The 57,066-nt window shown below is 73.1% G+C and carries 50 protein-coding genes (2 of these 50 only partly in view); 21 read left to right on the top strand and 29 right to left on the bottom strand.

Annotated elements, in window-relative coordinates:
* A protein-coding gene (locus RM446_RS08505; protein ID WP_311544633.1) for a class III extradiol ring-cleavage dioxygenase family protein crosses the window boundary here: on the top strand, positions 1-370 show its 3' portion. The gene continues 311 nt to the left of window position 1, outside the view; 370 of the gene's 681 nt are visible here — the last part of the coding sequence; the start codon falls outside the window, past its left edge; its stop codon occupies positions 368-370.
* Positions 371-655: 285 nt separating this feature from the next.
* Here RM446_RS08505 and RM446_RS08500 read toward each other — a convergent pair whose 3' ends face one another.
* Entirely contained in the window at positions 656-1,414 is a 759-nt protein-coding gene (locus tag RM446_RS08500) for a VOC family protein (RefSeq protein ID WP_311544632.1), read from the bottom strand.
* Positions 1,415-1,477: 63 nt separating this feature from the next.
* Complete coding sequence (gene miaA / locus RM446_RS08495) at positions 1,478-2,416, bottom strand: tRNA (adenosine(37)-N6)-dimethylallyltransferase MiaA (RefSeq protein ID WP_311544631.1); 939 nt, start codon at positions 2,414-2,416, stop codon at positions 1,478-1,480.
* 198 nt (positions 2,417-2,614) lie between these two features.
* On the opposite strand from miaA, the gene dapF reads away from it, so the two are divergent.
* Positions 2,615-3,442 carry a diaminopimelate epimerase gene (gene dapF / locus RM446_RS08490; protein ID WP_311544630.1) on the top strand — a complete coding sequence of 276 codons (828 nt, stop codon included), beginning with the start codon at positions 2,615-2,617 and terminating at the stop codon, positions 3,440-3,442.
* Between the two features lie 54 nt (positions 3,443-3,496).
* Here dapF and RM446_RS08485 read toward each other — a convergent pair whose 3' ends face one another.
* The 6 genes from RM446_RS08485 to aceB form a co-directional block, all read right to left on the bottom strand.
* Positions 3,497-3,760 carry a hypothetical protein gene (locus RM446_RS08485; RefSeq protein ID WP_311544629.1) on the bottom strand — a complete coding sequence of 88 codons (264 nt, stop codon included), beginning with the start codon at positions 3,758-3,760 and terminating at the stop codon, positions 3,497-3,499.
* Between the two features lie 37 nt (positions 3,761-3,797).
* Positions 3,798-4,658, bottom strand: coding sequence for a hypothetical protein (locus tag RM446_RS08480; protein WP_311544627.1), 861 nt, complete (start codon positions 4,656-4,658; stop codon positions 3,798-3,800).
* 275 nt (positions 4,659-4,933) lie between these two features.
* Positions 4,934-6,262 carry a (Fe-S)-binding protein gene (locus RM446_RS08475; RefSeq protein WP_311544626.1) on the bottom strand — a complete coding sequence of 443 codons (1,329 nt, stop codon included), beginning with the start codon at positions 6,260-6,262 and terminating at the stop codon, positions 4,934-4,936.
* A gap of 61 nt (positions 6,263-6,323) precedes the next feature.
* Positions 6,324-7,574 (bottom strand): FAD-binding oxidoreductase, encoded by a 1,251-nt coding sequence (locus RM446_RS08470; RefSeq protein ID WP_311544625.1) that lies wholly within the window; start codon positions 7,572-7,574, stop codon positions 6,324-6,326.
* A 58-nt stretch (positions 7,575-7,632) separates the two neighbouring features.
* Positions 7,633-9,099 carry an FAD-linked oxidase C-terminal domain-containing protein gene (locus RM446_RS08465; protein ID WP_311544623.1) on the bottom strand — a complete coding sequence of 489 codons (1,467 nt, stop codon included), beginning with the start codon at positions 9,097-9,099 and terminating at the stop codon, positions 7,633-7,635.
* A 148-nt stretch (positions 9,100-9,247) separates the two neighbouring features.
* A complete protein-coding gene (gene aceB / locus RM446_RS08460) occupies positions 9,248-10,852 on the bottom strand; it encodes a malate synthase A (RefSeq protein ID WP_311544621.1) in 1,605 nt (534 codons plus the stop codon).
* A gap of 396 nt (positions 10,853-11,248) precedes the next feature.
* Between aceB and hflX the strand changes: the two genes are divergently transcribed.
* Together hflX and hutI are read left to right on the top strand one after the other, a co-directional pair.
* Positions 11,249-12,739, top strand: a complete 1,491-nt coding sequence (gene hflX / locus RM446_RS08455; RefSeq protein WP_311544620.1) for a GTPase HflX — start codon at positions 11,249-11,251, stop codon at positions 12,737-12,739.
* Between the two features lie 297 nt (positions 12,740-13,036).
* Positions 13,037-14,245: an imidazolonepropionase gene (hutI, locus tag RM446_RS08450; protein WP_311544619.1), complete on the top strand. Its 1,209-nt coding sequence runs from the start codon at positions 13,037-13,039 to the stop codon at positions 14,243-14,245.
* A gap of 137 nt (positions 14,246-14,382) precedes the next feature.
* Here hutI and holA read toward each other — a convergent pair whose 3' ends face one another.
* From holA to RM446_RS08415, 7 genes are all read right to left on the bottom strand, one after another.
* Entirely contained in the window at positions 14,383-15,351 is a 969-nt protein-coding gene (holA, locus tag RM446_RS08445; protein ID WP_311544618.1) for a DNA polymerase III subunit delta, read from the bottom strand.
* Between the two features lie 62 nt (positions 15,352-15,413).
* Positions 15,414-16,298, bottom strand: coding sequence for an LLM class flavin-dependent oxidoreductase (locus tag RM446_RS08440; protein WP_311544617.1), 885 nt, complete (start codon positions 16,296-16,298; stop codon positions 15,414-15,416).
* Between the two features lie 47 nt (positions 16,299-16,345).
* On the bottom strand, positions 16,346-18,802 hold the full coding sequence (locus tag RM446_RS08435) for a ComEC/Rec2 family competence protein (protein ID WP_311544616.1): 2,457 nt from the start codon (positions 18,800-18,802) through the stop codon (positions 16,346-16,348).
* 130 nt (positions 18,803-18,932) lie between these two features.
* A complete protein-coding gene (locus RM446_RS08430; protein ID WP_311544615.1) occupies positions 18,933-19,721 on the bottom strand; it encodes a ComEA family DNA-binding protein in 789 nt (262 codons plus the stop codon).
* 1,392 nt (positions 19,722-21,113) lie between these two features.
* The gene (locus RM446_RS08425) at positions 21,114-22,133 is read right to left on the bottom strand and encodes a phosphotransferase (RefSeq protein WP_311544614.1); all 1,020 of its coding nucleotides are present in this window, start codon (positions 22,131-22,133) and stop codon (positions 21,114-21,116) included.
* A gap of 202 nt (positions 22,134-22,335) precedes the next feature.
* The gene (rpsT, locus tag RM446_RS08420; protein WP_311544613.1) at positions 22,336-22,608 is read right to left on the bottom strand and encodes a 30S ribosomal protein S20; all 273 of its coding nucleotides are present in this window, start codon (positions 22,606-22,608) and stop codon (positions 22,336-22,338) included.
* A 245-nt stretch (positions 22,609-22,853) separates the two neighbouring features.
* Positions 22,854-23,879: a glycoside hydrolase family 18 protein gene (locus RM446_RS08415; RefSeq protein WP_311544612.1), complete on the bottom strand. Its 1,026-nt coding sequence runs from the start codon at positions 23,877-23,879 to the stop codon at positions 22,854-22,856.
* Between the two features lie 184 nt (positions 23,880-24,063).
* Between RM446_RS08415 and lepA the strand changes: the two genes are divergently transcribed.
* Positions 24,064-25,905, top strand: a complete 1,842-nt coding sequence (lepA, locus tag RM446_RS08410; RefSeq protein ID WP_311544611.1) for a translation elongation factor 4 — start codon at positions 24,064-24,066, stop codon at positions 25,903-25,905.
* Between the two features lie 101 nt (positions 25,906-26,006).
* Here the strand turns inward: lepA and RM446_RS08405 are convergent, their stop codons facing one another.
* Positions 26,007-27,428, bottom strand: coding sequence for an MFS transporter (locus tag RM446_RS08405; RefSeq protein ID WP_311544610.1), 1,422 nt, complete (start codon positions 27,426-27,428; stop codon positions 26,007-26,009).
* A gap of 77 nt (positions 27,429-27,505) precedes the next feature.
* Here RM446_RS08405 and RM446_RS08400 point away from each other — a divergent pair, with 77 nt between their 5' ends.
* Entirely contained in the window at positions 27,506-28,045 is a 540-nt protein-coding gene (locus tag RM446_RS08400) for a winged helix-turn-helix transcriptional regulator (protein WP_311544609.1), read from the top strand.
* A gap of 85 nt (positions 28,046-28,130) precedes the next feature.
* Here the strand turns inward: RM446_RS08400 and RM446_RS08395 are convergent, their stop codons facing one another.
* From RM446_RS08395 to RM446_RS08380, 4 genes are all read right to left on the bottom strand, one after another.
* The gene (locus RM446_RS08395) at positions 28,131-29,030 is read right to left on the bottom strand and encodes a sugar ABC transporter permease (RefSeq protein ID WP_311544608.1); all 900 of its coding nucleotides are present in this window, start codon (positions 29,028-29,030) and stop codon (positions 28,131-28,133) included.
* Positions 29,030-30,646 (bottom strand): ABC transporter permease subunit, encoded by a 1,617-nt coding sequence (locus RM446_RS08390; protein WP_311544607.1) that lies wholly within the window; start codon positions 30,644-30,646, stop codon positions 29,030-29,032. Before RM446_RS08390 ends, RM446_RS08395 begins: the two co-directional genes overlap by 1 nt.
* 2 nt (positions 30,647-30,648) lie before the next feature.
* The gene (locus tag RM446_RS08385; RefSeq protein WP_311544606.1) at positions 30,649-31,881 is read right to left on the bottom strand and encodes a sugar ABC transporter substrate-binding protein; all 1,233 of its coding nucleotides are present in this window, start codon (positions 31,879-31,881) and stop codon (positions 30,649-30,651) included.
* 216 nt (positions 31,882-32,097) lie between these two features.
* Complete coding sequence (locus RM446_RS08380; RefSeq protein WP_311544605.1) at positions 32,098-33,750, bottom strand: glycoside hydrolase family 13 protein; 1,653 nt, start codon at positions 33,748-33,750, stop codon at positions 32,098-32,100.
* Positions 33,751-33,854: 104 nt separating this feature from the next.
* Between RM446_RS08380 and RM446_RS08375 the strand changes: the two genes are divergently transcribed.
* From RM446_RS08375 to hemW, 3 genes are read left to right on the top strand one after another with little or no spacing between them, the layout of a single operon-like run.
* Positions 33,855-34,895 (top strand): LacI family DNA-binding transcriptional regulator, encoded by a 1,041-nt coding sequence (locus tag RM446_RS08375; RefSeq protein ID WP_311544604.1) that lies wholly within the window; start codon positions 33,855-33,857, stop codon positions 34,893-34,895.
* A 60-nt stretch (positions 34,896-34,955) separates the two neighbouring features.
* Complete coding sequence (locus tag RM446_RS08370) at positions 34,956-35,621, top strand: MOSC domain-containing protein (protein WP_311544603.1); 666 nt, start codon at positions 34,956-34,958, stop codon at positions 35,619-35,621.
* A 59-nt stretch (positions 35,622-35,680) separates the two neighbouring features.
* A complete protein-coding gene (gene hemW / locus RM446_RS08365; protein ID WP_311544602.1) occupies positions 35,681-36,913 on the top strand; it encodes a radical SAM family heme chaperone HemW in 1,233 nt (410 codons plus the stop codon).
* 73 nt (positions 36,914-36,986) lie between these two features.
* Here the strand turns inward: hemW and RM446_RS08360 are convergent, their stop codons facing one another.
* The 3 genes from RM446_RS08360 to RM446_RS08350 all read right to left on the bottom strand — a co-directional run bounded on the left by RM446_RS08360 (position 36,987) and on the right by RM446_RS08350 (position 39,957).
* Positions 36,987-37,598 carry a DUF4870 domain-containing protein gene (locus tag RM446_RS08360; RefSeq protein WP_311544601.1) on the bottom strand — a complete coding sequence of 204 codons (612 nt, stop codon included), beginning with the start codon at positions 37,596-37,598 and terminating at the stop codon, positions 36,987-36,989.
* Positions 37,599-37,817: 219 nt separating this feature from the next.
* Positions 37,818-39,008, bottom strand: coding sequence for a DUF4870 domain-containing protein (locus tag RM446_RS08355; protein WP_311544600.1), 1,191 nt, complete (start codon positions 39,006-39,008; stop codon positions 37,818-37,820).
* Positions 39,009-39,108: 100 nt separating this feature from the next.
* Positions 39,109-39,957 carry a DUF3097 domain-containing protein gene (locus RM446_RS08350; RefSeq protein ID WP_311544599.1) on the bottom strand — a complete coding sequence of 283 codons (849 nt, stop codon included), beginning with the start codon at positions 39,955-39,957 and terminating at the stop codon, positions 39,109-39,111.
* A 164-nt stretch (positions 39,958-40,121) separates the two neighbouring features.
* On the opposite strand from RM446_RS08350, the gene hrcA reads away from it, so the two are divergent.
* The 3 genes from hrcA to RM446_RS08335 all read left to right on the top strand — a co-directional run bounded on the left by hrcA (position 40,122) and on the right by RM446_RS08335 (position 43,218).
* The gene (hrcA, locus tag RM446_RS08345; RefSeq protein WP_311544598.1) at positions 40,122-41,135 is read left to right on the top strand and encodes a heat-inducible transcriptional repressor HrcA; all 1,014 of its coding nucleotides are present in this window, start codon (positions 40,122-40,124) and stop codon (positions 41,133-41,135) included.
* Positions 41,136-42,287, top strand: coding sequence for a molecular chaperone DnaJ (dnaJ, locus tag RM446_RS08340; protein WP_311544597.1), 1,152 nt, complete (start codon positions 41,136-41,138; stop codon positions 42,285-42,287).
* A 145-nt stretch (positions 42,288-42,432) separates the two neighbouring features.
* On the top strand, positions 42,433-43,218 hold the full coding sequence (locus RM446_RS08335) for a 16S rRNA (uracil(1498)-N(3))-methyltransferase (protein WP_311544596.1): 786 nt from the start codon (positions 42,433-42,435) through the stop codon (positions 43,216-43,218).
* Between the two features lie 94 nt (positions 43,219-43,312).
* Here the strand turns inward: RM446_RS08335 and RM446_RS08330 are convergent, their stop codons facing one another.
* Together RM446_RS08330 and RM446_RS08325 are read right to left on the bottom strand one after the other, a co-directional pair.
* Positions 43,313-44,059, bottom strand: a complete 747-nt coding sequence (locus RM446_RS08330; protein WP_311544595.1) for a hypothetical protein — start codon at positions 44,057-44,059, stop codon at positions 43,313-43,315.
* Positions 44,056-44,586, bottom strand: a complete 531-nt coding sequence (locus tag RM446_RS08325; RefSeq protein ID WP_311544671.1) for a SigE family RNA polymerase sigma factor — start codon at positions 44,584-44,586, stop codon at positions 44,056-44,058. Before RM446_RS08325 ends, RM446_RS08330 begins: the two co-directional genes overlap by 4 nt.
* Before the next feature lie 610 nt (positions 44,587-45,196).
* On the opposite strand from RM446_RS08325, the gene RM446_RS08320 reads away from it, so the two are divergent.
* From RM446_RS08320 to era, 6 genes are all read left to right on the top strand, one after another.
* A complete protein-coding gene (locus RM446_RS08320) occupies positions 45,197-45,553 on the top strand; it encodes a histidine triad nucleotide-binding protein (protein ID WP_311544594.1) in 357 nt (118 codons plus the stop codon).
* A 177-nt stretch (positions 45,554-45,730) separates the two neighbouring features.
* Entirely contained in the window at positions 45,731-46,780 is a 1,050-nt protein-coding gene (locus RM446_RS08315; protein ID WP_311544593.1) for a PhoH family protein, read from the top strand.
* A gap of 94 nt (positions 46,781-46,874) precedes the next feature.
* Positions 46,875-47,372, top strand: coding sequence for an rRNA maturation RNase YbeY (gene ybeY / locus RM446_RS08310; protein WP_311544592.1), 498 nt, complete (start codon positions 46,875-46,877; stop codon positions 47,370-47,372).
* Positions 47,373-47,419: 47 nt separating this feature from the next.
* Positions 47,420-48,757 (top strand): hemolysin family protein, encoded by a 1,338-nt coding sequence (locus RM446_RS08305; protein ID WP_311544670.1) that lies wholly within the window; start codon positions 47,420-47,422, stop codon positions 48,755-48,757.
* A gap of 122 nt (positions 48,758-48,879) precedes the next feature.
* Positions 48,880-49,233, top strand: coding sequence for a cytidine deaminase (locus tag RM446_RS08300; RefSeq protein ID WP_311544591.1), 354 nt, complete (start codon positions 48,880-48,882; stop codon positions 49,231-49,233).
* Between the two features lie 63 nt (positions 49,234-49,296).
* Positions 49,297-50,265, top strand: a complete 969-nt coding sequence (gene era / locus RM446_RS08295) for a GTPase Era (protein WP_311544590.1) — start codon at positions 49,297-49,299, stop codon at positions 50,263-50,265.
* Between the two features lie 130 nt (positions 50,266-50,395).
* On the opposite strand, the gene RM446_RS08290 is transcribed toward era, so the two are convergent.
* Positions 50,396-51,130, bottom strand: coding sequence for an IclR family transcriptional regulator (locus RM446_RS08290; RefSeq protein WP_398694743.1), 735 nt, complete (start codon positions 51,128-51,130; stop codon positions 50,396-50,398).
* Between the two features lie 306 nt (positions 51,131-51,436).
* Between RM446_RS08290 and RM446_RS08285 the strand changes: the two genes are divergently transcribed.
* Positions 51,437-52,732: a DUF6986 family protein gene (locus tag RM446_RS08285; RefSeq protein ID WP_311544588.1), complete on the top strand. Its 1,296-nt coding sequence runs from the start codon at positions 51,437-51,439 to the stop codon at positions 52,730-52,732.
* Positions 52,733-52,863: 131 nt separating this feature from the next.
* On the top strand, positions 52,864-54,225 hold the full coding sequence (gene allB / locus RM446_RS08280) for an allantoinase AllB (protein WP_311544669.1): 1,362 nt from the start codon (positions 52,864-52,866) through the stop codon (positions 54,223-54,225).
* Positions 54,226-54,288: 63 nt separating this feature from the next.
* Here allB and pucL read toward each other — a convergent pair whose 3' ends face one another.
* The 3 genes from pucL to uraD form a co-directional block, all read right to left on the bottom strand.
* On the bottom strand, positions 54,289-55,221 hold the full coding sequence (gene pucL / locus RM446_RS08275) for a factor-independent urate hydroxylase (RefSeq protein ID WP_311544587.1): 933 nt from the start codon (positions 55,219-55,221) through the stop codon (positions 54,289-54,291).
* A gap of 79 nt (positions 55,222-55,300) precedes the next feature.
* A complete protein-coding gene (gene uraH / locus RM446_RS08270; protein WP_311544586.1) occupies positions 55,301-55,663 on the bottom strand; it encodes a hydroxyisourate hydrolase in 363 nt (120 codons plus the stop codon).
* Complete coding sequence (gene uraD, locus RM446_RS08265) at positions 55,663-56,193, bottom strand: 2-oxo-4-hydroxy-4-carboxy-5-ureidoimidazoline decarboxylase (protein WP_311544585.1); 531 nt, start codon at positions 56,191-56,193, stop codon at positions 55,663-55,665. The genes uraH and uraD overlap by 1 nt, the downstream gene beginning before the upstream one ends.
* A gap of 478 nt (positions 56,194-56,671) precedes the next feature.
* Here uraD and RM446_RS08260 point away from each other — a divergent pair, with 478 nt between their 5' ends.
* A protein-coding gene (locus tag RM446_RS08260) for a hydroxypyruvate isomerase family protein (protein ID WP_311544584.1) crosses the window boundary here: on the top strand, positions 56,672-57,066 show its start. The gene runs 406 nt beyond the window's last position; only the first 395 of its 801 coding nucleotides appear in the window; the start codon lies at positions 56,672-56,674; its stop codon lies beyond the right edge, outside the window.

The following is a 57,066-nucleotide window of genomic DNA, read 5'->3' as shown; positions in this document are numbered from 1 at the left end:
CTACGTCGAGGTCCTGCCGACGTCGCCGCCGCGGGCGTGCACCGAGCGTGGCGCCGCGCTGGCGGCCGCCGGCGACCGGGTCGCCCTGCTGGTGATGGGGGACGGCAGCGCCCGCCGCGGCGAGCGCGCACCCGGCACGGCCGACCGGCGCGCCGCCGGGTTCGACGCCGCGGTGGCCGAGGCGCTGGACGCCGCCGACACCGCGGCGCTGGCGGGGATCGACCCTGTGCTGGCGGCGGAGCTGATGTCCGGCGGCCGCGCGCCCTGGCAGGTGCTCGCCGGCGCGGCCGCGGGGGCGGGGCTGGGCGGCGGGCTGCTCTACCACGAGGCCCCCTACGGCGTGGGCTACTTCGCGGCGCTGTGGCTCTGAAGACTGTTGGGCGGGCCCAAACCCCGGCGATCTTGTAGCTATCGTGAAGTAAAACGATTTCCAGTGACGATAGCTACAAGCTGTGTGGGGCCTCCCTCTGGTCGGCCGTACCGGAGGAACAAAACGAGGGTGAACCGGCCCGCTCCAGACCCACTTCAGGGAATGTCACGGAACGATAACGGGATTTCGTGGGCGCCTCGCGATGGAGTGCGTTTGCCCAGCTCAGAGGTGCTAGCTCCGCTGTTTTGGGAATAGATCAACGGTATTCGGACCGCGAGCGTCGGCTCACGCGGCCTCGGTGGGCTCGACCGCGGCCAGGCGCGCGCCGAAGGGGTCGGCCAACAGGCACCAGCGGCCGTAGGGGGAGTCGGCGGGCGCGCGCACGACACCGCCGCCCGCGCCGCGAGTGTAGTCGGCCGCCGCGTCCGCGCTGCGCACTGCGAAGTAGGTGAGCCAGGCGGCGTGGCCGCTGCGGGGGCGTCCGTCGCCGCCGTAGACCCCGAGCACGGGCCAGCCGCCGCTGTAGAGGGTGACGAACTCGAACCCCTCCACCCGCTCGGGTTCGCAGCCCAGGACACGGACCAGGAAGGACGCGGTCCGCTGGATGTCGTCGCTGGCGACTTCGCTCCACACCGGGCTGCCCGGTCCGGTGGCCTCGCAGCCGCGCAGGGTGCCCGGCTGCCACAGGCCGAACTCGGTGCCGGCCGGATCGCGGGCGAGCGCCACGGCGCCCAGGTCGCCGATGTCCTGGCGCGGCGACGACAGGTGGCCTCCGGTCTCGGCGACGGCGCGCAGCGCCGTGTCGAGGTCGCGGGTGGCCAGCAGGACCGTCCACGCGGCGGGCTCGGCTGGGCCCGTGTCGCTGCCCCAGCGCTGGCTGATCCCGGCGACCCGCCGCCCGCGAAGGCGGGCCTGGGTGTAGGGCAGGTCGTCGAACTCCCACCCGAACAGCCCGGCGTAGAACTCCTTCGCGCGGCCCAGGTCGGGCACCGAGAGCTCGAACCAGCACGGCGCCCCCGCCGGGTACTCCACCGCAGTTGTCATGGGCGGGTCGTACCCGTGTTCGCAATCGCGCATTCGGGCGGTTCCCGGCGAAACGGGGTGCTCTCAGGTGTGCACCAGCTCCAGAGCGCGATCGACGAGGCCGGGGTCGTCGTGGTCGAGCCAGTGTACGCGGGGGTCGCGGCGGAACCAGGACTCCTGGCGCCGGGCGAAGCGGCGGGTGGCGCGCACGGTCTCCGACCGCGCCTCGTCCTCGTCGCAGTCGCCCGCAAGGTAGTGCAGCACCTGGGCGTAGCCCAGCGCCCGCGAGGCGGTGCGGCCCTCGGCGAGGCCGCGCTCGCCCAGCGCGCGCACCTCCTCGACCAGACCGGCGCTCCACATCCGGTCCACGCGGTCCGCGATCCGGGCGTCGAGCTCCGGTCGCGGCACCCGCACGCCGATCTGGACGCACGGGTAGCGCGAGGTGTGCTCGGGCAGCGTCGCCGTGAATGGCCGCCCGGTCAGCTCGATGACCTCCAGCGCCCGCACGATCCTCCGGCCGTTGCCGGGCAGGATCGCCTCGGCCGCAGGCGGGTCGCTCTCGGCCAGGCGTGCGTACAGCGGCGCCGGTCCGCGCTCCTCCAGCTCGGCCTCCAGCCGGGCGCGGACGCCGGGGTCGGTGCCGGGGAAGTCGAGCTCGTCCAGCGCGGCGCGCACGTACAGGCCCGAGCCCCCCACCAGGACCGGTACGGTGCCCCGCCGGCGCAGCCCGTCGATGCGGCCGCGGGCCAGCCCCTGGTACTCGGCGACGTTGGCGGTGCGTGTGACGTCCCAGATGTCGAGCAGGTGGTGGGGCACTCCTCGGCGCTCCTCCGGGGCGAGCTTGGCGGTGCCGATGTCCATCCCGCGGTACAGCTGCATCGAGTCGGCGTTGACGATCTCGGCGCCGCCGGAGGCCGCGCCCATGCGCAGGGCCAGGTCCACAGCGAGGTCCGACTTGCCCGCGGCGGTGGCTCCCACCACCGCGACCACCGGGTCTGCGGTACCGTCCCGGTGCCCGTCCACTCGGTCCCGCCTCCTCATGCTCCGGCTGTAGCGCGCGGGGGGCCGGACCGCCGGCGCCCCGGGTTCCAGTGTGGCAGCGGCGGCGCCCCGGACGGGCCTCGGCGCGAGCGCCGGAGCCGTCGGCAGCACCGCCGGCCCGCGCCGCCGCCCCTGTTCACCGGCGCGGCGGCGGCCTCGGGCGCGCTTAGGATTGAGCCCATGCGATTCGCCAAAGGGCACGGCACCGAGAACGACTTCGTGATCCTTCCCGACCCCGACGGTGCGCTGGACCTGCGCCCGGCCGCGGTCGCCCGCTTGTGCGACCGCCGCGCCGGGATCGGTGCCGACGGGGTGCTGCGTGTCGTGCGCACCGCCGCCCTGGGCGAAGCGCTGACCGGCCCGGCGGCCTCAGCTGCCGAGTGTGAGTGGTTCATGGACTACCGAAACGCCGACGGAAGCGTCGCCGAGATGTGCGGCAACGGCGTGCGCGTGTTCGCCCGCTACCTTGCCGACCGCGGCCTGGTCTCGGGCGGCGAGCTGGCGGTGGGCACTCGTGCCGGGGCGCGCCGCGTGGTGCTGGAGGACGACGGCGACGCCACCGTGGACATGGGCCGCCCCGAGGTGCTCGGCGAGGCCGAGGTGGTGTTGGCCGGCGGCCCGGTGCAGGGAGTGCGCGTGGATGTCGGCAACCCGCACCTGGCCTGCCGGGTGGCGGGCGGCCCGGCAGGGGTGGACTTGAGCGGGCGGCCGCAGCTCGACCCGGCGCAGTTCCCCGAGGGCGCCAACGTCGAGGTGTTCGCCCAGGTGGCGCCGGGGATATTGGAGATGCGTGTCAATGAGCGCGGGTCCGGCGAGACCCGCTCTTGCGGAACCGGAATCGTCGCCGTCGCGGTCGCGGCGACCCCTCCCGGCGAGGAGGCCGCCTGGCGGGTGCGCGTCCCCGGCGGCGAGTGTGTCGTCCTCCTCGACGCCGAGGGCGCCCGCCTGCGCGGCCCGGCGGTCCTCGTGGCCGAGGGCGAGATCCTGGCGGACCTGGACACCCCCTAGTCTAGCCGCCGAACGGCCGCAGCCGGGCGCCTACGGGGGGACCCGAAAGAGCCCTCAGGCGAAGAGTTCGTGGGCGGAGTCGGCGGTGGCGGCGCGACGGATCCAGGTGGTGAGTGTGCTGGTGCAGGTGCAGGCGGTGATGCGGGCGCGGGCGGCGTCGGTGACGTCGATGCCGCGGGCGTCGAGTATCTCGAGGACCGCCCGCGCTTCTCCCCGTGCTTCTCCGCGTGCTTCTCCGCGCGCTTCTCCGCGCGCTTCGCCTTCGCTGACGTACCTTCGGGCGAACTCGCTGCGGTACTTGTCGGCGGTGGACGCCATCAGTTCCTTCTCTTCGGGCACGGGTGCGTCCGGAGCCTCAGGCGAAGAGTTCGTGGGCGGAGTCGGCGGTGGCGGCGCGGCGGATCCAGGTGGTGAGTGTGCTGGTGCAGGTGCAGGCGGTGATGCGGGCGCGGGCGGCGTCGGTGACGTCGATGCCGCGGGCGTCGAGTATCTCGAGGACCGCCCGCGCTTCTCCCCGCGCTTCTCCGCGTGCTTCGCCTTCGCTGACGTACCTGCGGGCGAACTCGCTGCGGTACTTGTCGGCGGTGGACGCCATCAGTTCCTCCCAGTTGCGTAGGGCCGCTCCCGACAGCGCGGTGAGTACGAAGTCATAATAGAGCCTGAACGTGTCGTCCGGCAGGGCATCCAGCGCCTCAATGCAGGCCAGCAGGGTCTTCTCGTTCTCTCCGCCGTGCGCCAGCGCCGAGAGTACGGCGATCTCGGGCATCGCCCGCGCCTCCTGCGGAGAGGTGACCACGGGCACCCGGGACGGGCCGACCACCAGCGGAACCAGGCGGAAACCGGGATTGCCCAGCGGAATGGGCTTGGCGGCCTTGACCGCTGTGGCGTCGTCCTCGCAGATGACGAGGAGCAGGACTGGGCATTTCAGACGAGCCCGCACCGTGGCGACGTACAGGGGCCAGGCGTACCACTTGCGCTCGGGCTTGCTGCGTTGGACCTCGACGATCACCGCCATGTGCACGGTTCCGCCTCTGCTGAAGGTGACGACCGCGTCGGCACGGTAGTCGAAGGGCTGGATGTCGGTGCAGTCCCCCGCCGCCAGCAGGGCCTGGTCGTGCTCGGGGACGTCGATGCCGAACTGTTCGAGCAGTCGTGCCGCCAGCTCCGGGCGGTTGTGCAGGAACTCGATCGGCATCTCGTGTTCGGCGCTGGGCATAGCGGAAAGTTACCGGCGTCCGGCAGGGTCAGGGGCGGTTTCCCGGGAAATCCCGGTGTTTCCCCCGTGGTTTCGTTCACCCAGCGTGTCCGGAATTCGTTCGACGCGCAGCGTGGAGCGTCCGCGCGGGAGCATCGTGCCGCCATGCACCCTCCCGACCTGCGCGGACCGGTTCCGGCAGGATCAGGAAGATCGCATGCGCTCGCTCGGCGGGGCGGCTCCGCCGGCGGTCCCGGTACGGACCGGAACCGCGGGCGGAGCTGGAAGTCCAGGGCTCAGCGGGAGAGCAGCGCCGCAGGGTCGAGGCCGCGGATTGAGGCGTCGAGGACCTGGGCGGTGTGGGCCACCGAGATCGGCGTGCCCGCGCGTTCCATGGCGGAGGCGATCTGCAGCGAGCAGCCGGGGTTGCCCGCCACAAGGAGTTCGGCTCCCGTCGACCGCACGTCATCGCTCTTGCGCACGCCCAAGTCGCCTGCGGCTTGCGGGCGCAGCAGATTGTAGACGCCCGCAGAGCCGCAGCAGACCTCCGGGTTGGGCAGGTCGGCGACCTCCAGGTCGGGGATCGCGCGCAGCAGCTCGCGCGGCTGGGCGGCGACGCCCTGGCCGTGCGACAGGTGGCAGGCGTCGTGGTAGGCGGCGCGCACCGGCAGCGGGCGGCGGGGCGCCCGCGGGCCGAGCCGAACCAGGTACTCCGACAGGTCCACCACCTTCGCCGAGAGCTCCTCGGCGCGGCGCGTCTCCTCGGGGCTCGCACCGGCCTCCTGCATCAGTCGGCCGTAGTGCTTCATGGACGCGCCGCATCCGGCGGAGTTGACGACGACGGCGTCCACACCGGCCTTCGAGAAGGCGGCGACGGTGGCGCGCGCAAAGTCGGCGGCCTCCTCGGCGCGCCCGGTGTGGGCGGACAGGGCGCCGCAGCAGCCCTGGTCTCCGGGGACGACGACGTCGCAGCCCTCGCTGGCCAGCACCCGCGCCGTGGCTGTGTTGACCTGCGGGAAGAACGCTCCCTGCACGCACCCCGTGAGCATGCCCACCACGGCGCGCCGCCGACCGCGTGCCGGGACGACCTCGGGCAGGCGCGGCACGGCCCCGGTCAGCGGTGGCGCGATGCGCTCCATCGTGGCCAGCGCGGGGGAGATCCGCTCCAGCACCCCCGATCGGCGCACCAGCCGGTCCAGCCCGCTGGCCTGATAGGCCTTCAGCGGCGCCCGCAGCAGTTCGAGCCGCCGGCGGTGCGGGAACAGCGCGAAGACCGCCGTCCGCAGCAGCCTCTCGCCGGGCGAGCGGCGGTGCTCGCGCTCCACCGTCACGCGGGTCGACTCGATCAGCGCGTCGTAGGCCACCCCCGAGGGACAGGAGCTGACACACGCCAGACACCCCAAGCAGTTGTCGAAGTGGCCCGTGGCGGCCTCGCTGAGCACGTCGTCCTCGCGCATCTGGCCCATCAGGTGGATGCGCCCCCGCGGGGAGTCCATCTCCTCGCCCCACAGCACGTAGGTGGGACAGGTGGGCAGGCAGAACCCGCAGTGCACGCAGTCGCCGAGAAGGTCGTCGAAGGAGCGGGCCCCCTCACGGGCCCCGGGGGCGGTCTCGCTGTCGGTCACGGCGTCCTCCCTTTCCGCACGGTGTCGCCTGGAACGTGGCCCGTATCCGCCGGTCGGCGCCTCAGATCCCGCCGGCGAAACGGCCGGGCGCCAGCAGGCCGCGTGGGTCGAACCGCACCTTGACGGCGCGCATCAGCTCCAGCCCGGGCACCGCTCCCCACCGGTCCAGGTCGGCCCCGGCGAGGGCGGGGGACGTGCGGGCCACGGTCACGGCGCCCTCGACGGCCGAGCGCACCGCGGCGGCCACGGCGCCGACCGGCTCCGCGTCGGCCGAGGCGGGCAGGGCGGCGAAGAGGACGCCCGCGCCGGCCGACCCGCCGACGGCGGCGTCAACGCCCTGCCGGCGGGCGGCCTCGCGCACCAGCCGGGCGGCAGCGGCGACGTGTCCGATGGGCACAGCGATCTTGAGCAGGGTGTCGTCGGCTCCGCCGGGCAGGACGCCCCACCCCGTGGGCGGACCTGCGGCGACGTCGGCGCCGTCCATCACGTCGGCCACGGTGCGGGCGCGGGCGTCGATGCCGCCTTCAGCGCCCTCGAGCAGCACGCGCACCGACAGCGGGCCGTCCGCGGGCCAGTCGAGCTCGACCGCGGCGGGAACGGCGCCCGACCCGAGGACGGCGTGCGTCCACCGCTGGGCCGTCTCGGGGTCGGCGGCGGTCGCGCCAATAGTGCGCAGCGCTTCGGGCAGAGGGTGCAGCCGGAACGTCGCCGACGTGATCAGCCCCAGGGTGCCAAGGGCACCGGTGTGCAGCTTGCCGAGGTCGTAGCCCGCGACGTTCTTGACGACGCGGCCGCCGGAGGAGGCGGCGACCCCGTCGGCGCGCACGGCGGTCATGCCGATGATCAGGTCGCGCAGCGGCCCGTGCAGGAGGCGGCGCGGCCCCGACAGTCCGGTGGCGACGGCGCCGCCGACCGTCCCGCCGGCGACGAGGGGGTCGAGGGTCAGCCGCTGCCCGGCGGCAGCCAGATCGGCCTGCAGGTCGGCCAGCGGGGTGCCCGCGCCGGCCTGGACGACGAGGTCGCCGGCGGCGTGCTCCACACCGGACAGCGCCGTGGTCTCCAGCAGCAGGTCACATCGCCGCGGCGGGGCTCCCCAGTCCGAGGCCGTGCCGTTGCCTCGCACGACGGTGGCCAGGTCGAGGCGGTCGGCGGCCGCCAGCAGAGCCTGTGCCGCGGCGGTGTCGGGCGGCCGGGCGACGAAGCGGGGGACGCGCCCGCAGACGGCGTCGGCCGGAGTGCCCTCGCGCACCACCGCGCCGCCTTCGCCGAGCGCCTCGGCCAGGGGCGTCGTGGTCGTCTCGTCCTGTGTCACTGCCGTGCTCCCGCTTCGTGGTCCGTCGCACCGTGCCCGCACCGAGGGCGGTCGCGCATCAGAACTGCTCCGCCGCGCCCTCGGCCACGAGGGGGTGGACCCCCTTGCGTACACCGGGCCGCTCCCCGCACAGCCGCGGTGTGGGCAGCAGCTTCTCGGGGTTGGCGATGCCGTCGGGGTCGAAGGCCGAGCGGAAGAGGTCCATGGTCTCCAGGTCGTCGGGGGAGAACATCTCCGGCATCTGGCAGGCCTTGTCGACGCCGACGCCGTGCTCGCCCGTGATGGATCCGCCGTGCTCGATGCACAGGTCCAGGATCTTGCCGGAGACCTCGGCGGCGCGCTCGGAGGCGCCGGGCTCGGAGTCGTCGAACAGCACGAGGGGGTGCAGGTTGCCGTCTCCGGCGTGGAAGACGTTGGCGACGCGGATGCCGGAGGCGGCGGCCGACAGTTCGGCGATGCGGCGCAGCACCTCGGGCAGTGCGGTGCGCGGCACGACGCCGTCCTGGACGATGTAGGCGGGGCTGATGCGGCCCACCGCGGCGAACGCGGACTTGCGCCCCTTCCAGATACGGGCACGCTCGGCGGCGTCGTCGGCGGTGCGGACCTCGAACGCCCCGGCTTCGCGGCACAGCCGCGTGGCGCGGTCGAACTGGGCGTCGACGTCGGCGGCGGGCCCGTCGAGCTCGACGATCAGCACGGCCCCCGCGCCGGGCGGGTAGTCGCAGGCCACCGCCGCCTCGGCGGCCTCGATGGACAGCGCGTCCATCATCTCCACGGCCGCCGGAAGGACGCCGGCGGAGATGATGGCCGAGACGGCCGAGCCCCCGGCGTCCATGGTCTCGAAGGCCGCCAGCAGGGTGCGGACCTTCTGCGGCGAGCGCAGCAGCCGCACGGTGATCTCGGTCGCGATGCCCAGCGTGCCCTCGGAGCCGACGAAGGCTCCCAGCAGGTCGTAGCCGGGTGCGTCGGCGGCCTTGCCGCCCAGCCGCACCACCTCGCCCTGCGGCGTGACGATCTCCAGCCCGGTCACGTGGTTGACGGTGAAGCCGTACTTGAGGCAGTGCGCGCCGCCGGAGTTCTCGGCGATGTTGCCGCCCACCGAGCAGACCTGCTGGCTGGAGGGATCGGGGGCGTAGTAGTAGCCGTGCGGGGCCGCAGCGCGAGTGACCTCCAGGTTGGCCACGCCGGGCTGGACGACGGCGCGCTCGTTGGCTACGTCGATCTCGACGATGCGCCGCATCCGGGAGGTCACGACGAGCACGCCCTCGCTGTGGGGCAGCGCCCCCGCCGACAGCCCGGTGCCGGCGCCGCGCGGCACGTAGGGCACCCCGGTCTCCGCGCACAGCCGCACCACCGCGGCGACCTGCTCGGTACTGGTCGGCAGCACCACCACGCCGGGTGTGCTCGCGTGGTAGGTGAGGCCGTCGCTCTCGTAGGTGCGGCGGCGGTGCTGGTCGGTTATGACACCGTCGTCGCCGCAGATCTCGCGCAGCCGCGGGATCAGCGCGCTGAGCGGTTGGGCCATGTGGGGCTCGCCCTCCCCGTCCTCGGCACCGCGGCGGGTCGGCCGCGGTAGGTCCGTACTCTCTCCCACTTCCCGCCTGCGGGCAAGGGCAACCGGGCGCGGCGGCCGACTGCTCGCAGGCGGTCCGCCGCCGCGCCCCGGTCGCGTATCAGGGCATCCGCTCGTAGGCCGGCAGCGTCAGGAAGTCGACGTACTCGTCGGCGAGGGCGACCTCGGTGAACAGCTGCTTGGCCTGGTCGAACAGCGCGGCGTCGTAGGCGTCGCCGTGCTGCTCGCGGATGGCGGCCATCTCCTCGTCGACGAGGCGGCGCACGAGGTCGCGGGTGACCTCGGGTCCGTCGTCGAGCGTGACGTCGTTGTGCAGCCACTGCCAGACCTGGGAGCGGGAGATCTCGGCTGTCGCGGCGTCCTCCATCAGGTTGTGGATGGCCGCCGCGCCGTTGCCGCCGATCCAGGAGGCGAGGTACTGCAGGCCGACGTTGATGTTGGCGCGCAGCCCGGCCTCGGTGACACCGCCCTCGGCGGAGTCGACGGCCAGCAGGTCGGCGGCCTTGACCGAGACGTCCTCCCGCTTGCGGTCGATCTGGTTGGGCCGCTCGCCCAGGACTCCGTCGAAGACCTCCCGGGCGACGGGCACAAGGTCGGGGTGGGCCACCCAGGAGCCGTCGAAGCCGTCGCCGGACTCGCGCGACTTGTCGTCGCGGACCTTGGCCAGGGCGCGCTCGTTGACCTCGGGGTCGCGGCGGCTGGGGATGAACGCGGCCATGCCGCCGATGGCATGGGCGCCGCGGCGGTGGCAGGTGCTCACCAGCAGTTCGGTGTAGGCGCGCATGAAGGGCGCGGTCATGGTCACGGCGTTGCGCTCCGGCATCAGGAAGCTGCGGCCGCGGGTGCGGTGCACCTTGATGATGCTGAAGAGGTAGTCCCAGCGCCCGGCGTTCAGTCCGGCGGAGTGCTCGCGCAGCTCGTAGAGGATCTCCTCCATCTCGAACGCCGCGGGGATAGTCTCGATCAGCACGGTGGCGCGGACGGTGCCCCGCGGGATCCCCAGGTGCTCCTGAGCGGCGACGAAGATGTCGTTCCACAGCCGCGCTTCGAGGTGGCTCTCCAGTTTGGGCAGATAGAAGTAGGGGCCCTTGCCCTTGTCGAGCTGGCGGCGGGCGCAGTGGAAGAGGTAGAGCGCGAAGTCGACGATGCCGCCGGCGGTGCGGGCGCCGTCGACGAGGATGTGCTTCTCGTCGAGATGCCAGCCGCGCGGGCGCACGACGACGGAGGCGAGTTCGGAGTCGTCCTTGAGCGCGTAGGACTTGCCCTCGGGGGTGGTGAAGTCGAGGGTGCGGTCCAGCGTGTCCCGCAGGTTCAACTGGCCCCCGATCATGTTCTCCCACAGCGGGGTGTTGGCGTCCTCGAAGTCGGCCAGCCAGACCTTGGCACCGGAGTTGAGCGCGTTGACCGTCATCTTGCGGTCGGTGGGCCCGGTGATCTCGATGCGCCGGTCGGTGATGCCGGGCGCGGGCGGGGCGACCTGCCAGGAAGCGTCCTCGCGGATGTGGCGGGTCTCGGGCAGGAAGTCGAGGTCGGCCCCTGCGGAGATCTGCTCCTGGCGGCGGGCGCGGGCGTCCAGCAGCTCCTGGCGCCTCCCTTCGAACCGCCGGTGCAGGTCGGCGATCAGAGCGAGGGCGTCGTCGGTGAGGATCTGGTCGAAGCGTTCGTGCATGGGGCCGGTGATCTCGACCCCGGTGGTGGCGGCCATCGGAATCCTTCCACGAAGCGAAATCTTCTTCTGGTATGTGGAATTGACGTTACTGACGGGTTCGGGTCCGGTCAACGGCGGACGCGGGGGTGTGCGGCCACTCTTTTCCCTGGTGGAAAGGACGGGTGCTTTTCCCTCCCGTCGCCCCCCGCCACCCTTGACGGAGAGGCTGCGCGTCGGGTTCTTCCCGGCGCCTTCCGCTCGGTGCCCCGCTACCCGAAGAGGCGTCGTGTCCCGCAGTCTTCTCCCTTCCGCCCGGCGCGGCCACCCTGCACATCGGGCGGCTGGCGGCGGCGCGCCACGGTAAAAGGGGGTGCCGCCTGTCAGCGGCGCGTGCAACCATCGAACCGCGGGAACAAGGACCCGCTGGCCCGACGTTGAACCAGCTGGAGGGATATGAATACTTTCGTTGACCGCGGTCCGCTCGACTCCGCCGAGCACATCCTCGCGGAGCCCGCGCACCGCTCGGCCGGACTCCGGCCGCACGCTGTCGAGGACGCCCCCGCAGTCGAACAACCCGAGCAGGGGGAGCTCGAACTCGCCGAGCGCCACGCGCTGCGCCGTGTCGAAGGGCTCTCCACCGAGCTCACCGACGTCACCGAGGTCGAGTACCGCTCGCTGCGCCTGGAGCGCGTGGTCCTTATGGGGGTGTGGACCAGCGGCACGCAGCGCGACGCCGACAACTCGCTGACCGAGCTGAAGCAGCTCGCCGAGACCGCCGGTGCCGCCGTCCTCGAAGGGGTCACCCAGCGCCGCCGCAAGCCCGACCCCGCCACCTACATCGGGCGAGGCAAGGCCGAGGAGCTGCGCGAGATCGTCGAGAGCACCGGTGCCGACACCCTGATCTGCGACGGCGAACTCGCGCCCGGCCAGCTTCGCCAGCTGGAGGACATCGTCAAGGTCAAGGTCATCGACCGGACTGCGCTCATCCTGGACATCTTCGCCCAGCACGCACGCAGCCGCGAAGGCAAGGCGCAGGTCGAGCTCGCACAACTCAGCTACCTGCTGCCGCGGCTGCGCGGCTGGGGCGCCACGCTGTCCCGCCAGGCCGGCGGCCGCGCCGGCGGAGGCAACGGCGGCGTGGGTCTGCGCGGACCCGGTGAGACCAAGATCGAGACCGACCGGCGGCGCATCAACGCCCGCATGGCCAAGCTCCGTCGGCAGCTCGCGCACATGGTGACCTCCCGCGACGTCAAGCGCGACAAGCGCCAGGTCCGCCAGGTGCCGGCCGTCTCCATCGCCGGATACACCAACGCCGGCAAGTCCAGTCTGCTCAACCGGCTCACCAACGCCGGCGTGCTGGTCGAGGACGCGCTGTTCGCCACGCTCGATCCCACTGTGCGGCAGGCGCGCACGCCCGACGGCCGGGCGTTCACGCTCAGCGACACCGTCGGGTTCGTCCGCCACCTGCCCCACGAGCTGGTCGAGGCGTTCCGCTCCACGCTGGAGGAGGTCGCCGATTCCGACCTGATCCTGCACGTCGTCGACGCCTCGCACCCCGATCCCGAGCAGCAGCTCTCTTCGGTGCGCGAGGTCTTCGCCGAGATCGGCGCGGGCGAGGTTCCCGAGGTCGTCGTCTTCAACAAGACCGACGCCGGCGACCCGCTGGTGCTCAAGCAGCTGCGCGCAAAGGAGCCGCGGGCCGTCGACGTCTCTGCGCGTACCGGATCCGGCGTCGAGGAGCTGATCGCGGCCGTCGCCGACGCGCTGCCCAGCCTGGAGCGCGAGGTCCGGGTGATGCTGCCCTACGAGCGCGGCGACCTGGTCTCGCGTGTCTACGAGGAGGGCCGCATCGTCGACCAGGAGCACACCGGCGAGGGCACCCGGCTGCACGCGTTCGTGCCCGGCCTGCTCGCCGGAAAGCTCGACGGCTACGCGGCGGTCTGACCGCGCGCTGCGGTGTAAGGTATCGCCCAAGCTGACGCATAACGGCGGAACCCCGGGCGGGGTTCCGCCGTTGTGTTGAGGACAGGTGAATCACGGGGCCGAGAGGTATACACGGCGTCGGAGGATGAACTACGGTTTTGTGCCACTGGCACCAGCCCCCGTGAGTCGCTCGCCTTCCCGGCGCACCACCTCCCCCCGCCAGTTGAGTCGAGAACGAGGTCGCTTATGTCCGCGCGTGTGTACCGGTCCGCATCCGCGATCCGGCTGCCATGACTACTGGGGCGAGCCGGTGAGACGATGACAGTACGATTGCTGACCAACATCGGGCGGCTGTGGACAGGCACCGATCTCCTCAGCAACGCTGCGATGCTCGTGCACCACGACCGCATCGCCTGGGTCGGTCCGGCAGCCGATCTCCCGCAGAGCCTGCCCGGAGTCATCGACGACATCGTCGACGTCGACGAGGTCGACAACATCGGCGGCGGCCTGGTCACGCCCGGGCTGATCGACGCCCACTGCCACCCGGTCTACGCGGGCAACCGCTACGCCGAAGTCGCCATGCGCGCCAGCGGCGCCTCCAAGTCCGAGATCAGCGGCGCGGGCGGCGGTGTGGCCTCCACCGTCACCGTGACACGCGGAACCGACCCCTGGACCCTGTGCAACGCGGTCCGCGAGCGGTTGCGGCACTGGGTGCTCTCGGGCTGCACGACCGTCGAGGCCAAGACCGGCTACCACCTCACCCGCGACGGCGAGCTCGCCGACGTCCGGCTGCTGCGCTCCCTCGAGGAGGAGCCGGGCATGCCGCGGCTGCAGGTGACGTTCTTCGCTGCGCACGCGGTGCCGCCGGAGTACTTCGGCCGCCCGCGCGACTACGTCGACGCGGTCTCCTCCTGGCTGAGCGACGCCGCCCAGGCCGGAGCCCACGGCGTCGACGTCTACTGCGACAACCAGCAGTTCACCCCCGACGACGCGCTGCGCCTGCTCTCCTCGGCACGCACCGTCGGCCTGGCCACCCACATGCACGCCTGCGCCAAGCCCCGCCACGGCGCGGTGCGCATGGGCGCCGACCTGCAGTGCTCGTCGGTCGACCTCCTGCACGATACCGATGAGGACGACGTCCTCGCGCTGGCCAAGAGCTCCACCCCGGTCGTCGTGTGCCCCACCACCTCGCTGCACGAGCGCCGCACTCCGCCGGTGCGCTCGTTGCTGGACCACGGCGTCCCGGTCGGTCTGGGCACCGACCACAACCCCGGCCAGTCCGGCACCATGTCGCTGCCGCTGGCGATCTCGATGGCGATCTCCATGTTCAACATGAGCGTTCTGGAGGCCCTCCGCGCTGCCACGGTCGGCGGTGCCTACGCGCTGGGGCTCACCGACCGCGGCTTCCTGGCGCCGGGCCAGTACGCCGACATCGTCCAGTGGGACGCCGACCACGAAGGCGCCTTCGCCTGGTCCTACGGCCTGAACACCATCCGCGTCTGGCGCGGCGGCGAGACAATCCGCTAGATCGCCGAGGGGGCCGGCAAACCCCCGTTGATCTTGTAGCTATCGTGAAGGAAAACGATTGCCAGTGACGATAGCTACAAGATCAACGGGATTCGGCCTCGGCACGACCCGTCTCCAGCGGCGGGTCCGGGCGCGGCTCATCGCTGGTTGCGGGCCGTCGCGATCTGGATGACGGCCCGTTCGAGCGCATAGGCCGGGTCGCGGCCGGCGCCCTTGATCAGCGCGTCGGTCTCGGCGACCACCGCCATCGCGCGCGCGACTCCCTGCGGGGACCAGCCGCGCGCCTGCTGGCGCAGGGTCTTCAGCTTCCACGGCGGGATCTTGGCCCGCTTGGCGAGCTCGGCGTCGGCGGCGCCGCGCTGGGGCTGGGCGACCACCGCCAGCCCGCGCACCGCACCGGCCAGTGCGCTGTTGATCAGCACCGGCGCGGTGCCCACGGCCAGGCACCAGCGCAGCTGCTCCAACGCCTCGGGCAGGCGGCCCTCGACGGCGCGGTCGGCGACTGTGAAGCCCGTGGCCTCGGCCTTGCCGCTGTGGTAGCGGGCCACGGCCGCGGTATCGACACGGCCGTCGGTGTCGGCGACCAGCTGGGTGCAGGCGGCGGCCAGCTCGCGCAGGTCGTTGCCGACCGCGTCCAGCAGCGCTTGCGCGGCGTCGCCGGTGATCTGGCGTCCGGCGCGGGAGAACTCGCCCTTGACGAACTGGAGGCGCTCGTTCGCCTTGGTGGGCTTGGCGCAGTCGAACCTGCGGGCCCCGGCCTTCAGCGCCGCGTCCAGCAGGGCTTTGCCCTTCGCTCCTCCGGCGTGGACGAGGACCAGCGCGACGTCGTCAGCCGGGTTCTTCAGCAGGGCTGAGACCTCGGCGGCCAGGTCCTTGGTCAAGTCCTGTGCGGAGCGCAGCACCACCACGCGCCCTTCGCCGAACAGGGAGGGCGAGGTGGCTTCGGCCAGCTTGCCGGCTGTGAGCTGCGCGGGCATCAGGTCGTGCACGTCGACGCCGGGGTCTCCGGCGCGCGCCGCGGCGACGATCTCGGCGACGGCGCGGTCGGCGAGCAGCTCTTCGTCGCCCACGACGACGGACAGCGGGGGAGCGGACGTGGTGGCCATAGCTGCAGCATGCCATGCCGAGGCGACGGTTCGCCGCGGCCGTACCGGATGCGGCGACGGGATCAGCCCCCCGCCCGCAGTCGCGACGCGGCCTCGGCCAGGGTCTCGGCCTGGGCGGGCCAGGAACCGCCGTCGAGGCTGAGCGTGACGGAGCGCGCGCCCGCGTCGGCGTAGGCTGCGAGGCGTTCGGCGACGCGGTCCGGCCCGCCGGTCACCGGCAACCGCGCGGCCTCCTCTTCGCTGAATCCGTGCACCCCGACCAGGTTGTCGACGAACGCCTGCACGGCGGCCGCGGAGCCGTTGAGCACTCCGTGGCCGCTGACGCTGATCCCGGGGGCCGGCCGCCCGAGCTCCGCGGCGATCTCCCGCAGGCGCTCGGCCCGCGCGGCCAGTTCGGCTGGCGCGATCAGCGAGGGCGCCCAGCCGTCGCCGTGGAGCACGGCGCGGCGCATGGCGGCCTCGGAGTTCCCGCCGACGAGGATCGGCGGGACCGCGGCGGCGGGGGTGAGGGTCACGACGTCGCCGTCCACGTCGGTGGGTTCGCCCCGCACGAGCCCCGGCAGGGTCGCCAGCACGTCGTCGGCCCGTCGGCCGCGCTCGCTGAGCGGGGCGCCCGCGGCCCGCCAGAACGGCGACCCGGGGAACCCGCCGAGGCCGGTCCCCAGCACGACGCGCCCGCCCGAGAGGTGCTGAAGCGCCTGGACCTGCGCCGCGACGAGCGCCACCGCGCGCAGCGGCAGACTCAGCACACCGGTCTCCAGGCTGATTCGGTTCGTGCGCCCCGCCGCCGCGGCGAGGACGGTCAGCGGGTCCGCGCCGGGTGTCCCGTCGCCGAACAGCAGGTCCGGCACTGAGACTCCGTCGAACCCCAGGTCTTCGAGGTGCTGCGCCATGGCGAGGTCCGGGACTCCGGCGTCGCCGACGGGCAGTGTGGCGCTGATCCGCATTCGCATTCCGATCGTCGATTCTCCGGCGGTGGCAGGCCGCCGTCGGGTCACCACGCTAAAACCTCAACTTTGATCGAGGTCAACGTCGCGTGCAGCGCCGCCACCGCCGCGGGGGAGGGGTGCGGCTTCTGCGGCGGGGCCCGCGGCGGGGGGCCGGGGTTGCGGCAGACGACCTCCGGGCCCGCGGGGCCGGGGACGACGGCGATGTCGCCGTGCACGTCGGTGCGGTAGTTGGCGGCGGCGGCCGACTGGAGCAGCGACCAGGTGGAGGGTTCGGGATGGCCGTAGGCGTTGTCGGCGCCCACGGATGTGAGCGCGATGTCGGGGCGGGTCGCGGCGAGGAACCCGGGGTCCTGGGTGCCGGCGCCGTGGTGGGGGACCTTGAGCACGTCCACGCCGCGGATGGCGTGCGTGCTGCGCAGCAGCGTGCGCTGGGCGGGCTCCTCGATGTCGCCGGTCAGCAGCACCCGAAGCGCTCCGCTCGCGGGCGGCAGGCCGGCCAGGAGTACGATGCTGCCGTCGTTTCCGCCTCGGGAGCCGGGCGGCGGCCAGACCACGTCGAGCGTCCACGGCGCGAGGCTCCACCGCTGGCCCGCGGAGGCGATGCGCACCGGGACCTCCGCGCTTCGCAGCAGGCGCACGGACGGAGGGTGGTCGAAGCCGGGCGGCAGTAGCGCGAGCCGGGTGTCCCGGCCCGACAGCGCTCCCGCCGTGCCGCCGGCGTGGTCGCCGTCGCCGTGGGTGATCACCAGCAGGCCGATACTGCGGACGCGCAGGTCGGTCAGGCACCGCGAGACCGCCACCGGGTCGGGCCCGGTGTCGACGACCACGGCCCGTCCGCCGTCGGTGCGCAGGACCAGCGCGTCTCCCTGGCCGACGCGGCAGGCCACCACGGCCCAGCCCGCCGGAGGCCAGGCGGGTGCCAGCCAGTGCAGGCAGAGCGCGGTCAGCGCCGCGGCCAGTCCTGCCGCACACACCACGAGGCGGACCCGGCCGCGGAGTACAAGCAGCACCACGAGCATGGCTGCCAGGCAGACGGCGCCCGCTGCCGTGGAGGGCCACGGCAGGGCACGCCCCGGCAGCCGGGCCGCGGTGGCGGCCACGGCGGCGACCCACAGCACGGCGGTGCCGGGCAGCCACGCCGCGACGCCGGCCGCGGCCGGCCACACCAGGGCCAGGCCCGCGACGGCGAACCCGCCGACCGTCGCGATCGGAACGGCCGGCGCCGCCAGCACGTTGGCGGGTACGGCCACCCAGCTCACCTCGGCCGAGAGCACCACGAGCAGCGGAAGGCACGCCACGTGCGCAGCCAGCGCGACGGCCACGGCTTCGGCGGCCCACCGCGGCATGCGTGCCGACCAGCGGTCCCGCCATCCTGGAGCGAGCACCATGATCCCGCCGGTGGCCAGCACCGACAGAGCGAACCCGAAGGAGCGGGAGAGGCCGGGGTCGAACAGCAGCAGGCCCAGCACCGATGCGGCCAGCGCCGTCAGACCCACGCGAGGGCGCCCCAGCGCCAGAGCCGCCAGCGAGACGGCTGCCATGAAAGCGGCCCGCAACACACTCGGCTCGGCCCGCGCCAGCAGGATGAACGCCGCGATGGTGACGGCGCCGACGAAGGCCGCGGTCCATCCCGGGCGGCCGAGCCCCCGGCAGGCGGCGAGTGCCACACCGGTCATGATCGCGAGGTTGGAGCCGCTGACCGCGAGCAGGTGGGTCAGTCCGCTGTCCTCGAAGGCGGCGACCGTCTGCGGCTCCAGACCCGAGGTGTCGCCTACGACGAGCGCGGGCAGCAGGCCGGCGGCCGGATCGGGGAGACCCGCAGCCGCCCGGCGCAGCCGTGCGCGGGCGTCTCCGGCCCACTCCTGCCAGGCCGAGGGCGGAAGGACGCGGTCCGGCGGTCCCCGGACGACGAACAGCCCGCCCGTCAAACCGCCTCCGGCGGGGAGGACCGTGCCCGAGGCCCCGACGCGCTGTCCGGGCAGGAGATCGCGCCAGGCGTCGCCGGAGGCGAGCACGACGACGGGCACGCGCGTGCGCACCTGCACTCCGCCCGGCTCCGCGCCCGTGGCGGGTTCGCGCGTGCGAACCGACTCCGCGCGGGCTTCGACCACGAGCCGCTGGCGGCCGGGCGCCGGCGGTCCGCTGCGCTGCCGGGGGTCGGCGGTGACGACCAGGTCGAGCTCGGTCCACCCGCGCTCCTCGGCCAACTCGGGCAGCGGGGAGGACTCGACCGCCGCGAGGCGTCCTCCGGTCGCCAGCGCTCCTGCGGCCGAGCATGCCAGCACCGCCACGACCAGCATCGGAACCGCGCCGGCACGCCGGCGCGCGCTCAGCCACACCGCCCCCGCGCACACCGCGAGCGCGCCGGCGACCACGAGGGCGGTGCCGGAGGAGCCGCCCAGGAGCGCGGCGGTGCAGACCCACGTGCCCACCGCCGGTGGTACCAGCCGCAGGTCCGGGGCACGGGCATAGTCGGGCGCGTCCGTTCCCAGGTAGGTCACGGCCGCCTGCCCGGCGGGGCGGGCGGCCGTCTGCGCGGCGGCCGCCCGCTGGGAGCGGTCATGCGAGGCCGCCGCGGCCGCGTGGGCAGTACCGTGACCGGACGTGTGGCCGCAGTTCCCCGGGCGGCGGTCACCCGGCGGCTCCGTTGACGCGGACGCGGTCGGCGAGGTCGGAGAAGCGCTGCTCGCCGATGCCGCTGACGTCGTGCAGCTGCTCGACCGCGGCGAATCCGCCGTTCTCGGTGCGGAAGGCGACGATGCGCTCGGCGAGCACGGGGCCGACTCCCGGTAGCTCCTGGAGCTGGTCGGCGGTCGCGGTGTTGAGGTCGATCGGAGCGGGTGGGGCCGTGCCGCCGGCTCCCCCTCCTGCGCCGTGGGCGGGCGGGGGAGCCGCGGAGGCCCCGACGAGGATCTGCTCGCCGTCGACCAGGGGCCGCGCCAGGTTGAGGGTCTCGGTGTCGGCGGTCGTGCCGCCGGCCTCCTCGACGGCGTCGGCGACCCGGGAGCCCGCTGGGAGGGTGACGAGGCCGGGGGAGCGGACGTCGCCGCCGACGTGCACCGTGACGTCCGCGGCGGCCGGGGTCGGGGACGCCGCGGACGCGGGCGCTGCGGGCCCTGCGGGCGGCGCGGGCGCCGTTCCCTCGGCCTTGGGCAGCTGTGTGGCCCCGGCCTGGAGAGCGGGCGGCTCGGGTTCGGGACGGGCTTGCAGGAGGAACCAGCCGGTCGCCGCGGCGGCCACGACGCACACCCCGAGCAGTGCGCGCAGGCCGGCGCGGCCCAGCCGCGGCTGGTCGGCCAGCCCGGGGGCCAGGCGTTCGACGAGCGCGGACCAGCGCCGCCACCGGACGAGCTCCGGCCCGACTTCCTCATAGCCCCGCGGCGGCGCAGTGGGGCGCGGCACATCGCGCTCGGCCCGCACGCGTGGGACGTCGGCGCCGTGGCCGTCGGGCGCTGGGGTGGGGTGCGGTCCGGGTACTGCTCCCGCAGCGGGTGGAGGGGTGCGTCCGCCGGGGTCGGTGGGCGCGTGCCGCCGGGCGTCGGTGCCGTCGGCAGCCCTACCGCCAGGCTCCGGCTCCGGCTCCGCGAGCGCAACAGGGCCGGGCGCGGCGGCCTCGCCGTCGGCGGGGGAGCCCGGCGGAGCGGGTCGATTCCGCGCCTCCTGCCGCGCGTGCCTGCCGCGCCGCTTCCGCTGCGGTGGCCGCCCCGAGACGTGCTCCGAGGTGCCGTGCTCGGTCGCCTCGCTCACCGCGGTGCGGGCGCGGCGGTGCCGCCCGACGCGGTCATGGGGCTCGCCCGCAGTGCCGGTCCCCGATCGGCCGCCGGGCTCGGCCGAGGCGGCCGGATGAGCGGCGTCGCCCCCGTCGCACGGCGGACCCGGTGGGCGTCTGCGTCCGGAGGCGTCGCCCGGGTCGTCCGCAGGCGGCAACGGCTCGGCCCGATCGGATCCGGGGCGGCGGGCTCCGTGCAGTGCGGTCCCGTGGGTGCCCGGACGCGTGGCGTAGGGCGGAGGCGGCGGGTCGCCCGCGGGGCGGCCCTTCGTGCCTCCCGTGCTCTCCGGAGCGCGAGGCCTGCGGTCACCGCCGGTCGGCTGGACGGCGTAGGGAGGCGGTGGTGGGTCGTCGGTCCGGGGCGGGAGGTCCTGCGCGCCGGGATCGGGGCGGTCCGGGTGGTGCGGTGCGGAGCGGCCGGTAGCGGCGGTGCCTCGTACGGGGCCCTCCTGCGCGGCGCACCGGCCGGGTGCGGCGCGCTGTGGTTCGTCGGCGGCAGAGGATCCCGGGTGGGGCGGCGGTCGGCGGGCGGATTGCGGAGGCGCTGGGATTCGGCGGTCGGTGCCCTGCGGAGCGGCGCGACCCGCCGGAACGGGTGGCGGTGCGCCCGCGGTCGCCGGTTCGGGACCGTCGCCGCCGCGCGCGGTGGCATAGGGCGGAGGCGGCGGGAGGTCGCGAGCGCGTCCCTCACCGCGCGCTGGAGGTGCCTGAGGGGTGCCGGTCGCCCCAGAACCGGTCGGCTCCGAGGCGGGCTGACGGTGCGGCGGGTGGTCGGACCGCGCTTGGAGCCGGCGTAGCGCGGCGATGGCGTCGGGGTCGGTGGAAGCGGGTGTGCGGCGGGGGCGGCGGGCGGGCAGTGCAGGCGACATGGGCAAGAAGCTAGGCGCCTGCGCACCCGCTCGTCATGCCGGATCTCGCGGCTGTGGAAAACCACGCGCCCGGGCGGGCCCGGCGATCGGGGCGGCCGCGCTCGACCGGTGGGCGACGGGGGCGAGCGGCGGCGAGCGGCGCGCGGACCGCCCCGGCCGGTCCGCGCGACGGGCTCAGTGCACCCCGTCGCCGGCGTCCGGGGCGCCGGGAACCGCAGCCGTGATCCCGGTGATCAGGTTTCGCAGCAGCCGGGCGATCTCCAGGTGCTGTCCTGCGGCGACCCCGGGCTCGACGTCGGGGAACAGGCGGCTCCAGGCCAGCGAGCGGCCCATCGCGGCCAGACGGGTCGCCCGGGGGACCGCGGCGCGCAGGGCCGGGGCCGGGTGGGCCTGCGTCCACGGTTCCAGGTAGGCGTCACGCAGGCGCCGCTCGGCGCGGGGGTCGGCGCCGAGTTCGCGGACGGCGATGCGCAGCGGTACGAGCAGGCTGAAGAACGGGTGGCCGACCGCGGCGTCGCCCCAGTCGGCGAAGCGGTAGCCGCCGTCGAGCACGAAGACGTTGCCCACGTGCAGATCGGCGTGGTCCAGCGACGGCGGCAGCCCCGTGTCGTCGAGCGCCTTGCACTCGGCGTCGAAGGCCGACCGGTGGCTGATGAGCAGGTCGGCGCCGTCGCCGAGCGCCTCGGCGACGGCGGGGTCGGCGAGGAAGCCGTCCAGCAGACGCCCCAGGGCAGCCGGCCGCAGATCGGGGACGTCCAGGGCCAGCATGTCGCGGGCGCGGGCGGCGAGGAGCCGCTGCGTCTCGCTGTAGGCGCCCAGCGCGGCCTCCCACACGCCGAAGTCGTCGACGGAGGCCATCTGCTCGCGCAGCGTGGTGCCCGCGTCGGGCAGCAGGGACCAGCCGCGTTCGACGTCGACGCCCAGCGGGGTGAGGACCCTGCCCGGCACCCACGTGTACAGGGCCCCGTGCAGCGCCGCCTCGAACTCGCCTCCCGGCGCGTTGGCCTTGAACCAGACCGGCCCCGAGGTGGCGGTGAAGCGGGCTGTCGTCGACCACGGCCGCACCCGCACCCGCGGGGGATCGGCCAGCAGCCGCTCGCCGCGTTCGGCGAGGCGGTCCGCAATCCAGAAGCGTACGCTTGCACGCCGGTCGGGGTCGTCCCACAGGCTCAGCCGGAGGTCGGTGAAGTCCACGGGCCCTACCGTAGTGTCCGCTCCTCCGCTCCTCCGCGGCTCGCACGGTGCTTCGGCCTAGCTGCCGCGCCGCGGGAGGCCGGGTGCCCGCCGCGCCTGAGCGTGTCCGGCGGCCGGGCACAGCAAAGGACCGCCTCCCGCTGCGCGGAAGGCGGTCGCGACGCGATCGCGCCGATGCTCGGCCGGCAGGGCCCGGTCGAGCTCAGCTCGCGTTCTGCAGCTTGTCCAGACGCTGGGCGATGGCGCTCTTGCGGTTGGCCGCCTGGTTCTTGTGGATGACGCCCTTGCTCGCGGCCTTGTCGAGCTGGCGCGCAGCCGAGCGCTGCAGGACGACGGCCTGCTCGACGTTCCCGCCGTCGGCGGCGACCCGGAACTTGCGGATGGCCGTCTTCAGCGAGGAGCGCACCGACTGGTTGCGCTGCCGGCGCTGCTCGTTCTGCAGGATGCGCTTCTTCTGCGACTTGATGTTCGCCATGCGAAAACGTGCTCCAGTTGCTTCTGATATGCGGCCCGGGCGCGCGTGCACCTGCCGCGGGCAGCCGTTCCGCGGGGAGGCCGGTCGCGCACCGACGCCAGGTGTGTGAGTCCCAAGGGCTCATACTGAACGTGGAACGTCCGAGACACGGGACTACCATTATGCCTTGCGCAGGGGAGTGCTCGCGCCGGGCGCGCTCCGCCCCGCCCGCGGCGCCCGCGGCGCCGGTCTCGCCGGGCGACGGCTCAGCCGCCCCGGCCCTGCTGCTGGCCCGGCCCGGCGCCCGGACGCGCCCAGCCGTCCAGGTAGGCCCGCCACTGTCGGTCGGTCGCCGAGAAGTCGGCGTAGACGGCGGTGCCGAACCTCTCACGCCGCTCGCGGCCGTCCGACAAGCCGAGCCGGATGCCGCGGACCGCCGCTGCCGCCGTCTCGGCCTCCGGGTTCCGCGCGACGTGGTCGTCGGGGTAGGCGGGGACCCCCATCAGCAGCTGCACGTCCTCGGGGACCGCGTCCAGGGCCACCTGTGTCTGGCGCACGACGAAACCGCCGTAGAGCCCCTCGGTGGGCATCCCGGTGTCGTAGGACATCACGGCCACCTGGTCCAGGTGCTCGGCCACCCGTTCCAGATACCCGCCGGACCAGAACGGGTCCTTGGGCGTCAGCAGGCCGAGGGTGAACGCCAGCCCGCCCAGCGGCTCCACGGTGGGCACCGCGCTGGAGAGCAGCGCGTCCTCGGGCAGCCGGTCGCGGGTCAGCTCCAGAAGCTCGATGAGGTCCGGGTCGTTGTTGGGCACCGGCTCGAAGTTGTAGTGGACCCCGTCGAGCCCTGCGTCGATCATCCCCGCGCTCGCCTCGACCACGCGCTCGCGGACCGCCTCGTCGCCGAGGTCCAGGTCGCCCTCCTCCACGCGCTGGCCCACCCACGCCGAAACGCGCACGTCCGGAAGCTCCTCGCGGAACATGCGCAGGAAACCATCCAGCTCGGGGTGCTTTGCCGGGTCCAGCCTCCCGTCGGTCTCCAGTGGCCCCACGTGCACGTACACGTCGCTGATCCCGCCCTTCACGATGCGCGGCTTCAGCCGTGACAGCTCCTTCTGCCCATAGCGGCCGTCCACCCAGGCGTGGCCCATCCACAGCGCGTTCGAGCCGTCGGAGACGGCCCAGGAGGCCGGCTCACCGTTGTACTGCACGCGCACCAGCAGCGCCGCTCCCAGGGCCACGGCCAGGACTGCGGCGATCGCCGCGAGCACGCGCTGCAGAAACCACTTCACGACCGTCCTCCGATCTCGCATAACCTGATGTACGCCGCTCGAGCCATTCTCGCCCGGACGCGCCCCGCGGCGCGGCCCCGGACGGGTGGGATCATGGGCGGCACACCGCGCAGCTTCGCCGCCCCGCTGCGGCTCGGCGCCCCCGCCATCCTGGCCAACCTGCGAGCTATCCGAACGGAGCACGGTGCCTCAGCCGAACCGGACCGATCCCGCGCTGATCCGCAACTTCTGCATCATCGCGCACATCGACCATGGCAAGTCGACGCTGGCCGACCGCATGCTTCAGCTGACCGGCATCGTCGAGGACCGCCAGATGCGCGCGCAGTACCTCGACCGCATGGACATCGAGCGCGAGCGCGGCATCACCATCAAGTCCCAGGCGGTGCGACTGCCGTTCACGGCCCTGGACGACACCACCTACGTCCTGAACCTCATCGACACTCCCGGCCACGTCGACTTCACCTACGAGGTGTCGCGCTCCCTGGCCGCCTGCGAGGGCGCGATCCTGCTGGTCGACGCCGCCCAGGGCATCGAGGCGCAGACGCTGGCCAACCTCTACCTGGCGCTGGAGCACGACCTCACGATCATCCCGGTGCTCAACAAGATCGACCTCCCCGCGGCGATGCCCGACAAGTACGCCGCCGAGCTGGCCGGGATCATCGGCTGCGAGCCCTCCGACGTGCTCCGGGTCAGCGCCAAGACCGGCATGGGCGTGGAGGAGCTGATCAACGAGGTCGTGCGCCAGGTTCCGGCGCCGGTGGGCGACGCCGACGCGCCCGCCCGCGCGATGATCTTCGACTCGATCTACGACACCTACCGCGGCGTGGTCACCTACGTCCGGGTGGTCGACGGCCACCTGGGCACCCGCCAGCGCATCAAGATGATGGCGACCGGCGCCACCCACGAGATGCTGGAGGTGGGCGTCATCTCGCCCGAGCCGACCAAGGTCGAGGGCCTGGGCGTGGGCGAGGTCGGCTACCTCATCACCGGTGTGAAGGACGTGCGACAGTCGCGCGTCGGCGACACCGTGACCTCGGCGTCCCAGGGCGCCACGGAGATGCTGCCGGGCTATCAGGACCCCAAGCCCATGGTGTTCTCCGGGCTTTACCCCATCGACGGCAGCGACTACCCGGTGCTGCGCGACGCGCTGGAGAAGCTCCAGCTCAACGACGCGGCGCTGGCCTTCGAGCCCGAGACCTCGGCGGCCCTGGGCTTCGGCTTCCGCTGCGGCTTCCTGGGCCTGCTGCACCTGGAGATCACCCGCGCACGCCTGGAGCGGGAGTTCGACCTGGACCTGATCTCCACTGCGCCCAACGTGGTCTACCGCGTGGTCATGGAGGACGCCACCGAGCACACGGTGACCAACCCGAGCGAGTTCCCCGAAGGCAAGATCCAGGAGGTGCACGAGCCCATCGTGCGCGCCACCCTCTTGGCGCCCGCCGACTTCGTGGGCCCGATCATGGAGCTGTGCCAGGCGCGCCGCGGTGCCCTGCAGGGCATGGACTACCTGTCCGAGGACCGCGTCGAGATGCGTTACACGCTGCCGCTGGCCGAGATCGTGTTCGACTTCTTCGACCAGCTCAAGTCGCGCACCAAGGGGTTCGCCTCGCTGGACTACGAGCCTTCCGGAGAGCAGGCTTCCGACCTGGTCAAGGTGGACATCCTGCTGCAGGGCGAGATGGTCGACGCGTTCTCGGCGATCGTGCACCGCGAGAAGTCCTACGCCTACGGCGTGGACATGACCAAGAAGCTGCGCGAGCTCATCCCGCGCCAGCAGTTCGAGGTCCCGGTGCAGGCGGCGGTCGGCTCCCGGGTGATCGCGCGCGAGAACATCCGCGCCATCCGCAAGGACGTGCTCTCCAAGTGCTACGGCGGTGACATCAGCCGCAAGCGCAAGCTGCTGGAGAAGCAGAAGGAGGGCAAGCGCAAGATGAAGATGGTGGGCCGCGTGGAGGTCCCCCAGGAGGCGTTCATCTCCGCGCTCTCCACCGAGGACTCCGGAGAGAAGGACGCCAAGAAGCGCTGAGGCGCGGCACACCACCGTCGATCTTGTAGCCATCGCAAATGGAAATCGTTTTCCCTCACGATGGCTACAAGATCAACGGGGCGGCCCGCCCCCCGGCGCCGTCAGGTCCGCGGGGCGCGGCGGTCGGCCAGCAGTGCCACCAGCGCCGCTCCCGCCAGCGCCACCGCCGCGGCCGCAAAGGCCGCGTGGTGCAGGCCTGCCAGCATGCCCTCCGGGTCGGCGCCTCCCAGTCCCACGACGAGTATCACCACGGGCAGCCCGGCGGTGCTGCCCAGGTAGCGCGCCGTGTTGGACACCCCCGAGCCCAGCGCGCCGCGGCCTGCGGGCGCGGTCTCCACCGCCAGTCGGCCGAGGTTGGCGTTGACCAGTCCGAGCGCCACCCCGCATACCGCCAGCCCGGGCAGCGCGAAGGCGGCCGGGCGTCCGTCGCTCATCAGCACCAGCAGCGCCTGGCCGAGGGCGCAGCCCGCCAGCCCTGCGGCGACCTGGTACCGCGCGGGTACCCCGCTCAGCAGCCGTGGCGCCACCACGGCGACGACCGCCGATGAGCCCGACCACACCAGGAAGTACAGCGCTGTGGCGAGCGTGCCGGTGCCCAGAGCCGCTTGCATGACCGCGGGTACGTAGCTGAGCAGCCCGACGACGGCGATGCCGGTGACCGCGGCCGCCGCGATCGACCCCAGGAACGGCGCCTGGCGGAAGAGGGCCGGCGGCAGCAGCGGGTGCGCTGTGCGCCGCTCTACAGCGACGAACAGCGCCGCGGCGACGGCGGCCGCTCCCGCCAGCACCCAGGGCAGCGCCCCCTGCCAGGCCGGGCCGCGCAGCGACAGCAGTGCCATGAGCGACCCGACAGCGAGTACGGCCAGCAGCGCGCCCGGCACGTCGAGCGGCTGCGGGTCGGCCGCCCGCGACTCGGTGAGCCGGACCGCCCCCACCACGGTGACGGCCGCGAGCGCGACCGCGACCACGAGGTAGGCGGCCCGCCACGGGGCCGTCTCGGCGCCGGCCCCGACGACGACGGGGCCGAGGGCGAGCCCGGCGCCCAGCGCGGCCCCCCACAGGCCGGTGCCGCGGATGCGCTGGCGCCGGGTGGCGGACGCGGCGTCGATGAGGGCGAGTCCGGTGGCCAGGACGGCGGCACCGCCGATGCCCTGGACGGTCCGGCCCGCGATGAACACTCCGGCGGTCGGCGCGAGACCGCAGGCCAGGGTCCCGGCAGTGAGCAGCGCCATGCCGCCGGTGAAGACCGCCTTGCGGCCGCAGTTGTCGGCGAGGGTGCCGGCGGGCAGCAGCGCTGCACCCAGTCCCATGCTGATACCGCTGATCAGCCAGGTGGAGGCGCCCGGCCCCGCGCCGAGTCCGGTGGCCAGCGAGGGCAGGTTCAGCATCGGCATCGGATAGCAGACCATGACGAGCAAGGTCCCCAGACACGCCGTCGCGATGGTGCGCCGCACCGGACTCGGCCCGCGCGCACCCCGCTCGGGCGATCGCGACGGCGCCGACGGCGCCGCTTCGTCTCCCATGCCTTCACCTGCCTCCATGTTAGTTCAATGAATGAACCGACTGACGGCGACAGATCTTAACAGCAACGGTTCGGTGAGTGAACTCAGGTAGGCTGGGCAGCGTGCTGCCCAAGGAGTACTCCGCCGAGAACTGCTCCATCGCCCGTGTCATGGAGCTGATCGGCGAGCGCTGGACCCCCCTGATCCTGCGCGACGCGTTCTTCGGTATCCGCCGGTTCGCCGACTTCGCCGACCACCTCGCGATCCCCCGTGCCGTGCTCACCGATCGGCTGCGCACCCTGGTGCAGCGCGGAGTACTGGAGCGGCGCCGCTACAGCGAGCAGCCGCCGCGCCAGGAGTACGTGCTTACCGACCTCGGGGTCAGCCTGTGGCCGGTGCTCTACCAGATCTCGCAGTGGGGTGAGCGCCACCTGAACGAAGGGCCTCCCCGCCGTCTCTTCCGGCACGCCGACTGCCGCACCGAGCTCGACGGCTACGGGTTCTGCCCCGCCTGCGCGGTGCTCGTTCCGGCCTCCGGCGTCGAGGTCGACAACGGGCCGGGCGCGGCCGATCACGACGACCGGGTCAGCCGCGCGATGGTGATGCCGCGCCCGCTGCTCCGGCCCATTCAGAGCTGACCGGCCGCACGGGGCCGCGGCCCCGTGCGGCCGGTCAGCCGGGTCGGCGCGGCCTCCTCCGCCGCGCCGCACCCGAGGTCCGGGTTCAGCCTTTGACCGCGCCGCTCGTCAGGCCCTCGGCGATATAGCGCTGCAGGAACCAGAACACCGACAGCACCGGGAGCGCCAGCAGCAGCGTGCCCGCGGAGAACATGCCGAAGTTGGCGTCGCGCTGATCGGCGACCATGCCGTACAGCCCTACCGCCACCGTCTTGGCCTCCGGGTCGCGCAGGAACACGCTGGCGATCAGGAACTCGTTGACGGTCGCGATGAACACGAGCAGCCCCACCACCGCCAGCACCGGTGTGACCAGCGGCAGCATGATGCGGAAGAACGACTGCGCGTGGGTGGCGCCGTCGACTTGGGCCGACTCGTCCAGCGCCGGCGGGATGGTGTCGAAGAAGCCCTTCATCAGCCAGGTGTTGATGCTCAGCGCCCCGCCGAGGTAGACCAGCATCAGTCCCCAGGGGGTGTTGAACCCCGCAGCGGGCCAGTACTCGCCGACCGTGCTGAACATCAGGTAGATCGCGACGATCGCCAGGAACTGCGGGAACATCTGGATCACCAGCAGCCCGTAGAGTCCCGGCCTGCGCCCGGCGAAGCGGAACCGGCTGAACACGTAGGCCGCCAGCGCTGACAGCAGCACGGTCGCCGCGGCGTTGGCCAGCGCGATCAGCAGCGAGTTCACATACCACCGGCCGTAGGCGGTTTCGGCGAGCAGCTGAGTGAAGTTCTGCAGCCCGGCCGCCCGGGGCACCAGCGCGGAGCTGCTGAGCGTGCCCAGCGGATTCACCGCGGCCGACACCACGAACACGATCGGGAACAGCGCGAACACCAGGAACACCAGCATCACCAGGTGCCGCCAGCCCGTGCGGCGCGCCCACAGCGCGGCGCGGCGGGCGCGGCGCTGCGCGGACGCCCGCGCGGACGGGTCGGATCGTGCCATCAGCGGTGCACCTCCTCCAGTGACGCGCTTCTGCGCAGGCTGACCAACGACATCACCGTGACGATGAGGAAGATGAACACCGACAGTGCGGCCGCGTAGCCGTACTGGGCGCCGCCGCCCCCGAACGCCAGCCGGTAGGTGTAGGTGATCAGCAGATCGGTGGCCCCGGCCATCGGGTTGTCCGTCGGGAAGGGGCCGCCCTCGGTCGTCAGCCACACCGCGTTGAAGTTGTTGAAGTTGAACGCGAACGTGGCCACCAGGATCGGTGCCATGGCCACCATCAGCAGGGGGAGGGTGACCTGGCGGAGGGCCTGCCAGGCGCCGGCGCCGTCGATGCGCGCCGCCTGCACGAGCTCTCGCGGGATCGACTGCAGGGCGCCGGTGGCCACCAGGAACATGTAGGGGAAGCCCAGCCAGACGTTGACGATCAGCACCGCGGCGCGGGCAGTCCACGGCTGTCCGAACCAGTCGACGTCCAGTCCCAGTATCCGGTTGAGCAGGCCGAAGTCGGCGTTGAACATCGACCGCCACAGCAGGAACATCGCGAAGGAGGGCATGGCGTAGGGCAGCACCACCAGCAGCCGGTAGGCGGTGCGTCCGTGCAGCCGGTGCTGCGTGTGCAGGGTCAGCGCCACCCCCAGCCCCAGGGCGAACACCATCGCCGTGGTCCCTGCGGCGAAGGCCACGTTCCAGGTCAGGATGCCCAGGAACGACGAGCGGGTCTCCGGTTCGGCCACGAAGCGCAGGAAGTTGTCCAGCCCGACGCCGACCCGCCACCCCTGCGGCAACCGGTCGCCGCTTCCGGAGACGAACGCGCCCCTCTCGCCGTCGGCGGTGTACACCCGCCCGTTGCGGGAGTCGGTGATGCAGTCGCAGCCGGAGCCGTAGGTCAGCGTGGACCGGCCTTCGTAGGCGGTGGAGAACCCGCTGGAGCGGATGCCGGTGCCCGAGCCTGTGGGAACGGCGAGGTCGGTGATCTCCTCGCTGCGGGCGTTGGCCTGGCTCGGCGGGACGACGGTGTAGCCGGGCGCGCCGGTGATCCTGCCGGAGGGGCCGACCTCGGCGCCGGTCAGCGGCCGGAGCCCGTGCTCGTCTCCGGCGTAGGCCGCGCCGTCGGGCGCAGTCAGCAGGAACACCGTTTCGCCGTCGGGCGAGGAGCCGCGGGCGGCCACCGTCAGCGTGTACGGGGTGGAGTCGGCGGTCCGCTCGACCGAGGACGCCTCGATCTGGTCGATCGCCTGCTCTTTGGTGCCGCGGTGCCCGTCGCTGTAGTTGGTCGCCGAGGTGCTGAGGGTGTAGAGCACCGGCACGATCTGGAAGGCGACGAGGAACAGCGTGCCGGGGAGCAGGTACTTGGCCGGTACGGCGCGCTTGGAGAGGTAGACGTAGAAGATCAGCGCAGTGGCCGCCACGACCACGCCGACCCCGGCCCACTGCCCGGCGGCGTAGAGGGGGAACACCGCCCACAGGGCGACGGCGGCGGCAAGGGCGAGCATGCCCGTCTTGGCGGCCTGGCCGGCGACCGAGCCCCGCGGGGCCAGCGAGCCGCCGGGCAGCGGGGGGCGCGCGGGCGCCCCGCCGGGGGCGCCCGCAGCGCCGGAGCGCTCCCGTGCCACGGTCAGCCGATCTCTTCGCGGATCGTCTCGGCCGCCGACTCGACGGCCTCCTCGGGGTCGGCGCCACCGACCACGGCGGCCTGCGCCTTGCCGAACGGGTCCCAGACGGCGTCCATCTCGGGGATGGCCGGCATGGGCCGCCCATCGGCGCCCGCGTCGGTGAACGCGCCGACGTCGGGGTCCTCCTCGCCGACCTTCTCGGCGACCTCGTTCAGCGCGGGCGGTCGCGGGTCGGCCTCGTACAGCGCGGTGGCGAGTTCGGGGTCGGTGACGTAGTTGGTGACGAACTCCTCGGCCAGCACCTTGTTCTCGCTGCCGGAGGCCACGAAGAACGCCTGCACGCCGACGAACGGAACCGGCTCCTCGCCGCCCTCGAAGCCGGGCACGGGCGAGACGGCGTAGTCGACGCCGGCCTCCTGCACGGAGGCCAGCGACCAGGGGCCGGTGACGAAGTAGGCGGTCTTGCCCTGGTTGAAGAGGCTGCCGACGTTGTCGCCGTCGATCGAGCGCTTGAACGCACCTTCGCCCTCTTCGCCGAACTCGGCGATCCGCTCGAACGCCTCGACGGACTCGGGCTTGCCCACACCCAGGTCGGAGGGGTCGGGAGTGCCGTTGCCGTCGGTGCCGAAGAGGTAGCCGCCGGCGGAGGTGTAGAAGGGCTGCATGTGATAGGGGTCGCCGGTCTGGCTGACCTGCAGGCCGAGGATCTCCTGGACGTCGCCTTCGTCCTTGAGCCGCGATCCGGTCTCGACGAGGTCCTCGACGGTCTCGGGCGCATCGGGCGCGAGCGCGGTGTTGCGGATCAGCGCGAGGTTCTCCATGGCGTAGGGCACACCGTAGAGCCGGCCGTCGTAGGTGGTGGCTTCGACGGCCACGTCGTTGAGGGCGTCGACCTTCTCCTGCGGCAGCTGGACCGGGTCGACGGCGCCGTTCTGCACGAGGTTGCCGATCCAGTCGTGTGCGCCGACGAGCACGTCGGGGCCGGACCCGCCCTCGTGCGCGGTGACGAAGTCGGCCTGGATCGTGTCGGCGGCCACCTCGCGCACGTCGACCTTGATCCCGTTGGCCTCGCCGAAGTCCTTCGCGAAGGGTTCCAGTACCGCGGTCCGTTCGGGGTCTGCCCAGATGACCATTGTGCCCTGGGGCTGGTCGGCCTCTTGGCCCCCGCCTGCGCACGCCGTCGCAAGCGCGAGGGCGGCGGTTCCGGCGAGGAGGCCGGCGCTGCGGATTCTCATGTGGCTCCCTTTTCGGGCGTGACGCCGCGGACGCTCCCCCGATCTGTCCCGGCTTGTCGTTGTACGAGGTGCAGTGACGTTAGCAATACTTTGCAATGACTGAAAGGTCTTGCACGGAAATCCGGTCACAATGTGGAAACGCGGTCGAAACCGAAGCGGGCGGGCCGCGTGCCCGCCGGCACGCCGCCCGCCCCCGCCCGGCCGCGCGAGGCCCGCTCAGCTCTCGTCGGGCACCAGCCACACCGCCGTGTCGGCGGGCAGCACGAGCGTCCGCGCGACCTCCCGCACCGAGCCGCTGGCCAGCAGCACCCGCGTGCGCGGGGCGAGGAGCGGCCCGGGCAGCTCGGCCGGCCCGTCGCCGAGGTTGACCGCGCAGGCGAACCCGTCGCCGCGCGTGAAGGCCAGCACCCCCGCGCCGGCGTCGAGCCAGGCCAGGTCGGCGGCGTGGTCGATCGACGCGCGCCGGCACGCGAGAGCGGAGGTGTACAGCGCCAGCGTGGAGTCCGGATCGCCGCGCTGGGCTTCGCGGCTGTAGCTCCCCCACCCCGGCGGCATGGGCAGCCAGGGGCTGCTTCCCGGGGGCCCGAACCCGTACGGCGCTCCGCCGCCCTCCCACGGCAGCGGCACACGGCACCCGTCGCGCCCTCGCTCGGTGCGTCCGGAGCGTTCCCACGTGGGGTCCTGCAGCGCGTCCTCTGGCAGGTCGGTCACCTCGGGCAGGCCCAGCTCCTCGCCCTGGTACAGGTAGGCCGAGCCCGGAAGCGCCAGCGCGAGCAGGGCTGCGGCGCGCGCCCGGCGCAGGCCGCGCTCCCCGGCGCCGAAGCGGGTGGGATGGCGGGTGACGTCGTGGTTGGACAGCACCCACGTCGTCGGCGCTCCCACGGCGCCGTTGGCCGCCAGCGAGTCGTCGACGACCCGCCGCAGCGCTTCGGGGTCCCAGCCCGCGGTCAGAAACTGGAAGTTGAACGCCTGGTGCAGTTCGTCGGGACGCAGGTAGCGCGCCACCCGTGGCGCGTCCTCCACCCACGCCTCGGCCACCAGCGCCCGATCGCCGGGGTAGGAGCCCACGATCCCGTTCCACCTGCGGTAGATGTCGTGCACGCCCTCCTGGTCGAAGTAGGGCAGCTCGGTGGAGCCGTCCAGTAGGTCGGCCCTCTGGCCCTCGGGCAGGTCGGGCAGCGCGGGGTCCTTGACCATGCCGTGGGCCACGTCGATGCGGAAGCCGTCGACGCCGCGGTCCAACCAGAAGCGCAGCACGTCGTCGAACTCCGCGTGCACGTCGGGGCTGGTCCAGTCCAGGTCGGGCTGCTCCGGGTCGAACAGGTGCAGGTACCACTCCTCGGGCGTCCCGTCGGGCCGCTTCAGCCGCGTCCACGCCGGCCCGCCGAAGATCGACTTCCAGTTGTTGGGCGGCTGGTCGCCGCCGGGGCCGCGCCCAGGGCGGAAGACGTAGCGCGAGCGCGTCGGGTCGCCGGGAGCGGCCGCCACCGCCTCGCGGAACCAGGCGTGGGCCGATGAGGTGTGGTTGGGCACGACGTCGATGATGATCCGCAGTCCCAGCTCATGGGCGCGCCGCGTAAGGTCGTCGAAGTCGGTCAGCGTGCCGAAGCGGGGGTCGACGTCCCGGTAGTCGGCCACGTCGTAGCCGCCGTCGGCGAGCGGCGAGACGTAGAAGGGGGTCAGCCAGACCGCGTCGACTCCGAGCGAGGCCAGCTCGGGGAGCCTGCTGCGCACGCCGCGCAGGTCGCCCTCGCCGTCGCCGTCGGAGTCGGCGAAGCTGCGGACGTAGACCTGGTAGATGACGGCGTCGCGCCACCACTCCCTGCCTGCGGTGGACGATGCGGTCCCGTTGTCCGGGGGGTTGGGCATAGGGGTCGTTCCCTCCGTTGCCTGGGCGGCGGTGCGTGCAAACTATTGCGCAAGATTACCTACCGGTTGCAAGAGACGGGGGGCAACTGCATTACAGTGCTGGCATGGGTCCACGTTTGGCCGACATAGCCCGCCACGCCGACGTGAGCGAGGCGACGGTCTCCCGAGTGCTGAACAACAAGCCCGGTGTCGGCTCCGAAACCCGGGCGGCCGTCCTCACCGCGCTCGACGTGCTGGGCTACGAGCGCCCCGAGCGCCTGCGGCGGCGCTCCGCCGGCCTGGTCGGCATGGTCGTCCCCGAGTTGGAGAACCCGGTGTTTCCGATGTTCGCCCAGGCGGCCGAGGGGGCGCTCGCCCGGCAGGGCTACACGCCGGTGCTGTGCACCCGTCCGCCGGGCGGCATCGTCGAGGACGAGTACGTCGAACTGCTGCTGGAGCGCAACGTCTCGGGAATCGTCTTCGTCTCCGGTCTGCACGCCGACGCCACGGCCGACCACGGCCGCTACCACCGCCTGATCGCGCAGAAGCTGCCGATCGTGCTGGTCAACGGCTTCGCCGAGGAGGTGCCCGCCGCGTTCGTCTCCTGCGACGACCGCGAGGCCGGGCGGTTGGCGGTCCACCACCTGGCCGAACTGGGCCACACCCGGATCGGCTTCACCAGCGGCCCCGAGCGCTACATGCCGGTCCGGCGCAAGCTCATCGGGTACCGCTCGGCCATGGCCGAACACGGCCTCGACGCCGAGGACCTGGTCGAGCTGTCGCTGTTCGGCGTCGAGGGCGGCCACGCCGCCGCCGCCCGGCTGCTGCAGCGCGGGGTCACAGCCATGGTCTGCGGCTCCGATCTCATGGCGCTGGGTGCGGTACGCGCCGCCCGCCAGCGCGGGTTGTCCGTGCCCGGCGACTTCTCCGTCGTGGGTTACGACGACTCCCAGCTGATCGCCTTCACCGACCCGCCGCTGACCACCGTGCGCCAGCCGATACAGGCCATGGCGATGGCCACCGTGCGCACGCTCTGCGACGAGATCGCCGGGCACAGCGTCTCCCGCACCGAGTACCTGTTCGACCCCGAGCTGGTCGTGCGCGGCTCCACCGCCGCGGCGCCGGTGTCCTCCGCCTCCCGCGCCAGGCCCGCCCGGGTCTCCTGAGCGCTCCCACGGCGGCGCCGGCCGGGCGCCTGCCGCGCGGGGTGCCCTACCCTGTGGCCTATGCCCAGCGTCCCCCGGCCCACGCCCAGCCTCCTCTCGGTCAACACCGGTACCGCCGTCCCCGCCGATTGGGCGGGCCGCCTCAAGCGCACCGCCATCGACAAGAGCCCGGCCGCAGGCCCGGTGGCCGTGCACACGCTCGGCGTCGCCGGCGACGAGCAGGCCGACCGCGACAACCACGGCGGCCCGGACAAGGCCGTCTACGCCTACTCCCGCGAGGACCTGGACCTGTGGCAGGAGCGCCTGGGCAGGCCCCTTCGCGACGGCGTCTTCGGTGAGAACCTCACCACACGCGGCATCGACCTCGGCGCCGTGCTCATCGGCGAGCGCTGGCGCGTGGGAACGGTCCTGCTGGAGGCCGCCCTCCCGCGCACGCCCTGCGGGGTGTTCCGGTCCTGGATGGCCGAGACCGGCTGGGTCAAGCGGTTCACGGCTGAAGGGCGCACCGGCGTCTACCTGCGCGTCCTAGGCGAGGGGGAGCTGACCGCCGGCGACGGGATCACCGTGGTGCACCGGCCCGGCCACGGCATCGGCGTCGCCGCGGCGTTCCGCGCCCGCTACGAGCGCGACCCCGATCTGCTGCGCCGCGTCCTGGCGGTTCCGGGCCGCTCGGCGGTGTGGGAGGAGTCCGCCGCCGCCCTCGGAGTGCACCCAGCTGAAGGCTGACAGCGAAGCCGGGCTCGGCGGCGGACCGTCCGGTCGCCGCCGTCGCCGACACTGGAAGCATGCCTTCCGTGCCTCTCGACGGCGAGTCCGTCCCCGCTGACGGCTCCCTGCCCGCCGGCGCCGCAGCCGGCGCGGGCACCCGCCCCTTCGGCGTGTACGTGCACGTGCCCTTCTGCGCCACCCGCTGCGGCTATTGCGACTTCAACACCTACACCGCCGAAGAACTGCGCTCGCGCGACGGCGGCCACACCGCCACCCGCGAGGGCTACGCCGACCGGGCCGTCGCCGAGATCCGCCTCGCCCGCCGCGTCCTGGGCTCCGCCGAGGTCCCCGTGAGCACCGTCTTCTTCGGCGGCGGCACGCCCACGCTGCTGCCGCCCGAGGATCTGGGGCGCATCCTCGCGGCCGTCGACACCGAGTTCGGCCTGGAGCCCGGCGCCGAGGTGACCACCGAGGCCAACCCGGAGACCGTCGACCCCGGAGTGCTCGCCCGGCTGCGCGAACAGGGCTTCAACCGCCTGTCCTTCGGCATGCAGAGCGCCGCGCAGCACGTGCTGGCGGTCCTGGACCGCGCCCACACCCCGGGCCGGCCCCAGCAGTGCGCCCAGTGGGCGCGCGAGGCCGGGTTCGACCACGTGAACCTGGACCTGATCTACGGTACGCCGGGCGAGACCGACGCCGACTGGAAGGAGTCGCTGCGGGCGGCGGTCGAGGCGGGCGTCGACCACGTCTCGGCCTACTCGCTGATCGTCGAGGACGGCACCCGCCTTGCGGCGCGCGTGCGCCGCGGGGAGCTGAGCGAACCCGACGAGGACGTGCTGGCCGACCGCTACACCATGGCCGACGACGCGCTTGCCGCCGCCGGTCTGCACCCCTACGAAATCTCCAACTGGGCCCGCGGCGACGAGGCGCGCAGCCGCCACAACCGCCTCTACTGGACCGGTGGCGACTGGTGGGGGATCGGCCCCGGTGCGCACAGCCACGTCGGCGGTACGCGATGGTGGAACGTCAAGCACCCCGCGGCCTACGCCGCCCGCCTCGCCGAGAACCGCTCGCCCGGCCACGCCCGCGAGGTGCTCGGTTCCGCCGACCGCCGATTCGAACGCATCATGCTGGAGCTGCGCCTGGCCGAGGGCTGCCCAGTCGACCTGCTCGACGAGCGCGGGCATGCGGGCGCGGCACGCGCGGTGGAGGACGGACTGCTGGAGGCGGGTGCGCACGCCGAAGGCCGCGCCGTGCTGACGCGGCGCGGTCGGCTGCTGGCGGACGCAGTGGTGCGCCGGCTCGCCTGAGGGCCCGGCCCGAGGGCGCCCGTGCCGGTCGGCCCGGCCGCCGGCGCCCTCCCTGCTCCGGGGCGGCGGACGGCTACTTGAGCATCGGGATCGCCATCGGGTACTTGTACCACTCGCCCTTGTTGGAGGCCACGGCGGCGATGACGGCGAAGATGATCGCGACGGCGATCACGGCGAAGATGGTGATGAAGCCGATGATGACGATCATCAGCAGGTAGGACACGACCTGCCCGATGAACATCGTCATCTGGAAGTTGAACGCCTGGGCCGCCTGGTGGCGGACGTAGGGCGACTCGTCCTTCTTCACGAAGTACATGATCAGCGGGAGCAGCCACGTGGTGAGCAGCCCGCCCAGGTGGGTGATCAGCGCCATCTGACGCTCGTCGGCGGAGGGGTTGTACTCGCCGCCCGGCTGGCCGTAGCCCGGCTGGCCGTAGCCCTGCTGGTAGTACCCCTGCTGGTAGCCCTGTACCGGCGCCGGGTACTGCGGCTGGCCGCCTGGGTAGGGCTGCTGGCCGTAGCCGGGCTGGGGGCCCGAACCGTAGCCCTGCTGCGGTCCCGACTGGGGCCCGTAGTTCGGGTCGACCCCGGGCGGCGGGCTGTAGCCGCCGGGGTAGTTCGGGTAGCCGCCGGGCTGCTGCTGTCCCCCGCCGTGGGGCTGGTTGGGCTGGGGTGGGTAGCTCATGTCTGCTGGTCTCCTCTGTGAGTGGCCCCCGGTGTCCGCCGGAGGCGCTGCGATCGCATCATGTGCGGCGGCGCTTGTGCCGGGCGGCCGGGCCTCCCGAGTCCCGGCCGGGCGCCCGCCGGCTGAAGGCCTCGCTCGGTGAGACTCCCCCACGGGGCGCGGGGTTCCCGCGGGGCGCGGACCGGCGGCGCCGCGCACCCGCCCGCACCCCGCGGCCGGTCACTTGACCATGCGGATCGATACCGGATAGCGGTACTGGCTGCCGCGGTTGACGCTGAGCGCGGCCAGCACTCCGAGCACGATCGAGGCCACCCAGATCACCGCGACGAGCACGGAGCCGATCCAGGAGATTGACGGTACGAAGACGCCGAGGCCGATGTAGACCGCCCAGGCGATGAAGTAGGGGATGAGCAGAGTCAGCTGGAAGTTCAGCGCTTCGCCCGCCTGATGGCGGACGAACGGGGAGTCCTTGCGCTTCACCGAGTAGATGATCAGGGCGGGCAGCCAGCCGAAGCACGACAGGATGACGCCGGAGAGGTGGGCGATCATCGCCCAGGTGGCGTCGTCGGAGGCGGCGGGCTGGTGCGGCCGGCCCGGAGCGTAGCCGGGCTGCTGGGGGAAGCCCTGCTGGGGGTAGCCCTGCTGGCCGGGGGGCGGGCCGCCGGGAAACGCTCCGGGCTGCTGCTCGTAGCCCTGCACCTGCTGCGGCGCGCCCGGCTGCGGCGGCGGGGGGCCGTAGCCGGGCTGCGGCGGCTGCTGGTAGCCGGGCTGGGGTTGCTGGTGGAGGGGCTGGGGTTGGCCGGGTTGCGGTTGGCCGTAACCCGCTTGCTGCTGGCCCGGCTCCGGCCCGTACCCGGGCTGCGGGGGTTGGGCCTGCTGCGCCTGCGGGTATCCGGGAGCCTGCTGCTGGTAGGGCTGCTCGCCGTATCCCGGATGCGGTCCGTATCCGGGTTGTCCACCGCCGGCCTGGCCGTAGCCCGGCTGTCCGTATCCGGGGTGGCCGCCGCTGGGCTGGGCGTATCCCGGCTGCTGGCCGTATGCGGGTTGTCCGCCGCTGGGTTGGCCGTAGCCGGGGTGGGCGTAGCCGGGCTGGTCCCCGCTGGGCTGGGCGTATCCCGGCTGCTGGCCGTATGCGGGTTGTCCGCCGCTGGGTTGGCCGTAGCCGGGGTGGGCGTAGCCGGGCTGGCCTCCGCTCGGCGCGCCGTATCCCGGCTGTGCGCCGCCGGGCTGGCCGTATGCGGGCTGCCCCCCGCTGGGTTGGCCGTACTCGGGCTGCCCGTAGCCGGGCTCCTCGCCGGCGCCCGCCTGCCCCTGGCCGGGCTGCCCGCCAGAGGGAGCGCGGCCTGGTGCCGACTGGTCACCGGAGGGCCCCTCCTGGGGCTGTGGTCGGTTGGGCGGGGTCTCGCTCATCTTGTCCCTTGGCTGTGCCGATTGCGTTGGGCCGATAGTGCCATCAGGTGCCCCGTCAGGCCACCGCGCACCCCTCGCGCGCGGTACTTCCGGACACGTCTTAGTCTCGCACCCCGTGTGCCGCGGTGACGAAGTCGATGAGCTCTTCGACGCGACCCAGCAGCTCCGGTTCGAGGTCGGCGTAGCTGCCTACCGCCCCGAGGATCCGGTGCCAAGCCTCACCGGGCTCCTCATCGCTGCCCAGCGCCCGCAGGACCCCCTCTTTCCACGATACGCCGCGCGGCACATGCGGCCACGCCGAGAAGCCCAGCACGGACGGTTTGACCGCCTGCCAGATGTCGATGAAGGGGTGGCCGGTGACCAGCACGTGCCGCGAGGCGGCCTGCTCGGCGATGCGGCTCTCCTTCGAGCCCGGCACGAGGTGGTCCACCAGGACGCCCAGTCGCCGCCCCGGCTCCGGGCCGAACTCGGCCACGATCGAGGGCAGGTGGTCGACGCCTTCGAGGTACTCCACGACCACGCCCTCGACGCGCAGGTCGTGCCCCCAGATCTTCTCGACGAGCTCGGCGTCGTGGACGCCTTCGACGTAGATGCGGCTCTGCCTGGCGACCCGCGAGCGCGCGCCCCGCACGGCGATCGACCCGGACGCGCTGCGGGCCGGTCCCGAGGGTTCCGCGGCGGGCCGTACCGCGGTCACGGGGCGGCCGTCGAGAAGGAACGCCGCGGCGTCCAGGTCGAAGACGCGCTGGCGGCCGTGCCGGTCCTCCAAGGTCACGGTCCGCTTGTCCCATCCCACGACGGCGCCGCAGAACCCCTCGTCGGCCGACTCCAGGACGAGCCCTTGCTCCAGCGCCACCTCGGCGACGGCGCCCTTGCGCGGCAGGCGCCAATCGCCCGCCAGGACGTCCCGGCCGTACCTCTTGCCCGAGCTGTCGGAGTTGGTGTGCACGGCGGGGATTGTAGCCGCGGTCGCGCCGACGCGCCGGACGGCTCGGGGCGGGTCGCAGGCGACGCGCCGCCGCGTGGCGGGATCCGGCGGCCCGTTTTCGGCCCGACCTTGCACGACGGCTTAGAATTAGCACTTAGGACCATGGAGTGCCAGGAGGTGAGCACGTGCTCGACGAGCGGAAGCTGGCGGTTCTGCGTGCGATCGTCGAGGATTACGTGTCCACGAACGAGCCCGTGGGGTCGAGGGCCCTGTCGGACCGGCACACCCTCGGTGTGTCTCCCGCCACCATCCGCAACGACATGGTGGCGCTGGAGGAGGACGGCTACATCGCCCAGCCGCACACGAGTGCCGGGCGGGTCCCCACGGACAAGGGCTACCGCCTGTTCGTGGACCGGCTGTCCACCGTGAAGCCGCTCTCCGGCGCCGAGCGCCGCGCCATCGAGACCTTCCTCGGCGGTGCGGTCGACCTCGACGAGATCGTGGGGCGCACGGTGCGCCTGCTGGCCCAACTCACGCGCCAGGTGGCGGTGGTACAGTACCCGTCGCTCACGCGGTCGTCGGTGCAGCATGTGGAGCTGGTCCCATTGGGCCAGCAGCGCGTGATGATGGTGCTCATCACCGACACCGGCCGTGTCGAGCAGCGGGTCATAGACGGTCTGGAGGCGGTCAGCGAGGACGCTGTCGACAGCCTCCGGCAGATGCTCAACCGGGCCCTGGTGGGCACGTGGCTCACCGAGGTCCCCAGTGCCGTGGAGGATCTGCCCGGCCAGCTGCCGCCGGACGACCGCGCCCTTGCCGCGGCCGTACTGTCGGTTCTGCTGGAGAGCCTCGTCGAGCGCCACGACGAGAAGATCGTCCTCGGTGGTACGGCGAATCTCGCCGCGATGGATTTGTCGGCTAGCCTTCGGGACGTACTCGAGGCCTTGGAAGAAAACGTCGTGCTGCTCCGTTTGCTGGGAGAGGCGGGCGACCCTTCCATGCTGACGGTGCGCATCGGCGCCGAGAACTCTCACGAGGGTCTGAGATCCACATCGATCGTCTCGGCCGGTTACGGCATCGGCGATCAGCCTCTGGCCAAGATCGGTGTGGTCGGCCCCACTCGGATGGACTACCCAGGAACGATGGGAGCGGTACGCGCTGTGGCTCGGTACCTCGGACAGATACTTGCGGGGCAGTAAGTGGCGAGAGACTACTACGAGATCCTCGGGGTGCGGCGCGACGCATCCAAGGATGAGATCAAGAAGGCGTATCGGCGGCTCGCCCGCGAACTCCACCCGGACGTCAACCCGGACCCGGCCACGCAGGATCGCTTCAAGGAAGTGACCCAGGCCTACGAGGTCCTCTCCGACGACAGCAAACGCCGGATGTTCGACATGGGGGCCGACCCCTTCGCCCCCTCCGGCGGCGGAGGCGGAGCGGGAGCCGGCGGCTTCGGCGCGGGCGGCTTCCCCTTCGACGACATCATGAACGCGTTCTTCGGCGGCGGCCAGCCCGGCGGCGGGCGCAGCCCCCGAGACCGGGCGCGGCGCGGACGCAGCATCAAGGTCCGCATCGAGCTGGACCTCGCCGAGACCGCGTTCGGCGTGACCAAGGACGTCACCTTCCCCACGGCGGTGCTGTGCAACACCTGCCAGGGCGAGGGCACGGCCAAGGGCACCCACCGCCAGACCTGCGACATGTGCCAGGGGCGCGGTGAGGTCTCCCAGGTCGCGCGGTCGTTCCTCGGCCAGGTCATGACCACGCGCCCGTGCCCGCAGTGCTCCGGGCAGGGCTCGGTCATCACCGACCCCTGCGCCGACTGCGCCGGCGAGGGCCGCGTACGCGAGAAGGTCACCCGCAAGGTCCAGATCCCCGCGGGCGTCGAGGACGGCACCCAGATCCAGCTGGCCGGGGAGGGCGAGGTCGGCCCCAACGGCGGGCCGCGCGGCGACATCTTCCTGGAGATCGTGCAGCGTCCGCACCCGACCTTCGAGCGGCGCGGCGACGACCTGCACTGCACCATAACCGTGCCGATGACCGCCGCCGCGCTGGGCGCCTCGTTCACCTTCGAGACACTCGACGGCACCGAAGAGATCGATCTGCGGCCCGGCACCGGTTCCGGCCACGTCATCACGCTGCAGGATCGCGGCAGCCGCCACCTCGACGGCGCGGGGCGCGGCGACCTGATGATCCAGGTCGACGTCGAGACCCCCGCCAAGCTGGACGAGGAGCAGGAGGCGCTGCTGCGCAAGTTCGCCGAGCTGCGCGGAGAGGACCAGCCTCCGGGCAAGTTCAGCCCGGGCCACGGCGGCCTCTTCTCGCGGCTGCGCGACGCATTCGGGGCGCGCTGAGGCGTCGGCCGCGGCTTCCGCGGACCGTTCGCCGGGCCCTCGGGCGCGGGTCGGCTCCGCATGCTCGCGGCACCCGGAGCCGGCCCGCGCCCGTGTCCGGCCGTCGCGCCGGGCGCCCGCGCCCGGCGCTGGGGATGGGGTAGGTGTGACACCTCCGGTCTTCCTGTGCGAACCCGGTCAGCTCGACGGCGCCACCGTGGTGCTGTCCGGCCCCGAGGGCCGGCACGCCGCTACGGTGCGGCGGATCGCGGTCGGCGAGACCTTGCACCTGGTCGACGGTGCCGGGACCCGCGCGCGCTGCCGGGTGCTCGAAGCCGGCGGGGACCGCGTGGTCTGCGCGGTCGAGGAGCGCGGCGTGGACCCGCCGCCCCGCCCGCACCTGACCGTGGTCCAGGCGCTGCCCAAGGGCGACCGCGGCGAGCTGGCGGTGGAGGTCATGACCGAAGCGGGCGTCGATCGCATCGTGCCCTGGGCGGCCGAGCGGTGCGTCACCCGATGGAAGCCCGAGCGGGCGGCCAAGTCGCTGGCCAAGTGGCGGGCCGCTGCTCGCGAGGCCGCCAAGCAGTCACGGCGCAGCCGCATCCCCGAGGTCACCGAGCAGGCAGGCGCCGGCGAGGCCTGCGCGCGGGTCGCCGCCGCCGGCGTCGGGATCGTGCTGCACGAGGACGCCGGGGTCCGGCTTTCGGCGCTGCCGCTGCCCGAGCGCCTCTCGGCGCCCGGGACTCCCGGAGCCGGCGCCGAGGCGGTGCCCGCCGACGAGGAGGGGATCGTCCTGGTGGTCGGGCCCGAGGGCGGGTTCTCCGAGAGCGAGCTGCGCGGGCTGGAGACGGCGGGCGCGGTGCGCGCCCTGCTCGGCCCGACAGTGCTGCGCACGTCCACCGCCGGCGTGGCCGCGCTCTCCGTGCTCCAGGCGCGCTGCGGACGGTGGTGACTCCGCCGGCGCGACCCCGGTGAACAGTCCTTGCTCCGCCACTGCCGCGGCCGGCTCGTGCGGCCCCCGGAACCGGTCCGGCGTCGGCAACCGCTCAGCCGACCCCGACCGCCACGTCGCCAGAGCCCGTGGTGGTGTCGCCGGGAGCGGAGGTGCCGGGCGTGTCGGAGTCGCCGCCGGTGTCGCCGTCGTCGCCGTCGCCGTCGCTGTCGGGCGGAGACGTGGAGTCGCCGGTGGAGCCGTCGCCGGGGTCGTCGGGCTGGGGGGCCTCGGTGGGATCGGCGGGCTCGTCGGAGGAGTCGCACTCGGTCTGCACCGTGCTGCGGGCGGTGGCGCCCGGTCCTGTCGAGGTGCTCGGCTGCGGGGCGGGCGACGGCGCGCCGCCGGAGGCGCAGTGCTCGGCCGTGCCGTAGGGGGCGCCGCTGCCCTCGGGATCCTCGGGGGGTACCGGCTGCGACGTGGGCTCCGCGCCGCCGCCGGGGCGGTCGGCGGGGTCGGGGCGCGACGGCGGGCTCGTGATCCCGTCCTTGTCGGTAGCGCCCGGGCCGTCCGCGGGCGGGGACCCGGTGTCGCCGGTCGGGCTGGTCAGCGACTGCGGCAGGATCTGGTCGCGCACCTGCGGGGTGCCCAGCAGAACCGAACCGACGATCAGCGCCGCTGCGCCGACCGCGAGCGACGGCCGCAGCCACGAGGCGTTCAGCAGCGCAGTCGTCCAGCTCATGCGCTGCGTGCGGGCTCGGATGGCGTTCAGTGCCTCAGGGGAGGAGCCCACGGAGTCGGCCTCGGCGCGCAGTATGGCGCGCAGGCGCTCTTCGATCGGGTCCTCTGGTGGTTCGGTCATGTCGTCTGCTCCAGAACCGAGCGGAGCGCGGAGATCCCCCGGGCCGTGTGACTCTTGACTGCGCCGCGGCTGATGCCCATCGCGTCGGCGATCTGCGCCTCGGACAGGTCGCCGTAGTAGCGCAGCACGATCGCCTCCCGCTGTCGGGTGGGGAGTTCGCGCAGCGCCTCGATGACGGCCGCTCGTTCGAGTTCACCCATGGCGCCCTGTTCGGCGCTGGGGGCGTCGGGAAGGGCTTTGGGTGCGTGCTTTTCTACCACGGCCCGGTGCCGCAGCACCGAACGGGCCCGGTTAACCACGGACTGGCGCAGGTAGGACAGGGCCTTGTTGGGGTCGCGCAGCCGCCGCCATGCGCCGTGCATGGCGACGAAGGCGTCCTGGACGACCTCTTCGGCGGTGCCGGAGTCGCGCACGAGCAGGGTGGCCAGCCGGACCAGCGGTCGGTACTGCGTGGTGTACAGCTGGGTGACGGCTTGGTCGGCGTCCCAGTCGACGGCGACCGGTGCGGTCGGGGCTCCTGCGACCATGGTTTCAGTCACGTCGGTTTGACGCGCGCCCTTGTCGTCGGGTTTACGAAAGGGCATACCTCTACTTCTCGTTCCGCGTCGGAATCGCCGTGATCGTGCGCTGCAATCCGTGAACGGCCGTCCGCGCCGGACGCGGTGGGCGCCCGCGGTCCGCCGTCCCCGTGCTTGCATCAGTGTGCCGACGGTACAGGACGACGCGGCCCGCGCCGTGCGAAGCAGCAGAACGGCTCGCGCCGCCGCTGAGGCGGCGCGGCGGCCGGGATGCGTCCGCAGCTGCGGAACGCTTGGTAGACGACCTCACAGGAGCACCACTAGCAGAGGGGACACCCGCCGACGGGATGACGGCGCGGAGTGCACCGCGGAAGGGCGGTGTGACGCATACCGTAGAAGATCGTGCCCGGGTTCGGCAGCCGGACGGCCTGACGCGGCCGACTCCGCAACCGCGCCGCCGCCGCGGTTGCCGCGGTCGCCGCAGTCGGCGTCCGGCTCGGCGGCCGTCCCGTTTCAGCACACCATGCGCCACTCGGGCATCATGGGGTGCGCCGCGCGCGGTCTCCCAGACGGGGGAGGCGCGGCGGCCGCAACGACCACCCGGACGGAGAGGCCCCAGGTGAGCACCACCGATCCCGACTGCCTGTTCTGCAAGATCGCCTCCGGCGAGGTGCCCGCCGAGATCGTCCGCGACGGCGGGCGGGTGCTGGCTTTCCGCGACATCAACCCGCAGGCGCCCACGCATGTGCTGGTGATCCCGCGCGAGCACCACCCCGACGCCGTCGCGGCCGCCGGCGCCGGCACCGGTCTCGTGGACGAGGTCGTGCGCGAAGCCCACTCGATCGCCGAGGACGAGGGTGTCGCCTCCACCGGCTACCGCCTGGTGTTCAACACCGGGTCCGGCGCCGGGCAGACCGTGTTCCACCTGCACTGCCACCTGCTCGGCGGGCGCGGAATGGAGTGGCCCCCGGGATAAAACCCCTCGGGAGCGCCGCGATGCCGTTGGTAGACTGGAAACCGACGACAGAGTTCGCTTCGATCACTGCGGCCACGGTGATCACGTCCCCGGCTCGGGGCCGCGCGCGACAGGCGAACCCGTTTTCCGACTCCGTATTCGCGAGAGGCAGGGGCGAGACGGCCGCAAGGCCACATCATGGTCGAGTCAACACAACAGAGCACGCAGGTGAAGATCGCGGTGCCCGAGGAGCACATGATGGTCAACCTGCTGGGCTCGGGCGACGAACTGCTCCGCACGGTCGAGCGCTCCTTCGACAGCGACATCCACGTCCGCGGCAACGAGATCACGATCAGCGGCAGCCCCGAGGAGACCTCGGTGGTGGTGCGCCTGATCGAAGAGCTGCTCGAACTCGTGAAGAACGGCACCGTGGTCACCCCCGACGCCATCGACCGCACGCTGAGCATGCTGCGGTCGCCGGGAGGCGACGGCGAGCGCCCTGCGGACGTGCTGACGCACAACATCCTCTCGGCGCGCGGGCGCACCATCCGGCCGAAGACCCTCAACCAGAAGCACTACGTCGACGCCATCGACCGCCACACCGTGGTCTTCGGCATCGGCCCCGCCGGGACCGGCAAGACCTACCTCGCCATGGCCAAGGCGGTCAAGGCGCTGCAGAACAAGCAGGTCAACCGGATCATCCTGACCCGCCCCGCGGTCGAGGCAGGCGAGCGCCTGGGCTACCTGCCGGGAACGCTCTACGAGAAGATCGACCCCTACCTGCGCCCGCTCTACGACGCGCTGCACGACATGCTGGCACCGGAGTCGATCCCCAAGCTGATGTCGGCCGGCACCATCGAGGTCGCCCCGCTCGCCTACATGCGGGGGCGCACACTCAACGACTCGTTCATCATCCTCGACGAGGCGCAGAACACCTCGCCCGAGCAGATGAAGATGTTCCTGACGCGCCTGGGCTTCGGGTCCAAGATCGTGGTGACGGGCGACGTCACCCAGGTCGACCTGCCCGGCGGCACCACGAGCGGGCTGCGCACCATCGAGAGCATCCTGCACGGCATCGACGACATCGGCTTCTGCCAGCTGAGCAGTACCGACGTGGTGCGGCACAAGCTGGTCAGCGCCATCGTCGACGCCTATGGTCGGTACGACAAGCAGCAGAACGGTTCCCCGAGCGCGCGCGGACGGCCGGGGGCGTCCGGCTCCGGCCCGAGCACCGGCACCTCCGGGTGACGCGGCAGCGGGCCGCAGGCCCGTGCGTCGTCCGCACGGGAGCCCGGCCCGCGTCCCGCCCCATTCCGAGTACGAGACGAAGGCGCCCTGAGCAATGAGTATCGACGTCGCGAACGAGTCCGGCGTCCCGGCAGACGAGGAACGCCTGTCCCGGCTGGCCCGTTATGTCCTGGACGCCATGAGGATCCACCCGCTGGCGGAGCTGTCCGTCGTCCTCATCGACGAGGAGCCGATGGCCGAGCTGCACGTGCGCTGGATGGACGAGGCCGGGCCCACCGACGTCATGTCGTTCCCGATGGACGAGCTGCGCCCCGGCGGGCAGGACCGTCCGTCGGAGCCGGGCGTGCTGGGCGACGTGATCATCTGTCCTCAGGTGGCCGCCCGCCAGGCCGAGAAGGCGGGGCACAGTGCCCAGGAGGAGACCGACCTGCTGTGCACGCACGGCATCCTGCACCTGCTGGGCTATGACCACGCCGAACCGGACGAGCACAAGGAGATGTTCGGGCTCCAGGGCGAGCTGCTCTCGGGCTGGCGGGCGAGTGACGGCGCGGCGGGCGACCGGCCCCAGGAGAGAGAAGACACCGCACGATGATCACCGCCTGGCCGGGTGCCGAGCCGGCGGCCGCGGCCCCGGTGGACATGGCGGCGACTGCGGGCGCGATCGGGATCGACCCTCTCTACGCCTTTCCGGCCGCACTGGTGTTCGCCCTGGCCGCGGCGTTCTTCGTCAGTGCCGAGGTGGCGGTCACCCGCGCCTCGGGGATGGAGGCCGAGCCGGCCGACGACGACACCCCCGCTGCGCGGCGGCTGCGCCAGGTCCTGGCCGAACCCACCGAGCACCTGAACACGGTGCTGCTGTTGCGCGTGGCCTGCGAGGCGCTTGCCGCGGTGGCGCTGGCGGTGGGCTTCGTCGGCTGGTTGGGCCTGGGCTGGCTCGCGGCCGCGTGCGCGGTGGTCGTGATGACCGCCGTGGACTACGTCTTCGTCGGCGTCACGCCGCGCATCCTGGGCCGCCAGTTCGCCGCCTCTCTGGCCGCGGTCAGCGTCACCGTCCTCGCGCCCCTCGCGCCGGTGATGCGCCCCGTCTCGCGGATGCTGGTGCGGGTGGGCCGGTCGCTGACCCCGCGCAGCCTCGGGGACCGCAGCGGCCCCTTCACGAGCGAGAGCGAGCTGCGCCGCCTGGTGGATCTGGCCGAGCGCGGCCACGTGATCGACGCCGAAGAGCGGCAGATGATCCACTCGGTGTTCAAGCTCGACGACACCTCGGTGCGCGAGGTGATGGTGCCGCGCACCGACATCGTCTTCATCGAGCGCGACTCCTCCCTCGACGACGGGCTCTCCCTCGCGCTGCGCAGCGGGTTCTCCCGTATCCCCGTCACCGGTGAGGACGAGGACGACGTCGTGGGGATCGTCTACCTCAAGGACGTCGTCGCCCGCATGCGCCAGGAGTGGGCGCGCGGCGCCGCCGCGGTCGTCGGCGCCGAGCTGGCAGGGGCCGAGACGGTGGGCGACGCCATGCGCTCCGCGTCCTACGTGCCCGACTCCAAGCCGATCGACGAGCTGCTGCGCGACATGCAGCAGCGGCGCATCCATGTCGCCGTGGTCATCGACGAGTACGGCGGTACCGCCGGGCTGGTCACCATCGAGGACATCGTCGAGGAGATCGTCGGCGAGATCACCGACGAGTACGACGACGAGGTTCCGCCCATTGAGCGGTTGGACGAGGGCCGGGCGCGCGTGACCGCCCGCCTGCCGCTGGGCGAGTTGGCCGAGTTGTTCGGGACCGAGCTGGACGCGCCCGACGTCGAGACGGTCGGCGGACTGCTCGCCTACGCTCTGGGGCGCGTGCCCATCACGGGGTCCCAGGCCGTCTACGCTGGATTGCGGCTGACCGCCGAGGACACGGTGGGACGCCGCAACCAGACCGCCACGGTGCTGGTGGAGGCGCTGGAGCCCGCGGAGGCGGGTGAGGAGTGAATGCGCGGCGGGTCGTCCGCCCCGCCCGCAGCGGCAGCGCGTGCCCGAGCGCCGCGACCGCCGGACCCCGGGCCGCCGCTGGCTCCGGGCCGAGACACGACCCCGCTGGGAGGAGACCGACCGTGACCGAGCCAGCCGCGCCGGAGCAGCTCGACCCCGAGGACGAGAAGCTGGTCACCCTGGCGCGCGCCACGCGCGCCCGCACCCAGGCCGCGGAGGGCGCCGCGGTGCGCGACGAGACCGGCCGCACCTACACCGCGGCCACCGTGGCGCTGCCGTCGCTGAAGCTCACCGCACTGCAGGCCGCCGTCGCCGCGGCGGTCTCCAGCGAAGCGGGCGCACTTGAGGCCGCCGCGGTCGTCACCCAGGCCGCGGAGGCGGCGGAAGCCGACCGCGCCGTAGCCGCCGACATGAAGACACCGCTGGTGGTGCTGGCCGCTCTGGACGGCACGCCCACCGCTGCCCTGCACCCCTGAGCGCGCGAGCGCGTCGGACCCGCGGCGGTGGCGTCCGCCGCGGGAGCGGATGAGACTGGAGAGATGGACGACCTCGACCTGGACAAGCTGCGCACTCCGCTGGAGATGCCCTCCCATCCCGAGGGCTTCCGCAGCGGGTTCGCCTGCTTCGTCGGCCGCCCGAACGTGGGCAAGTCGACCCTGATGAACGCGCTGGTGGGCCAGAAGGTGGCCATCACCAGCACCCGACCGCAGACCACCCGGCGCACCGTACGCGGGATCGTGCACCGCGACGACGCCCAGCTGATCATCGTGGACACCCCCGGGCTGCACAAACCGCGCACGCTGCTGGGGGAGCGGCTGGACAGCCTGGTGCGCTCGACCCTGGTCGAGGTCGACGCCATCGCCTTCTGCATCCCCGCGGACGAGCCGATCGGGCGCGGCGACACCTACATCGCCCGCGAGCTCGCCGCGCAGCGGGACACCCCGGTGGTCGCTCTCGTCACCAAGACCGACCGCGCCGACAAGGCGGCGGTCGCCGCACAGCTGATGGCGGTGGAGCGGCTGGGGGAGTGGGCCGACATCGTGCCCGTCTCGGCGGAGTCGGGATTCCAGGTCGACACGGTGGCCGACGTGCTCTGCGAGCGCCTGCCGGAGGGCCCGCCGCTGTACCCCGGCGGAGACCTTACCGACGAGCCCGAGGAGATGCTGGTCGCCGAGCTGATCCGCGAGGCGTCGCTGGAGGGCGTCCGCGACGAGCTGCCGCACTCCATCGCGGTCGTGGTGGAGGAGATGCTGCCGCGCAAGGAGACCCGCGAAGGTCGCGAGATGATCGACATCTACGCGTCGCTGTACGTGGAGCGCCCCAGCCAGAAGGCGATCGTGATCGGAGCCAAGGGCGCGCGCCTGCGGGAGGTGGGCTCGGCCGCCCGCCGCCACATCGAAGGGCTGCTGGGGGCCAAGGTGTATCTGGACTTGCGGGTGCGGGTGGCCAAGGATTGGCAGCGCGACCCCAAGCAGCTGCGCCGGCTGGGCTTCGACCAGCAGACCTGAGCCGGCCGGGGTGCGCTCGCCGTTGGTTCTCCTGGCCGCACGGCCTGCGCGGGGACCGAACCCGCTGTCGTGTAGCCATCGTCTAGGAAAGCGATTTCCGATTGCGATGGCTACTTGATCGGCGATGACGCTAGTCCCGGTGGTCGAGGTCGCCGGCCAGCTGCAGGGCGGTGCGGCGCACGATCGGGGCGGCACGGGCGACGAAGTCCCAGCTCACCCGGGCTTCGGGACCCGATATCGAGACCGCCGTCATCGCCGGTCCGCCCTGCACGGGCACGGCGAGGCAGCGCACCCCGACCTCCTGCTCACCGTCGTCGATGGCGTAGCCGCGTTCACGGATGCGGTTCATCTCCGCGAGGAAGGCCTCGGTGCCGGTGATGGTGCGGTCGGTGGCGGCGGGCATGCCGGTGCGGCGCAGCGTCGACAGCGCCTCCTTCTCCGGAAGCTGGGCCAGCAGCGCCTTGCCCACGCCCGCCGAGTGGGCCGGTACGCGCCGGCCCACCTCGGTGAACATCCGCATCGCGTGCTGCGAGGGCACCTGCGCGACGTAGACCACCTTGTCGCCGTCGAGCATGGCCAGGTTGGCGGTCTCGCCCAGCTCGTCGACGAGGTGTCCCAGGTGCGGCCGCGCCCAGGTGCCCAGCATCCGCGAGGCGCTGTCGCCCAGGCCGATGAGCCGGGGGCCCAGCGCGTAGCGCCGGGACGGGAGCTGACGCACGTAGCCGTTGGCGAGCAGGGTGCGGATGATGCGGTGGATGGTGGGCAGCGGCAGACCGGAGGACTCGGCGAGCTGGCTCAGCGAGACCTCGCCTCCGGCCTCGGCCATGATCTCCAGCAGGAAGAACGCGCGGTCCAGCGACTGCACGCCGCCCGAGCGCGCCCTGGGTGCGGGGCCGGCGCCGGCCGCCGCCTGTGACGAAGCCAAGTCAGCTGCTCCCATCTCGTGCCCCGGCGGCCGCGGCACCCCGGGGGCCGCCGGCGGCCCGCCGACTCTTGTTGTTCCGAATTGTAAAAGTTAGTGTCCGCGATATAGAAGTCGCATGCGCGATGAGAGTCTCCGCCCTGCTCTCGGGTGGTCGGCTGCCCGGGCGGAGGCGGCGGTGGTGGTGACCGTACCCGGTCGAGAGGCGGTGGCCCAGGGGTGGTTGCAGGCGGAGGAAGCGGAGGCGCGGTGCCGGGCGCGGACACCGGTCCGTCCGCATCGCACCTGGCGGGTGCGCTGGAGGAGGTGAACGCCGGTCTGGACGCCCGGCTCTCCCGAGCCGACGCGCGCCTGCGGCGCGACTACCCCGGAACGGGCGGCGGGCGGCAGCCGGTGCACACCGTCTACGTGCCCGCCGACCGAATCCGGCGCGGCCTTGCCGCCGCCTGGGGTGAGCAGGCGGCGGCGGCGCTGCGCGCGTTCGCCCCGGGTGCGGCCGGACTGGCGGCGGCGACCGGCCTGGAGGAGGCCGACGTGGCCGCGGCGCTGCCGCGCGTTCTGGCCAAGCTGGACCGGGAACCGATCGAGGACCTGCGCGTCGACGCCGAGGACGGCTACGGGGTCCGAACCGACGATGCGGAGGACGCCGACGTCGGCGCGGCGGCGGCCGCGCTCGGCGCGGACGTGGCCGCCGGGACGGCCCCGCCCGGCATCGGCATCCGTATGAAGGGCATGGAGGCCGAGGGGCGCCGCCGCGGAACCCGCAGTCTGACCCTGTTCCTGAGCGCCCTACTGGAGAAGGCCGGCGGGCTGCCGGAGGGTCTGCGGATCACCCTGCCCAAGATCACGTCGGTGGAGCAGGTCGAGGCTGCGGCATGGGCGCTCGCCCGGATGGAGGAGCTGTTCGGACTGCCGGAGGGGCGCCTGCGGTTCGAACTGCAGGTCGAGACCCCGCAGTGTGTGATCGGCCCCGGCGGCACCGCGGACCTGGCCCGGATGGTGCGGGCCGGCGGCGGCCGGGTCACCGCCCTGCACTTCGGCACCTACGACTACACCGCAGCCTGCGGCGTGACCGCCGCGCACCAGGCCATGGACCATCCGGCCGCCGACTACGCCAAGGCGGTGATGCAGGTGGCGGCCGCCGGTACGGGCGTTCGGCTCTCGGACGGCTCCACCAACGTGCTGCCCGTGGGTCCGGCCGAGCAGGTGCACGCGGCCTGGCGGCTGCACACGCGGCTGGTGTCGCGCTCCCTGGAGCGGGCCTTCTACCAGGGCTGGGACATGCACCCGCACCAGCTGCCCACCCGGTATCTGGCCACCTACGTCTTCTATCGCCGCGCGCTCGGGCCGGCGGCCGCCCGCCTGGCCGACTATCTGGGATCGGTCGGCGGCGCCGTCCTCGACGAACCCGCCACGGCCCAGGCCCTGGCCTCGGTGCTCACCCGCGGACTGCAGTGCGGCGCCCTCGACGAGCCCGAGGTCGCCGCGGCCTGCGGCGCGGGCGCCGACGACCTCGCCGCCCTGGCGCAGCGCCGGATCAGCTAGCGACCGCCACGGAAGCGGCCGGCGCCGGGCGGCGCCGCGACTCGGGGAACGGAGGGGATGTGGACACGAACGGCACCGGATCCGGGTGCGGAGCGGGAGCGGAGTCCGAGCGCGCCGACCGCGACTGCGACCTGATCGTCCGGGCGCGGCGCGCCGTCACCCCCGACGGGGAGCGCGCGGCGGCGATCGGGGTGCGGGACGGGCGCATCGCCTGGGTCGGCGGATTCGGCAGCGCTGCGCGGGCCGCGCACACCGTCGAGACCGCGGCGGACGAGGTGTTGATGCCCGGCCTCGTCGACAGCCACGTGCACGTCAACGAGCCGGGCCGCACGGAATGGGAGGGCTTCGCCACCGCCTCTCGCGCCGCGGCCGCCGGCGGGATCACCACGCTCGTCGACATGCCGCTGAACAGCGTTCCGCCCACCACGACCCTCGGCGGCCTGGCGGCCAAGCGCGCGGCGGCCGACGGAGCCGTCGCGGTCGACGTGGCCTTCTGGGGCGGCGCCGTGCCCGAGAACACCGGTCCCGGGACGGCGGGCGAGCTGCGGCGGCTGCACGATGCCGGAGTCTGCGGGTTCAAGGCGTTCCTGTCGCCGTCGGGGGTGCCGGAGTTCGGGCACCTGAGCGCCGAGCGGCTGCGTGCCGCGGCAGCGGTCCTCGGCGGGTTCGGCGGGCTGCTGATCGTGCACGCCGAGGACCCCGGCGTGCTCGCGGCGGCGCCCGAGCCGCGCGGGCGCACCTACGCGGGCTTCCTGGCCTCCCGTCCGGCCGAGGCCGAGGCGGCGGCGGTGGGTACGGCGGTCGAGGCGGCGCGGGCCGCGGGTACGCGCGTGCATCTTCTGCACCTGTCGTCGGCGGCGGGCCTGGCGCGCCTCGCCCGGGCGCGCGCCGAGGGTGTGCAGGTGACCGCCGAGACCTGCCCGCACTACCTGGCGCTGGCGGCGGAGGACGTGCCGGCGGGGGCCACCGAGTACAAGTGCTGCCCGCCGATCCGCGGCGCCGCCGACCGGGAGGCGCTGTGGCAGGGCCTGGCCGACGGGACCGTGGACTGCGTGGTCAGCGACCACTCGCCGAGCACCCCCGATCTCAAGGACACCGCCGCGGGCGACTTCGCGGCGGCGTGGGGCGGGATCTCCGGCCTGCAGGTGGGCTTCGCCGCGGTGTGGACGGCTGCCGCCGCGCGGGGGTACACGCTCGCCGACGTGGCCGCGTGGATGTCGCGGCGCCCCGCCGAGATCGCGGGGCTCCCCGGAAAGGGAGCGTTGGCCGCGGGCTTCGACGCCGACTTCGCGGTCGTCGCCCCGGACTCCGCCTTCCGGGTCGATGCGGCCTCGCTGAGCCACCGCCACCCGCTGACGCCTTACCACGGCCGCGACGTCCTCGGGGAGGTCCGCGCCACCTGGCTGCGCGGCCGGCGCGTCCATCCCGGGGCCCCGGACGCGGCGCCGCACGGCCGGTTGCTGAGCCGGGGAGTCGCCCGGACGGCCCTGTAGCCGCGGACCGCCGCGCCGCGTGGTCGGCTGCGGGGGCGGCGGCCGCGCGCCCGCCCGGCCCTCTCAGACGAAACCGGGCACCGAGTCCCAGGCCGGGCCCGCGTCCGGGGCGTCGTCGCGTTCGACGGCGGCCTCGATGCGGCCGTAGGGGCGATCGGCGGCGTGGAAGACCACGTTGGGGTTGTCCATGCCGAAGGGGGCGAGGTCCACAGCGAAGTGGTGGTTGTTCGGCATCGAGAAGCGGATCTCGGCGATGTCCGGGCGCTCGCGCAGCACCGCCTCGCCCATGGCGTACAGGCTCTGCTGTAGCGCCAGGCTCGGTGTTGTCGCGAACGCTTCCAGCACCAGCCCTTTCACCCGTTCGTAGGCCGCGTCCCACCCCACGGCCTCCGGAGCCTCCTCGGGAGCGCTGCCCGGCGCGTTCCAACCGGCTGCGTAGCGCCACCGGGCGGTGACGTCGGTCGCCAGGATGCGGTCGCCGGTCTCGGCCAGGGTGGTGAACCGGGTGCGGGGAAACCCGCGGAACTCCGAGTCGGCGGACTTGAGCACCGTCAGCCCCTCGAACCCGGACACGACCCACTCGCCGCCGCGGTCGGCGGTGACCACGACGGTGCGGGTCTCGGCCCCGCTGCGCACGAAAGCGTGGCCGTGGGGCCCCTCGGAGGTGGGGATGCGCTGCCAGGCGAACTCCTGCAGCTCCACCGCGGCACCGTGGACGGAGGCGTGCTCGCCGGTGAAGTGCCGGGCCAGCAGCAGTCCGAACTCCTCGGCGGCGCCGACCCCGTGCTCGCGCGCCAGCGCGTAGACGGTGTTCTTCTGGGTGTCGGTGGTCAGGCAGTTGGTGTTGTCGCCGCGGGTGTGCACCGCCTCCATGTCGCCCCGCAACCGGGTGCTGACGTTGAGGTCCTTGATGCGGTGGACGCTGGCGGAGCGGTCGACGTGCACGAGGCGCACCTCGGCCTTGCCGTACTCGTTGCGCCCGAGCCGGATTCCCATGACTGGCTCCTCGGTCCGGTGGTGGGGGCCGGTGGACCCGGTCGCCGGGCGCCGACGGCGGCGCCCGGCGCGCCGCGGCTCAGCTGCCGCGGTAGGTCGTGTATGAATGCGGGCTGAGCAGCAGCGGAACGTGGTAGTGGGCGTCCTCGTCGGCGAGTTCGAACACCACCGACACCTCCGGGTAGAAGGCCTGCTGTCCGGTGCGCGCGAAGTAGTGGGCGGTATCGAAGACGAGACGGTAGGGCCCCGCCGCGAGCCGTTCGGGGCCCAGGGCGCCGGCGCGCCCGTCGTCGTCGGTGGCTGCGGAGGCGATCGCCGTCCAGCCGCCGGTGCGGCCGTCGGCGCTCGCCGCGTGGGTTGCCGGGTGCTCCAGGAGTACCGGGACTCCTGCGGCCGGCCGGCCCCGGGCGGTGTCCAACACGTGCGTGGTGATGTGGCTCATCAGCTGTCGAGCACCTTTCCGACGCGCTGGAGGGCGATGCGGCGGAGCTCGCCCGCGACGACGCGCTCCTCGGTCGCGGCGTCGTTGCCCATGCGGGCGGTGAGGTCGTCCAGCAGCTCGCGGGCCGAGCGGTTGGCCGCGCAGACCAGGTAGATGCGGTCGAAGCGTCGCTCGTAGTCGGCCTGAACGGCCGCGAACCGCTCGCGCAGGCCCGCCTCTGCTGCGGTGAACCCCGACTGCTCGCCGCGGGACCACCCGGCCTCGGTTTCCGCGCCGCCGGCAGGCTCGCCGATGCGCGGGTGCCGCGCCAGGGCGGCGGCGACCTCGTCTTCGGTGAGCGTGCGCGCGATCCGGTCCGCGGCGTCCAGCAGTTCGGAGCGCGACCCGAAGGGGCGCCTGAAGTGGAGCCCTTCCACCCAGCGGTCGACCTCCAGGCACCGGCCGAACTCCGCCCGGAACTCCTCGGGGGCGAGCGCGTTGACGCGCGCGAGTCCGGCGTCGGCACTCTGCACTGCGGTGTCGTCCGGCATGGCGTCCTCCTTCGCCGGTCGTGCCCGGCGGTGACCCGGGTCCGAAGGGCGTCGCAGCGGGACCCCCGGTGGCCATGAACCTGCCCGGTGTTCGGGAGGCGTACCCGGCGCAGCGGCGGAAATCCGCGTCCGGTCGGCAGCGGGCGCGCGCGCATGCGGCCGAGCCGCCGCCGAAGCGGAGCCCCACGGGTGGTTGACAAGCTTATGGGCGTGGCGCAAACTCACAATTATTCCTTGAAGTGAAAAACAAATTCCACATAGTGAAAACTATTGTAGCGGCCCGACGATCCAGACGATCCGAGGCACAGCCACCCCGTCCGCGCCGTCCTTCTTCCCGCTGCCGCACCCGCCCGGGCCGGCTCCGCCGCCGAGCGCGCCGGAGAGCGCTCGGCGGCCTCCTGCGCGACGCTCCGGGGCCTGCGCAGGCAGGCTCCGCACCAGCCGAACCCACCACACGTCCTCCCGAAGGAGGCGAGCCGTGAGCCACTCGCTGCCCTATACCGTCAACTGCTCGCTGCTGTTCACCGAGCTTCCGCTGCACCAGCGCCCCGCCGCCGCGCGCCAGGCCGGATTCGACGCCGTCGAGTTCTGGTGGCCTTTCGAGAGCGCCGCACCCGGCGACGCGGAGGTCGACGCGTTCGTCGCCTCCGTCGAGCACGCCGGCGTCAGCCTGACCGGGCTGAACCTGTTCGCCGGGCGGCTGCCCGGCCCCGACCGCGGCGTCCTCTCCCACCCCGACCGGGTATCGGAGCTCCGCGACAACCTCGACGTCGTCGCGGCGATCGCCGAACGCACCCGAACCACGGGGTTCAACGCGCTCTACGGGCTGCGCCGGGACGGCGTCGACCCCGCCGAGCAGGACGAGACCGCCCT

It is taken from the genome of Streptomonospora wellingtoniae, from assembly GCF_031845375.1.
Lineage (GTDB): Bacteria > Actinomycetota > Actinomycetes > Streptosporangiales > Streptosporangiaceae > Streptomonospora > Streptomonospora wellingtoniae.
Note: the sequence above shows the minus strand (reverse complement) of the source record. Positions and strands in the feature narration are given on the sequence as shown.

What these genes read in the sequence shown, in the direction of transcription:
- RM446_RS08500 (WP_311544632.1), bottom strand. Translation starts at nt 1,414, where the DNA reads ATGACAACTGCGGTGGAGTACCCGGCGGGGGCGCCGTGCTGGTTCGAG.
- dapF (WP_311544630.1), top strand. Translation starts at nt 2,615, where the DNA reads ATGCGATTCGCCAAAGGGCACGGCACCGAGAACGACTTCGTGATCCTT.
- RM446_RS08485 (WP_311544629.1), bottom strand. Translation starts at nt 3,760, where the DNA reads ATGGCGTCCACCGCCGACAAGTACCGCAGCGAGTTCGCCCGAAGGTAC.
- RM446_RS08480 (WP_311544627.1), bottom strand. Translation starts at nt 4,658, where the DNA reads ATGCCCAGCGCCGAACACGAGATGCCGATCGAGTTCCTGCACAACCGC.
- RM446_RS08465 (WP_311544623.1), bottom strand. Translation starts at nt 9,099, where the DNA reads ATGGCCCAACCGCTCAGCGCGCTGATCCCGCGGCTGCGCGAGATCTGC.
- aceB (WP_311544621.1), bottom strand. Translation starts at nt 10,852, where the DNA reads ATGGCCGCCACCACCGGGGTCGAGATCACCGGCCCCATGCACGAACGC.
- hflX (WP_311544620.1), top strand. Translation starts at nt 11,249, where the DNA reads ATGAATACTTTCGTTGACCGCGGTCCGCTCGACTCCGCCGAGCACATC.
- hutI (WP_311544619.1), top strand. Translation starts at nt 13,037, where the DNA reads ATGACAGTACGATTGCTGACCAACATCGGGCGGCTGTGGACAGGCACC.
- holA (WP_311544618.1), bottom strand. Translation starts at nt 15,351, where the DNA reads ATGGCCACCACGTCCGCTCCCCCGCTGTCCGTCGTCGTGGGCGACGAA.
- RM446_RS08440 (WP_311544617.1), bottom strand. Translation starts at nt 16,298, where the DNA reads ATGCGGATCAGCGCCACACTGCCCGTCGGCGACGCCGGAGTCCCGGAC.
- rpsT (WP_311544613.1), bottom strand. Translation starts at nt 22,608, where the DNA reads ATGGCGAACATCAAGTCGCAGAAGAAGCGCATCCTGCAGAACGAGCAG.
- RM446_RS08405 (WP_311544610.1), bottom strand. Translation starts at nt 27,428, where the DNA reads ATGGGAGACGAAGCGGCGCCGTCGGCGCCGTCGCGATCGCCCGAGCGG.
- RM446_RS08395 (WP_311544608.1), bottom strand. Translation starts at nt 29,030, where the DNA reads ATGGCACGATCCGACCCGTCCGCGCGGGCGTCCGCGCAGCGCCGCGCC.
- RM446_RS08385 (WP_311544606.1), bottom strand. Translation starts at nt 31,881, where the DNA reads ATGAGAATCCGCAGCGCCGGCCTCCTCGCCGGAACCGCCGCCCTCGCG.
- RM446_RS08380 (WP_311544605.1), bottom strand. Translation starts at nt 33,750, where the DNA reads ATGCCCAACCCCCCGGACAACGGGACCGCATCGTCCACCGCAGGCAGG.
- RM446_RS08375 (WP_311544604.1), top strand. Translation starts at nt 33,855, where the DNA reads ATGGGTCCACGTTTGGCCGACATAGCCCGCCACGCCGACGTGAGCGAG.
- RM446_RS08370 (WP_311544603.1), top strand. Translation starts at nt 34,956, where the DNA reads ATGCCCAGCGTCCCCCGGCCCACGCCCAGCCTCCTCTCGGTCAACACC.
- hemW (WP_311544602.1), top strand. Translation starts at nt 35,681, where the DNA reads ATGCCTTCCGTGCCTCTCGACGGCGAGTCCGTCCCCGCTGACGGCTCC.
- RM446_RS08360 (WP_311544601.1), bottom strand. Translation starts at nt 37,598, where the DNA reads ATGAGCTACCCACCCCAGCCCAACCAGCCCCACGGCGGGGGACAGCAG.
- RM446_RS08355 (WP_311544600.1), bottom strand. Translation starts at nt 39,008, where the DNA reads ATGAGCGAGACCCCGCCCAACCGACCACAGCCCCAGGAGGGGCCCTCC.
- RM446_RS08330 (WP_311544595.1), bottom strand. Translation starts at nt 44,059, where the DNA reads ATGACCGAACCACCAGAGGACCCGATCGAAGAGCGCCTGCGCGCCATA.
- RM446_RS08325 (WP_311544671.1), bottom strand. Translation starts at nt 44,586, where the DNA reads ATGGTCGCAGGAGCCCCGACCGCACCGGTCGCCGTCGACTGGGACGCC.
- RM446_RS08315 (WP_311544593.1), top strand. Translation starts at nt 45,731, where the DNA reads ATGGTCGAGTCAACACAACAGAGCACGCAGGTGAAGATCGCGGTGCCC.
- ybeY (WP_311544592.1), top strand. Translation starts at nt 46,875, where the DNA reads ATGAGTATCGACGTCGCGAACGAGTCCGGCGTCCCGGCAGACGAGGAA.
- RM446_RS08305 (WP_311544670.1), top strand. Translation starts at nt 47,420, where the DNA reads ATGGCGGCGACTGCGGGCGCGATCGGGATCGACCCTCTCTACGCCTTT.
- era (WP_311544590.1), top strand. Translation starts at nt 49,297, where the DNA reads ATGGACGACCTCGACCTGGACAAGCTGCGCACTCCGCTGGAGATGCCC.
- pucL (WP_311544587.1), bottom strand. Translation starts at nt 55,221, where the DNA reads ATGGGAATCCGGCTCGGGCGCAACGAGTACGGCAAGGCCGAGGTGCGC.
- uraH (WP_311544586.1), bottom strand. Translation starts at nt 55,663, where the DNA reads ATGAGCCACATCACCACGCACGTGTTGGACACCGCCCGGGGCCGGCCG.
- uraD (WP_311544585.1), bottom strand. Translation starts at nt 56,193, where the DNA reads ATGCCGGACGACACCGCAGTGCAGAGTGCCGACGCCGGACTCGCGCGC.